The sequence below is a fragment of the Histophilus somni genome (assembly GCF_014202395.1).
Lineage (GTDB): Bacteria > Pseudomonadota > Gammaproteobacteria > Enterobacterales > Pasteurellaceae > Histophilus > Histophilus somni.
On record NZ_JACHGQ010000015.1, the window covers coordinates 1 to 56,263 of the forward strand.

Sequence of the window (56,263 nt, forward strand, 5' to 3'; positions counted from 1 at the left end):
AAAATTTCTAAGGAAATAGTTGAAAAAGGATATAAGTATAAAGCTGATATTCCGTCAGGTAATAGCAATGATACCAGCATAAAACTAGGCTCAACCATATCTATTGTAAAATGGACAGACACACCGGCATCAGGGACTGGACAACCAGCAGTAACTGTTGGCACAGGAATAATTTCTCAAACACCAGCTGTTAAGTACACAGGAGATAATTTAACAACTCGATATACCTATGACAGTAGCAATGGCAACGCTAAAATCGAAATCGGCTTTAAAGACGCACCGAAATTTAGCAAAGTTACCTTATCTCAAGATCAAACATATGGTAATGGTAGCAGTGTTGAAAATAACGACCTGATTAGCAAATCCTATCTTGACGCCGCATTAAAAGACTTTAAGTTTAATGTGGAATATGGTGGTAAGAAAGTCCAAATCGGTCGTGACGATACCTTGAAATTTGTGGGCGGTCAAAATATTCAAGTGATCTCGGATGATAAAAAAGCGGGAGCAACACCAGCCGCTCCTGCTCCGACACCGACTGATACGGCAACTGCAAGCACAACGCCAACTGCTCCGGCAAGCGATGCGACAGGTGGTGCAGGTAGTACATCTCCAACTGTAGCGGGTAGTTCGTCAGGTGGTACAAATGGCGATAGTGCAGGTACAGCGGTCGCTTCAAGCACGCCAACCTCAACGACAACAGCTGTAGTCACCATTGGCACGACTGAAGATTTGAAAAATATCAAATCAATTTCCAACGGCGATAAAGCGAAAATCGCTTTAGATAAGGAAAGCAATACCATCAAGTTCACATCGGGTGCGACACCAGAAGATGTGACCCTGACAGGAAGCACACTGAGCGGCGTATCTGAAATTAACAAAGCAGACGACAAAGGAGCATTAAAACTTACTAAAAATAGTGCAACCTTAGAAAGTGCTAGCGATAATTCAAACGTTGCGTTGGAAAACAATGAAGCCACCATCACCGCTGGTAAAGACAAAGGCTCACTCAAACTTGAAGCCGACAAAGCGACCCTAACTAGTGCGAAAGACGGCTCAAGCCTTGCCTTAGCAAAAGACAGTGCCACTGTTAAAGTGGACGATAAAGCAACCTTTACCTTTAATAAAAATGGCTTAGATTTAGGTAGCAACAAAATCACCGCACTTGCCAGCGGTTTAGGTTTGCAAGATAACGCTAGCGGAAGTGGTGATAGTGACCCTAATAAGATTATTGACAACGTCCTTGCAGGCGACCCTGATGAAGGTAAGAACAAAGATAAAATCGCCAACAACGCCGTGAACGTGAAAGACCTATCCACCGTGGCAAAAGCTCTGATGGAAAAAGGTTTAACATTCCAAGGCAATGACGGCAAAGAAGTCCACAAAAAACTGGGTGAGACCTTGTCTATTAAAGGCGAAGGTGCGGTTGGTGAAACGGCGACGGATAACATTGTGGTAAGAGCCAAAGAGGGTGAACTGCAAATCGGTCTGACCAAAAATATTAGAAATATTGACACCATTTCTATCGCTGGCACAGGGGACAATAGCGGTAAAGATGTCTTTATAGATGCTGAGGGTATGACCACTACTGCTCAACTTGAAGATGGCACGGTGTTGGTGAATAACCAAACGGCTGAAGGTGTCAGTACAATAGCTAAAAAAGAGGATGGTAGCATTTTGGTGAATAATCAAACAGCAGAAGCGAATATTTTAAGCAATGGCAAGCACACGACAGAGGTGAAAGCCGGTGAGGTCGCTATTAAAGACAAGAGCGGTCAAGAAATCGTGAGCTTGAAAGTGGCTGAGGGTGAAAACGGTCAAGATGGCAAGGGAGCGACGCTTGCGTTTGCCAAAGATGGCGAAAACGGTACAGGCGTAATCATGGGCTTGAAAGACCTAGATGCCACTGCTGACGGTTCAAGTGCAGCGAATAAAAACTATGTGGATGAAAAAATGTCCGATTTGGACAGCAATCGACCGTTTGACTTCTATATCCAAGAGGGCAAAGAGTATACCAAAGTCGTCAAAGGACGTGATGGTAAGTTTTATGATCCTGAGCTTTTACAAGGGGCAAAGTATGATGTGGACAGCAAGAAATACATTGCTCAAGATGGACAAGAAGTTACACCGGAATCGGATAAAGTCATTATTCGTGCTGAACCGACTACCGCACCTATCGGGATAAATAATGTGGCAAGTGGTTTGGGGATTTCGGCTATAGAAGAAAGCGAAAAGCAATCACTCACTAAAACGATTGAGGAGAAAAAAGCGGAATTGGAAAAAACCGATACCGCCTTACAAACCGCTAAAGATCAAGTAGGCGAGAAACAGAAAGCACTGGAAGAGAAAACCAATGCACTTTCGCAAGTTGCCAGCGAACGTCCTGCGTTGCTAATGCAAAAAGCGGAAATTGAACAGCAACTTAAGGGATTGGGTGCGAGCGATCCACGAAGAGCAACCGCACAAGCCGAACTTGATAAGGTAAAAGAGGCTCTTACACAAAATGATCAAAAGGTGACTGAGGCGACAAAAACAGCTAATGAGGCTTCCGAAGCTCTCAAACAAGCGAAAGTCGCTTTGGCAGACAACGTGTTAAAAGCCTATGCAGCACAACAAGCATTAGCTACTGCCGAGGAAACCTTGCGAAATAAAGAATTTGGCGTGGATAAGGTGAAAGACTTACTGTCAGGCAATTCAAATATTGCTGAGGATAATGTGGCTACTATTAAAGATGTGAAAGCACTTGCTAAAGCAGGATTAAGTTTTGAGGGCAATGATGGTAAACGCTTGCATAAAGATCTATCAGAAACTTTAGCAATCAAAGGTGAAGAAAATGCAAGTGGTGATAAATTTAATAGCGACCACACCGCCGCCGGCAATATCAAAGTGGAAATGGCACAAGACGGTAAAGGCTTAGAAGTCAAATTGTCTGACCAGTTGAAGAACCTCACATCGGTTGAAACTAAAAAAGACGACCAAGGCAGATCAACAACATTGCTGTCCCGTGGAGTGATGGTTCAAAATGACACCACAAAAGAACAAGCCCTGTTCAGCGAAAACCGTTTAGCGTTCTTTAAAGATGGAGCGTTAGGATTGAATTTAGACGGTAAGTCTCGTGCATTGAAAGTCGGTGAAAAAGCGATCATCAGTATAAACGACAAAGGTGAAGCATTGGTTTCCGATCTGAATGAATTTAGTTCAGGTATGACAATTACCAATAAAAACTATGTGGATACCAAAAACAATGAGTTGCGTACGCAATTGAATAATACTGACCGCACTTTACGAGCAGGTATTGCCGGTTCGAATGCGGCGGCAGGGTTGGCATCGGTCTCTATGCCGGGTAAATCTATGTTAGCCATTTCTGCAGCAGGTTATGGCGGGGAAAACGCAGTGGCAATTGGCTATTCTCGCATGAGTGATAATGGTAAGATTATGCTACAACTGCAAGGAAATCGGAATTCTAGAGGCAAAGCGGCGGGTTCTGTTTCTATAGGGTATCAATGGTAAATTGATTCGATTGTGCCTTATGTCCACATTTTGTTATTGAGGATATAAGGCATAAAAAGCGTGCTCTGTTTTAAAATCAACTTGGTAATTGTTGTTCGATTTATTGACGAGTTATTAAGTTTGGTTTCTTTTTACATAGACAAGGTTTAAAATGGATTAGATTCTGTTTTAAACCTTTTTTACAATTAGGCAAAGCACTTAATATCAAGAATAACTGTCTGTATCTATTTCAAATAGCTATATTGCTATCTATGATGATGGAATATTGCTCTTGATGTTTGTAGCAAAAAATTACATAGACTTTAAACGAGGAGAAGAAATATGGAAAAATTCGATGTTGTGATTATTGGTGCAGGACCTTCCGGTTCTGTTTCTGCATCATTATTGCATAAACAAGGCTTAAAGGTTTGTGTATTGGAAAAACAGCACTTTCCTCGTTTTGTCATTGGTGAAAGTTTGTTACCTTATTGTATGGATATTTTGCAAGAGGCGGACTTGGTTGATGCGGTACATGCCGAGAAAAGTTTTCAATTTAAAAATGGGGCGGCATTTACTTGGGGAAATCGTTACACCTATTTTGATTTTACAGATAAATTTACCGCTGGACCTGGCACAACCTATCAAGTTCGCCGAGGCATTTTTGATAAAATTTTAATTGATGAAACGGCAAAAAAAGGTGTGGAAGTTCGTTTTGGGCACGAAGTATCGGCGTTTGATAACCAAGGCGATCAGGCAGAGCTTGCGGTAAAAACGGAGCAAGGGGAAGAATATCGGCTGAGTGCAGGTTTTGTGTTGGATGCCAGCGGTTACGGACGTGTTTTGCCACGCTTATTATATTTAGAAACACCATCGCACTTGCCAATACGTATTGCACATTTTACCCATATTGATGACAACATTGATGATCCGATCTTTGATCGTAATAAAATTCTCATTACCACACATCCTGAACATCGTGATGTTTGGCTTTGGTTAATTCCCTTTGCGGATAACCGTTGTTCAATCGGTGTAGTTGGGTTACCGGAAATATTGGCGGGTGAGAGCGAAACTGTGTTGAAAAAATTTGCTCTTGAATGTCCAATGCTGAGTAAAATTCTTGCTAAGGCAAATTGGGAAAATGAATTTCCGTATCGCCATATTCAAGGTTATTCCGCTAATGTGAAAACGTTGCATGGCAAACATTTTGCTTTATTGGGTAATGCTGCGGAATTTCTTGATCCGGTTTTTTCATCTGGCGTGACTATTGCGTTACATTCCGCTCGACTGGCAAGTCGTCTTATTGCTCGTGGGCTTCAAGGACAAGCTGTGGATTGGCAACAAGAATTTGCAGATCCGTTAATGGTTGGCGTGAATGCGTTCCGCACTTATGTGAACGGTTGGTATGATCGTAGTTTCCAAGATGTCATTTATGCCCGTAATCCACAACCTGAAATTCGCCAAATGCTTTCGTCTATTCTTGCCGGTTATGCGTGGGATGAGAAAAATCCGTTTGTGGCGAAATCCTCCCCTCGCTTGAAAGCACTTGCGGAATTATGCGGCGAGGCAACACAAGATTAAGATAACAATATATAAGCATTCAAAAATTGCTATTTGCAAAGGTTGAGTGCTTTTATTTTTCATAAGGAAACGTCATGCCATCATTTGAAAATCCTTCTTTTATTACCGCGCTTGTATTTCTTTGTATTTGTTTCATTTTATTTTTTATTCTTGTACGCAAGCAAAGAGATGTGCAGGTGTTACAACAAGAGTTAGATAAAAATATTAGTAGTTTCAATCAATTGCTGAATAAATATGAAGATGTAACCGAAGCAAAAAATCAGCTTGAGCAACAAGTTGTAAAGGCACAGACACTTGTCGAAACCGGTCAAATTCGTTTGTCGGAACGTGATGAAAAAATCCTTTATTTGCAAAAAGAATTAGATAAAGAACAATTACGGTGTGAGCAAGTTTCTCAGCTGGTAACAGGATTGAAAGAGCGTTTGGGGGTAGTAAGTACACAGGCGGAAAGTTTTCAACAGCAGTTAAATCAAAGTCGTGCAGAAAAAGAAAAGAGAGATTGTGCTTGGGCTGATTTAAATCAGAAACATACCGCACTTCAACAAGAACTGACAGAATTAAAAGTCACGTTAAGTGAAAAAGAAAAAAATTTTGTCGAGCAACAAGAAAATTTTTCTCAGGCTAAACAACTGTTAAGTGTTGAATTTCAAAATCTTGCCAATCGGATCTTGGAAGAAAAAAGTCAACGATTTAATCAAACTAACCAACAAACTTTAGACAGTTTATTGAAACCTTTTCGTGAACAAATTGATGGTTTTCAAAAGCGGGTGAACGAAATTCATTCCGAGTCATTGAAAGGCAATGCCAGCCTTGAAAGTGAGATTAAAAAGGTGTTGGATATTGGGTTGGCAATGTCGAAAGAGGCGAATAACTTAACTTCTGCTTTGAAAGGCGAAAAGAAAACCTTGGGGAATTGGGGAGAAGTTCAGTTAGAGCGTACATTGCAATTAGCCGGATTGATTGAAAATGAGCATTACAGCAGTCAAGTACATTTTAAAAATGAGCAGGGCAAACATAATTATCCTGATTTTATTTTGCATTTACCCGATAATAAGCATTTGATTATTGACAGTAAAATGTCTTTGGTAGCTTATGAAAGTGCGGTTAATTCTGACGATGAAAATCAACGTAAACTTGGTTTACAGGAACATGTTAAAGCCTTGAAAAATCATATTGACGATTTATCTCGGAAAGATTATAGCAATTTGATTGGTATGCGTAGTCCAAATTTTGTATTGATGTTTGTTGCTGTTGAAGCAGCTTATATTGAAGCGATGAAACATGACAGTAACTTATTTAATTACGGATATGAAAAAAATGTCATTTTAGTTTCTCACACGACATTAATGCCTATTTTGCGGACAGTAGCGAATTTATGGCGAATTGAGCGTGGTAATCTTGAGGCAAAAGAAATTAGTGCAAAAGCAGGTGAAATTTATAATCAAATTTGCGTAGTGGCAGAGCGTTTAAATAAATTAGGTAACAGTTTATCCGGTGTAAGTAATCATTATAATAATACCGTTACCGCACTTGTAGGACAGCAAGGTTTGGTGGGAAAAGTTGAGCGGTTCAAGGATTTATCCGCTAAGGCGAACAAGATAATGCCGGAGATTGAATTGTTGCATAATGATATAAACGTTGAGAAATTAATTGCCGTTCAAGCTGAAGTCGAAGAGAAATAGGATTTTTAGGTAAAAATCTTTTAAAATAATGACAGTTTTGACATAAGAGGGAATACATTATGATTATTGTTACAGGTGGAGCCGGATTAATTGGAAGTAATATCATTGCGGCATTAAACGATATGGGACGTCGAGATATTTTGGTAGTGGACAACCTGACTGATGGGACAAAATTTGTCAATTTGGTCGATTTGGATATTGCGGATTATTGTGATAAAGAAGATTTTATTGCCTCTATCATTGCTGGTGATGATTTTGGAGATATTGATGCAATTTTCCATCAAGGCGCTTGTTCTGCTACAACAGAATGGAACGGTAAATATTTAATGCAAAATAATTATGAATATTCAAAAGAACTATTGCATTATTGTCTATTGCGTGAAATTCCTTTCTTTTATGCCTCAAGTGCGGCGACTTATGGCGATAAAACAGACTTTATTGAAGAACGCCAATTTGAAGGTCCATTAAATGTTTATGGTTATTCAAAATTTTTATTTGATGAATATGTGCGTCAAATTCTGCCACAGGCTAAGTCGCCTGTTTGTGGGTTCAAATATTTCAATGTATATGGTCCTCGTGAACAACATAAGGGTTCAATGGCAAGTGTTGCTTTTCATTTAAACAATCAAATGTTGAAAGGAGAAAATCCAAAATTATTCGCAGGGTCAGAACATTTCTTGCGTGATTTTGTTTATGTGGGTGATGTGGCAAAAGTGAATTTGTGGGCATGGCAACATGGTATTTCAGGCATTTATAATTGTGGAACAGGTAGGGCGGAAAGTTTTGAACAAGTAGCAAGAGCGGTGCTGAATTATCATGGTAAAGGTGAAATTGAAACTATTCCGTTCCCTGAGCATTTAAAATCTCGTTATCAAGAATATACACAAGCTAATTTAACAAAATTACGTGCAGCCGGTTATCAAGCAGAATTTAAGTCGGTTGCTGAGGGAGTAGCGGAATATATGCAATGGTTAAATCGCAAGTCTTGATTTAGCGAGGAAAATAGCGTTAAAAATGCGGTTTAATTGGGTGTTCATTTATTCGGTATTCCTTTTAAATCTGCAACTAAAAAGACTATTTTGCTTTATAATATCGGCAATCTTCACTGTTATTGGTCAAAACCTATGAAAATTCTCGTAATTGGACCTTCTTGGGTGGGTGATATGATTATGTCCCATAGTCTGTATCAAACCTTAAAACAACAATATCCCGATTGCCTGATTGATGTATTGGCTCCGAATTGGTGTAAGCCTTTACTTGCACGTATGCCTGAGGTTCGCAATGCGATTACTATGCCCATTGGGCATGGTTCCTTTGACTTAAAAGGGCGGTATCGAATTGGTAAATCTTTGCGTAATCAATATGATATGGCGATTGTTTTGCCAAACTCTTTAAAATCGGCTTTTATTCCTGCTTTTGCAAAAATTCCGTTACGCCGTGGTTGGATAGGCGAAAGTCGTTATTTTTTGTTAAATGATTGGCGTAGTAATAAAAATGACTATCCAATGATGGTGCAACGTTATGTGGCATTAGGTTATGACAAAACTGTCTTACCGATAGCAAAACATTTAGCCATTCCTAAGCCTTATTTGCAAGTTGATGCTCAAGCGTTGGAACAAACTTTAGAAACTTTTGCAAAACAAACCGCACTTTGTGAAAACCGTTCGGTTATCGGCTTTTGTCCGGGAGCGGAATTTGGCCCCGCAAAACGTTGGCCACATTACCATTATGCCGATTTAGCCCGACAGTTGATTGAACAGGGCTATGCCGTTCGTTTATTCGGTTCGGCGAAAGATAAAGAGGTAGGTGAGCAAATTAGTCAAGCGTTGCCTCAAAAATTACAACATTATTGTGTAAATCTTGCTGGTGAAACAGACTTAAATCAAGCTGTTGATTTGATTTCAGATTGTGTGGCAGTAGTGAGTAATGATAGCGGTTTAATGCATATTGCCGCCGCACTTAACAAACCTTTGGTTGCTGTTTATGGACCAACAAGTCCGGAATACACGCCGCCACTTTCCGACAATGCTGTGATTATTCGTCTAATTGAGGGAGGCTTGATTAAAGTGCGTAAAAGTCAAGATAGCTCAGAGGGTTATCACCAAAGTTTAATCGACATTACACCGCAAATGGTCATCGAAAAATTACAGGATTTTTTAAATTAATATGAAAGTTTGTTTGATTAAAACCAGCTCAATGGGCGATGTAATTCATACTTTGCCAGCCTTGACTGATGCTCAAAATGCTATTGCTGATCTGCAAGTGGATTGGGTGGTGGAAGAAAATTTTGCGGAAATTCCCCGTTGGCATTCAGCCGTTAATCATGTTATTCCTCTAGCAATACGACGTTGGCGTAAACAGCTTTTTTCCGCTCAAACAAGAAACGAATGGAAAAATTACCGCACTTTGTTACAAAAAAATCAATATGATGCGGTAATTGATGCTCAAGGGTTAGTGAAAAGTGCGTTGTTTGGAGCGAGTTTAGCGAAAGGGGTAAAACATGGTTATGATCGTCATTCTATTCGTGAGCCTTTCGCCTCATTTTTCTATGACAAAAAATATACTATTTCTTATCAACAGCATGCTGTTGAACGTATTCGTCAATTATTTGCCCAAAGTTTAGGTTATGAATTGCCTCACGAAAAAGGCGATTATGGTATTGCGAAGCATTTTGTGCATTCGACTGAAAATGCACAACATTATGTCGTTTTTGTCCATAGCACTACAAGAGCGGATAAGCATTGGATTAATGCTGAATGGAAAAAATTATCCCAAAAATTGACCGCACTAGGTTTGCAAATTCGCTTACCTTGGGGCAATGAGAAGGAAAAATTACGTGCTGATTGGATTGCACAAGATATTCAAAGTGCGGTGGTTTTACCGAGACTTTCTTTGACCGAGCTGGCACAACAGATTGCGTATGCAAAGGCGGTGATTTCTGTGGATACAGGGTTAGCACATTTAACAGCCGCTTTAGATGTTCCCAATATTACTTTATATGGAGCAACAGATCCGAAGTTGATCGGGACGTATGGTAAACATCAACATTATATTCAGAAACAGGGTATGGCGTTGATTAGTGCGGAAGATGTGTTGAGTGAATTACAGTCAAAAGAAATATTGAAATTTTAACCATAGAAAATCTGCACTTTGCATTTACACTAAGTGCAGATGAGTTTGATTATAAACGGATAACACCGTCATAAATATGTGTTGCCTCGCCGGTCATATAAAGTGGGTGTCCTTTTCCTTGCCATTCAATCATTAACCTTCCTCCCGGCAAATCGACTTGTACGTTATTATCTAGCACACCTTGCATAATTCCGACAGCAACCGCTGCACACGCACCACTTCCACAGGCTTGTGTTTCTCCTGCTCCTCTTTCATACACACGCAGTTTAATATGATTGCGGTTGATAATTTGCATAAAACCGGCATTTACACGTTCAGGAAAGCGTTCATGGCTTTCTAAGAGCGGTCCTAATATTTCGATGTTTGCGTGTTGAATATCTTCCACTTGTGTTACACAATGTGGATTGCCCATAGACACCACACCACATAGCAAGGTTTGTATGTCTGTGCGAATAATATAATTTTTTTCAAATTTATTGGCGTTAAAAGGGATTTTATTCGGTTCCCAAATCGGTTCACCCATATTGACACATACCATGTCATCGTCTTTAACGCATAACATCATTTTGCCTTTTGCAGTACTCACAGCAATTTCTTTTTTATTGGTTAAACCTTTAAGCACGACAAAACGAGCAAAGCATCTTGCACCATTGCCACATTGCGAAACTTCACTACCGTCCGCATTGAAAATACGATAGTGAAAATCCAAATCCGGATCATAAGGCGGTTCAACGACTAGCAATTGATCAAAACCAATCCCACGATTGCGATCTGCCAATCTTTTTATGACTTCAGTGGGAAAATAAACGTTTTGAGTGACAGCATCTACCACAACAAAATCATTCCCCAGTCCATGCATTTTGGAAAATTGCATTTCCTCTTCCTTAAGCAAATTAAAATTGGAGCTATTATAATCAGCTGCTTAAATTGAGTAAATGAGAGAAATCATTCACTCAGATTGTGAAATTCATATTTTTTTCTGCAAAATTGTATCGTATAATTCTCCGCCAGTTTAAAAAGATAAAATTAAACTATTTAAAAAATTTATTTCTTTGATACATAAGGAGTTTTTATGAAATACAAATTATCTTTAGTACTTTTGGCAATGCTGCCCGCACTTTCCCATGCGGGGGGGGAATTTTAACTTTTACGGCAAAGCGGGAATTGATTTAACCTCTCGTTTTGAAACTATGAGAATAATTGCAAACCATGATGGTAACCCTCCCATTTCAGCAAGCTCAAGACAAAATACTTTCTCGCCAAGCATCTTTTTTGAAACCACTTATAATATTTTACCGCAAACAGAAATCGGTCTAGGATTAGGCTATATTAAACGCAAAGGCTTTGAGCATTCTGCAAGCTGGGGAATTCATGGAGGAGGAGAGTATGCACCGATTTCAGATAATACTGGAATCGAAACCTATAAAATACCTCGTTATGCCTCCCTGCCAATTTATTTTATTCTAAAACAAGATTATGCCCTAAGTCGAAATACAAACCTGTATTTCAAAGCAAATTTAGGTTATTCAATCAATAAAATTTCCAATACACAATATAAGTATTATACAGATCTAGAGCAAGAAAACGTTTTTAAATTATCGGAGTTTCAGAGCGGGTTGCGTCCGATGAAAGTGAAAAATGGTCTTTATTTAGGTTTAGGATTGGGGATTGAATATAAAGCTTTCTTAGCAGAAATTGGCTATTATCATACCAAATCAAAAGTAACTCGTAAAAACTATAACTATGAGATTAGAAACTCGATCTACGAAAGTACCTCTTACAATAATGATGCCATACGTTTAACCCTTGGGGTTAAATTCTAAAAGTAACATTCTCTCCGCACTTTGAGGCGGAGAGAATGTTAAGTTGTTGTTTTATACCACGCCAAGATAAATGTAGCAATTTGCGTTGGGTTGTTAATATCCAGTAAAGGAACGGAAGTTTGTACGGGATAGTCCGTTGCTAACGCTATTACATATTCATCACAAGGCGGACAAGGTTTCGTCATGTCTTGACGATGTACTAAAATTTTGACAATAGGCTCTTGTTTAAAACCTTCCACTAAAATTAAATCGGTCATTTGGGGTGAAAATTGTTGAGCGAGATAATCTAAAGTGAGCGATTTTGGCGTTTCGGTCATCAATGCCCAACGCTTATCACATGCCAACATAACTTGTGTCGCACCGGCTTCTTTCATACGCCAGCTGTCTTTTCCCTCTTTGTCGATTTGTGCGTTATGATGGCTATGTTTGATGACTGAAACCCGCAAACCTAAACGGAGCAATTCAGGCAGTAATTTTTCCAATAATGTGGTTTTTCCGCTACCGCTATAACCTGTGATACCTAGCATGGGTTGCATATAAATTCCTCTTTTATTGAATAATGCGTAACAGAATGGGTTGAAAAGCCTTTTTATGTTGCCATTTTTTACTGTATGAATGGATAAGCACAAAAGAAAGTGCGGTACAAAAAAGGATAAAAATTGCACCCCACAATTCTTGGCTAAAAATTTGGTTTGCAATGAGTGTTGCACTGAGCAAGGTCATTAAAGGAATAATATACAATAAAAGTGCGGTAGAAATCAGAGAACTTTCTTGTAAACCAAGCTCAACAATTTGACCTATTTTTAAGGGTATCAGGCTATTAACGATAAAGATATGCTCCGGACTTTTGCCGGTTAATTCAGAAAGTGCGGAAGTTCCGCAAGTATTTTTTGCTGTACATTGGCTACAAGCATTTTTGCTTTGACATTTCACTGTTGCTTTTCCTTGATGATAGGCAATGACTATCGCTCTTTCTGTTAGCATAAAAAACCTATTTAATTCGAATATCTTGAATAATACGTTTAGCGGAAAAGAGAGGAAGTTGACCGACAAAGGTTAATTCTTTGTTACCTAGAGTGTTGCTGTAAAAAGTGGTGGAGCCTTGCTTCCAAAATCTTTCTCCGTCATTATCAACAATGCTGTTAGACAAATAGAGTGCAAAAGAAAATAGTCCGTCACTATAAAATTGGCTCTCAATAGGGTGTTTATTGTCTTTTTCTATTGTTATGGATTGGCTAATTAACTTAAACCCTTTTGGGAGCCACTCCGGTTTCCAATTTTGTTGTTGAGTTTTCGGCTCACTTAATAACGGAGGAAAAATGACATTATCTATATAGCTACCTAATTCGATCAGTTCATCACCAAGATATAAATTAACTACTCGGAACTGCTCTAATAAATTGCCTTCACGATCCAACATATCACTGCGTAGCAACAAATGATTTTGTTCATCGATAAAGACTAAATATTGATAGCGAAAATCGTCTTTAGGCAAAATACGTAAAGTTTGTACAATGCGATCCGCCACACGATTACGCCCAATGGTTACGATATCGTAATAATCTGATAATTGCTTAACATCACTCCACATTACAACAGGTAAGTTATCCATAATATGACCGCTCTTTAAAGAGAATGCTTGGAAATTAGGTGGAAAATAACTCACTAAATTTTCATGTTGGATAATTTCTTGTTGAACACCATCTAAGGTAATAAGTTGGGCGTAACTTTTGCCATCCTGATTAATATGACGATAACGAAGTGAATCTATATTGGTTGGCGTGGCTTGCACAAAATAAATTTCATAATTTAATGTATTTTGTGCTGCAATCATTTTTTCCAATAATTGCTCAGGTTCTATATTTTCTTGAGCGAAAGTTGAAACTGAAAAAGTAAGAAGTGCGGTCAAAAAAGAGAAAATTTTTAACATAGTATTCTTCCTAAGAAAAAAATTCACCACCAAACGGTGGCGAATATCTTAACATGAATTGAGCTAATGTTCATTATTTGGCAATCCGAAACTGTCAGTATGCAGACGTCGCTGTAATTCATAGTTTTGTAGCATTATGCCAATACGTTTGTTCCGTTGTTCTACTTGCTCTTGCGTAATTATTTCTTTTCTCGGAACATTATAGCTGATTTCTTGTACCGAATTATTAAATGGAAGCGTTTGTAGCGTTGGGGTATCCAGTGTATTTTTGCCCGCTCTTTCATGATTAAAAGATTGAACGCCAAGTACGGCAACGAAACAAACCGTTGCAGCAACTGCCATTTGTAACATTGGGGAAAAGAATGAGCGTATTTTTTGTATAAACGGAAGTTTTTCCACTTCTGCGAGTGTCGGTTGAGACTCGAGAGAATGTTCGATTTGTATTTTTTCTTCCTGTTCAATGAGCGTTCCCATTCTTGCTGTGAAATCAGAACCTAACAGCACTTTACTTTCTTTGCGTATAATGGAACGAATTAAATGATAATTTGACCAACTATTTTGTAAGTCTTTGTTTTGACAAAGGGTGTCAGTAAATTTGTTACCACAATGCTCACCATCGATATAAGCTGAAAGTAACTCTTTTTGCATCTTTAACTCCAAGTCTTTGTTTATTAAACTATTTAACGTTGTATCAAAGGTTGAATTTTGCTTTCGATTATTTCTCTTGCACGGAAAATACGAGAACGTACGGTTCCCACCGGACAATCCATAATTTCTGCAATTTCTTCGTAACTCAATCCTTCCATTTCCCGTAGTGTAATAGCTGTTTTTAAATCTTCTTGCAGGTTACTGATAGTATCAAAAACAACTTTTTTCAATTCACCGGATAATATTTCATTTTCGGGAGTATTCACGTCCCTTAAATTTGTACCAACATTATAGCTTTCAGCGTCTTCTGCTAATATATCCTCTGTTGGCGGACGCCGTCCTTGTGCCGTTAAGTAATTCTTTGCCGTATTAACCGCTATTCGATATAGCCAAGTATAAAAAGCACTTTCGCCACGAAATGATTCAATTGAGCGGTAGGCTTTTATAAAGGATTCTTGTACAACATCGGGAATATCGTTTTGTGAAATATAACGAGTAAGTAATCCAGCAACTTTATTTTGATAACGAGCAACCAATAAGTTAAAGGCCTTTTTATCTCCCTGCTGTACTTTTTCTACCAAAGCCTGATCCGTTAGTTGTTCAGCCATATAACCTCTTGTATCACATCTAACAAGCCTTAATATTAAAGCCAGCCAACCCCTGTGCTTGTTAGACGTAATGGAATAAAAAAAGTTCAATCTTTTTAGGAAAGATTATTGATATAAATTTAAATTTTCTTGAATATGATCTACCATTTCTTGTAATTCAAGATCAGCAGCCGGAGTTTTGTTAAAAAACCAAGAAAAAAGTTGTAAATCCGAGCAAGCTAATAAACGCAAAAATATATCTTTTTTAGCATCAGGTAGTTCATCAAAATATTGTTGAAAAAAAGGCATAATAACTTTATCTAATTCCAACATGCCTCGGCGGCAATCCCATTCAATGCGGAATTTGTTGTATTTTTCCATGCTTAATTTCCTTTTATCTAATTTTCTTGTTAATAGTAACAATCGGAAGAAACGCTGTAAATAAAAGAGAAGAATAAACTCGGTTCGGATAGATTTTAGGTGTGCAATATAAATGGCATACAAATAAGGCGTATTATATATCAATACGCCTTTGCTCTTAGGTGTAAATCCCTTTAACTTTTAACCAGCTCTACTACTTCACGGGTTAATCGTCCAATTTCTTCCCATTGTTGGGACTTAATCAAAGATTTCTCTACAAACCAAGAGCCACCGCAAGCAACTACGTTTGGAATAGCGAGATAGTCTTTGATATTTTGTGGCGAAATGCCACCGGTCGGCATAATTTGTAAGTTACCGTAAGGGCCAAGTAAGGCTTTTATCATTTTAACACCGCCACTTGCCTCAGCAGGGAAAAACTTGACAGCTTGTATGCTGAGTTCAAGAGCGGATTCGATTGCCATTGGATTATTTACCCCAGGCGTTACAGGTATATTTAACTCTTGAGAATACTTCACAATATTTGGATTAAAGCCTGGAGTAACAATACAATCTGCTCCGGCATTTTTGGCAGCCAATACCTGTTCTTTGGTTAGCACCGTGCCTGCAGCTATGAGTACTTCAGGATATTGTTGGTGAACCAATTTAATGGCCTCTTCGGCAGCTTCGGAGCGGAAAGTAATTTCCACTACAGGCAAGCCGTTTTCAGACAATGTTTTTGCTAAGGGTAAAATATCCTCTGCTTTATCTAAAGCAATAACCGGAACAACTTTAAGCTGTTTCAACTTGTCAATAATTTGTTCAGTGGTATAACGCATTTTTAACCTCTTTTTAATGTGAAAAAATTTCTTTAAAATGGTTATTTTATTTGAAATAACGTTTTGCATTGTCATAGCAAATGTCTTTCACCATCTTTCCTAGCAGGTTGAGATCATTTGGTGCTTCACCACGTTCAACCCAGCCACCAATCATTTCACATAAAATACGGCGGAAATATTCGTGGCGAGTGTAAGATAAGAAACTGCGAGAATCAGTCAGCATACCAACAAATTGGCTTAATAGTCCCAATTGTGATAGCTGTTGCAGTTGGCGTTCCATGCCATCTTTTTGATCGTTGAACCACCAGCCTGAACCGAATTGAATTTTACCTGCAATGCCCCCGGTTTGGAAATTACCGATCATTGTGCCAAGCATTTCGTTATCACGAGGATTTAAGCAGTATAAAATGGTTTTCGGGAGTTGGTCTGTTTGATCCATGCTGTCTAATAAACGAGAAAGTGATTCAGCAAACGCACGATCTCCGATTGAATCAAATCCAGCATCTGCACCTAGCAATTTGAACATTCTCGTATTGTTGTTACGAATTGCTCCGATATGGAGCTGCATTACCCAATGGTGTTTGTGGTACTCCGTACCTAACCAAACTAATAGTGCGGTGCTAAATTGTGCAATTTCTTCTTCTTCAATAGGTTGATTGTTAAGTCTTTTTTGCAATATTTGATCAAGAGTTTTCTCATCAGGAATTGGTGAGAAACGGACAATTTCCATACCATGATCAGCAGATTTACAACCATATTTATCGAAATGTTCAATACGTTTCGATAGAGCCTGTTTTAGTTTATCGAAAGTGTTGATTTCAATATCTGCGACTTTTCCCAACTGCTCAATATAATCATTGAACAGAGGAAGCTCAATTTTAAACGCACGGTCAGGTCGGAAACTTGGTACAACTTCAACATCAAAGGTATTATCTTCTGCAATGGCTTTATGGTATTCCAATGAATCAATAGGATCATCGGTTGTACCAACCAAATTTACATTCATTTTTTTCATAATACCACGTGCTGAAAACTCAGGCTGTTGCAATAACTCTTTCCCTTTATGCCAAATTTTCTCCGCTGTTTCAGGTGAAAAAATCGTGTCGGTAATACCGAACGGACGACGTAATTCTAAGTGAGTCCAGTGATAAATCGGGTTACCGATACATTTTGGTACAGTGTTGGCGAATGCGAGATATTTACTGTATTTATCTGCACTTCCCGTAATTAAATGCTCTTCTACCCCAGCTGAACGCATTGCTCGCCATTTGTAGTGATCGCCTTCTAACCAAATTTCAGCTAAATCATTAAATTGGCGATTTTCTGCAATTTCTTTTGGGTTTAAATGGCAGTGATAGTCAAAAATCGGTTGTTCTTCAGCATAATCATGATAAAGCTTTTGAGCCGTTGAGGTTGATAGTAAAAAATCTTCCGTCATAAATTTCATCATTATGTCCTCTTATTGAGTTATTTTTTGTTCTAATATACTTGCGTTTTCGTCCACTTTTTCTTTAGAAAGCGGGTAAACGTATTTCAACAGTAAAAAAATCAAGATGCAAGCCAATGCAGGTACTCCCGTTGCAAAGTTATAGATTGACTCTAACACTTCTTGTGGTTGTTGTGGGATTTTTGCAGAATAGCCAATGTAACTTAGTGCAAAGCCACCTAAACCACCAGCTAAAGCTTGACCGATTTTGCGAGCAAATGAATAAACTGCATAAATTGTGCCATCTTCACGGCGTCCAGTTTTGATAAATTGGTTATCAATAATATCTGTAATAAATGCCCATATAATAATTTGGAAATAACTTAGACCCAGTGTTGCAATGAGTGCAACAATGATAAATAACCAAACATTTGTGATTTTAACGAAGAATAGCACACTGTATATGACAGCAGTTATCAATAAACCTACAGAAGCTGATTCTTTTTTACCGTACTTTTTCACAATATTTTGGGCAAACGGAGCAACCATAAATGTTGTCACGGCACCTAAAATACCACCAAATGACAATGCTAATTTACTATTAAAGTAATCAACATACAAATATGGGTTCATTGTACCGATGATTAAGGTTGCTAGCAGTAAAATGATAGCGATTAAAATAAAGATAAGTAACGCACTGTTTGAGAATAGACTGCTAAAGATTGCTTTTACGTCATCTAAACAGTCTGATTTATTGTGTGATTTGTTGTGGCGACGACCTTCTTTTTCAGGCAATTGAACTCGCTCAACCGAAAATCTCCAACAGATTTGGTACAAAATAAACGCACAGATCATAAATGCTCCCATAATGTATGTGAACATTTCTGGGATAATTACTTGTTTACCTTCAACTTCTTTGTAAATAATGAGTGGAATAACAAATGAGATAAAAAGTACCGCAATATTTGCACCCACTGTACGGAAGATAGATAATCCGGCACGCTCATCAGCTTTTGTAGTAATCACGGAAGCCATTGAACCATAAGGAATATTGACCGCAGTATAGGCTAAACTACCCCAAACTATGTAGGTAACAGTGATGTAGACCAATTTTGCGGTATAAGACCAATCTTTCACAATGTGTAAGAAAAGCAGAAATCCCGAAATACAGATAAAGGGAGTTGCCCGGCGAATAAGACCTCTGAAACGCCCCTCTTTAAAAGGCTTTATAGTATCTACTAAACGTCCCATACCAATATCAGTAAAAGCGTCAATAAATCTAGAAACTAGAAATAGAAGACCGACAACATAACCTTCAATTTGTAGCACATTAGTATAAAATAGCATTAAAAAGAAGGCGGACATCATAAAACTAAGATCATTAGCAATATCGCCAGCCATATAGGCAAGTTTGTCTTTTAAACCAAAAGGTCTTTGTGTTGAACTCATGAAAAACTCCTTGTGAGGAATGATAGATTAAATATGGGTATCTTTATAACCGCAGAACGCATCAACTGGGCTAATACCTTTAAACTCGGAATTACCCATTAATTTTTCTACCAGCAATTCTATGGTTGGCTCTTTGCCGTCATAAGCATTGATGTAAGTTTTTACCTGAGGAACATCAACTAAATGGAATGGGCATTGAACGGACACGAAAATTGTAGGTACTTCATGGACGTAGAATGGAATATCAGGCGTTCCTTTGGTCGCTTGCCATACGATACGTTGAACTGTACTCATTTGCACATTCGCAACATTGATAATCAGATCATAATGATCCGTTAATGTTGTAATTGGGCGTTTTTGGGAGTATTCATTACGAATAGTTTTGACCTGTTCTTCGTCCGACATCTTGAGAATATTATCCATCGGTGATGTATAAATAGAAACTGTAAATCCTTTTTCTTCCAGTTTTTCTTTTAAGATTTCTGTTGCACTGCGTTGACTACCTGCAACCATTTTACCGAAGCCACCATCTGTACCTTTAACATTTACAAGTAAGATTCTAGGGAAACGTTCAACATTAATTGGGAAAATATCTTGTTTATGTTTAACTAAGGTAATTGCTTTATCTGCAACATCACGGAAAATTGCTTTATGTTCTGGTAGTCCTATTTTTGCTAATGCTTGTTCTTTTGGTTCAAGCAATGTTTCTCTTGGGCGATTGTGTAAGCCTAATTTTGCTTTTAACCCTAGAATACGAGTAAGGGCATCATGAAGGCGTTCTTCGGTAATAATGCCGTTTTTATAACCTTCCATCATATAACCGAAATCTTCATCAGGATCGTTAAAGAAAAGGAATAAATCACAACCTGCAGCGATAGCAGTCGGTAGCATTTCGCTACGCTTCATTGCTGAAGTCATTGCTACCATATGGCTGGCATCAGTAACAACAACACCGTTGAAACCTAATTTACCTCGTAATAAGTCTGTTAAAATTGGTTTTGAAAGTGTCGCTGGTAGGCAGTCCTCATAAGCTAAATTTGGATTGAAATGCTGCTCGTAAGCAGGTAAGTGTATATGACCTGCCATCAACGATGGTAAACCAGCATCAATTAAGCCTTGATAAACTTTGCCGAAAGTATTGTCCCACTCTTCGCAACTAAAACTGTTTACACTAAAAGAAAGATGCTGATCTCTTTCATCCACTCCATCACCAGGGAAATGTTTTGCAGCCGGGGCAATACCACTTTCTTGAATACCTTTCATATAAGCCAAGGACATTTCTAGTACTTTCTCTGGATTTGAACCAAATACTCGATTAGAAATAATTGGGTTTCGCCAGTTATAACTAATATCAACGATAGGAGCAAAACTCCAGTTACAACCGATAGCTGCTGCTTCAATACCAGCTACACGCCCCATTTCATAAGCATATTTAGCATCATCGGTTGCACCGATTTTGACTTGTAAACCAATTTCTGTTCCATCACTGCAAGCACCATTACCACCAGCTTCTGTATTCGCTGCAATTAAGAGAGGGATTTTACTTTTAGTTTGTAGAATATAGTTTTGGTCATAAACCTCCTCAGCAGGACCGGGATTATAACGTACCGCACCAATATGGTAACGGTTTAAAACATCAGTGAGATATTCCTCGGATCTGCTTGAACCCATATTCACAAACAGCTGACCGATTTTTTCTTCCAACGTCATATTGGCTATAGTGTTTTTTACCCATTGAATATCTTCATCTTTTAAGTAATAAGGTTTTTTCGTTAAATCAACAGACATAATTTCTCCTTGCTTATTTGTCAAAATAGTAATAATTGTGATCAAGCGGTTAAATTTGCATTAAATTTTGCAACCAATTGGGCTTGATATTGAGAATCAAATTTTTGGTAAACCAATTTCCCTAATGTTTCTAATACTAACTGATCCCAAGATTCATCTTCATTGCCACATAAAATCGGGAAGAAATTTACACTTGCTTCATTGGCACTATTTAAATCACCCGGTGAATCACCAACCATTAAAATATTGTTCGGTTGATAGCCATATTGTGCTAATTGGTTTAAACAATGAGTTTTTGTACCCTCATCTTGTCCATAAACTAGATCTACAAAAGGGAGCAAACCATGTCTTGTCCATTCATCAAGAATAGCTTCATTATTTGCGGAACTTACCACAGCGATGTCTGCAAACTCTTTAATAATGGCGAGGGAACGTTTGACTAAACGGAACGGTTTATCTTGAGTATGTAGAGTTTTAATACCCATATTGACTTTTTCCGACCATGCTAACGCAAGTTTTAGATCATCGGTATGGTTGTCTTGTATTGCTTGAATAAGTGAACGATTGGATAATTCCGAAGTTGTATTTACCCAGTGTTTTAATTGGCTGAAATCCTGTTCATAACTATACTCTTCCAAAGAAAGAATCAATCCTTTGAATCGATTGATACCACGTGTTTGAGAGTAAAGGTTAATTCTATTCCAAATTTCAATAAAACGTGCTTCATCTGTAAGTCCAAAAATTTCAACAGCATAAGGTCCGAAACACTTATCATGTTTAATATTCATTGTATCCATTGCACAACCGTCAGAATCAATGCACACAATAAATTTATGTTTTGGTATAAATGTTGTCATTATTTTCCCCTATACACCGCTGTAAGCAGAGAAACCGCCATCAATCGGCAATACTACCCCATTTATGAAGCTGGCATAATTTTCATCCATTAAGAATAAAATTCCACCCATCAATTCATGTGCTTCACCAAAACGTCCCATTGGAGTATTAGTTAAAATTTTATTAGCTCGAGCTGTCGGATTTCCTTCACTGTCAAAAAGTAATCCTCTGTTTTGGTTACTGACTAAAAAACCCGGGGCAATGGCATTACAACGAATACTTACTTTAGAGAAATAAACAGCAAGCCATTGGGTAAAGTTACTGATAGCCGCTTTTGCTCCTGAATAGGCAGGAATTTTAGTTAACGGAGTATAGGCATTCATGCTGGAGACATTAATAATATTAGCCCCTTTTTTGCCGATCATATCTTTGGCAAATACTTGAGTAGGAAGTAAAGTACCTAAATAGTTGAGGTTAAATACAAATTCAATACCATTTTTATCTAAATCGAAAAATGATTTTGTACTATCTGCTAAGTTAAATTCATGAAATTCATTGTCGGTTGTTGCTTTTGGGCTATTACCACCGGCACCATTAATCAACACATCACAAGTTCCAAAGTCTTTTTCGATAGCATCACGAGTTTGTTGAATACTTTCCAAATCAAGTACATTGGTTTTGTATGCTTTTGCAATGCCACCATTTTGTACAATAGCTTGTGCATATTGTTCTGCCGATTCGAGGTTAATATCTAATAAAGCAACTTTTGCCCCTGTTTTTGCTATTTCTTGTGCAAAAAATGCACATAGCACTCCACCAGCACCTGTAATAACAACGACTTTACCTTTGAAATCATGATTGTTTGCAATATTCATATTTTTATCTCCTATTAAGATTAATTGATATGCTAAATATACGTCTATTTTTAAAACTGGTAAACCAGTTATTAATAAAAGTGTGATTTACATCACAAAATTTAAACTTTTTTGGTTTACCTTTTGGTTTTTTATGTAAAATATGCTTAAATTATAGTTGTTTTTTGGTGCGCGAAATGTTAATTTGGTGAACCAAAAAAGTATTTTACGAACACCATCAAGAAGTCAAAAAAGCAGAGAGACAAAAAAATGATGGCAACATCACCTGAAGAACTACGTTCTTATAAAAAAATAGGGCAAGAATTAAAAGCGGAATTATTGAGAGGAACTTATGGTATTGGGGATAAATTACCGGCAGAGCGTGATTTATCTCAGTACTTCAATGTCAGTCGTACAGTTATTCGTGAAGCACTTATCATGCTTGAACTTGAGAATTTAGTCGAAGTGCGGAAAGGATCTGGTGTTTATGTAATAAATTTACCTAAATCGAGTTCAGAGGAAACTGAAGATTTGCCTGATGTTGGACCCTTTGAATTGCTACAGGCAAGACAATTGTTAGAAAGTAGTATTGCAGAATTTGCAGCTATTCAAGCAACTCGAGCTGACGTTTTACACTTAAAAGAGATTTTAGATCGTGAACGTAGAACTTTAGAGTGCGGTGATGATGAAGATTATATTGCAGATGAGGATTTTCACAAAGCAATTGCAGAAATAACGCAAAATGAAGTGGTGATCCGCATGCAAAAGGATTTGTGGGAGTACCGAATTAATAGTCCTATGTGGAAAGGTCTGCATGCACATATCTCTGATCAAAGTTACCGCTATTTATGGTTAAAAGATCACGAAAATATTATTGTTGCAATACAGCGAAAAAATCCTGTATTAGCACGAAAAATGATGTGGCAGCATTTGGAAAATGTAAAACAGAAACTGTTTGAATTATCGGATTTAGATGATCCTAATTTTGATGGTTATCTGTTTAATGTTAGCCCTTTGGCTGCTGATTTTTAATTAGATGAGGAATTTACTATGGAACAAACATGGCGTTGGTATGGACCAAATGATCCGGTATCTTTGGATGATGTAAGACAGGCTGGTGCAACGGGAGTGGTGACTGCGTTGCATCATATTCCCAACGGGCAAGTATGGTCAGTTGAGGAAATCAATAAGCGTAAAGCATTGTTGGAGGAAAAAGGGTTGGTTTGGTCAGTTGTGGAAAGTGTACCTATTCACGAAGATATCAAAACCCAAACAGGTAACTATCAGCAATGGATTGATAACTATAAGCAAACATTGCGTAATCTAGCGAGTTGTGGCATTGACATAGTATGTTATAACTTTATGCCGGTATTAGATTGGACTCGTACCGATCTTGAGTATGAAATGCCGGATGGTTCAAAAGCGTTACGTTTTGATCAAGTGGCTTTTGCTGCCTTTGAACTATATATTTTAAAACGTCCGGGAGCAGAGGAAACTTACTCACCGGAAGAGCAAGCAGAAGCCAAAGCCTATTTTGATCAAATGAGCGAAGCGGATATTGCGAAATTAACAAAAAATATTATTGCTGGGTTACCGGGATCTGAAGAGGGTTATACTCTTGAGGAATTTCAAGCACAACTTGATCGCTATAAAGGTATTTCTACAGAGAAATTCCGCACTCATTTAGCCTATTTCTTGAATGAAATTGTGCCTGTTGCACAAGAAGTGGGAATCCGTATGGCTATTCACCCGGATGATCCTCCTCGTCCAATTCTCGGTTTGCCACGTATTGTGTCAACTATAGACGACATGCAATGGTTTGTGGATACTCAACCGCTTGCCGCTAATGGGTTCACTTTCTGTACTGGTTCATATGGTGTGTTAGCAGAGAATGATTTAGTGAAAATGGCGGAAAAATTTGCTGATCGTATTTACTTTGTTCATTTGCGATCCACTCAGCGGGAGGAAAATCCACGAAGTTTTCACGAAGCTGATCACCTTGCCGGTGATGTAAATATGTTTGGGGTAACGAAAGCATTACTCACCGAAGAATATCGTCGCAAGGCAAATGGTGATAATCGCTTAATTCCAATGCGACCAGATCACGGTCATCAAATGCTTGATGATTTGAAGAAAAAAACTAACCCGGGTTATTCTGCAATTGGTCGTTTAAGAGGTTTGGCAGAATTTCGTGGTTTAGAATTGGCATTAAAAAAAGTGTATTTTAATGACTAATTAAAGAATAAAGGTACTAAGTGTCTTAGCTGGGAAGTATAGTTCTGGACATGGTGTGAAAGAAACCCGACAAATTGTCGGGTTTTTTTCATCTAAAAGAACGGTCTGTTTTATACTATTTTTTGTTTGACAGAAGAATAAATTACGCCGGTTATCAAAGACACGATGCTACTTACAACAAGATAAAAAGAATCTGTTAATCATTTTAGGTTATTAGTATATTATTTTACACAAAGTTTTAAAATTTGTTCGCTACCCTGCACGAGATATTGATCATCTTCAGATCGTACTCGATTATTTTTCAAATCTAACATGGCATCATAAATACCTTGTGTCAGACTTGCTTGATCAAGATGACTCCAACAAGTTGAACTTAATCTATTAAAGTTGGTTTGTAATCCGAAAGCAAAGAGAATACCGCTATAATAAGTATGCACATCGCTGTCTAATCCATTGCGTTGAAACAGTTTTTCTTTAATTTGATTGATCGGGACTGAAATTTTTGCGGAGTACCAATCTTTTACACCACTGACAAAAGCGTTCACATGATATTCTTTGTTCACACGACCTTGGTAACTTTGTACTGCCACCGCATAAGCAGTGGCATAAGATTTTTGATCTATTTTATCATTGTCCAAGTTAATCACCGTTTTTATATTGTTTTCCGATGAGGTATAAGAAGTAACAGATTTTACCGAGCAAGCTGAAATCAGCCCAATACATAAAAATAAAGATATTCTTTTAAACATAAAATTATCCCCAAAGAAAAAATAAATTAATTGTACAGACGGATCGGATTTAAGCCAATAAAGAAAATTCACCGCACTTTCTCATTTATTCTCAACCTTTAAAACAAAATCTAAAAATGCTATATTGTACGCTGTTTTTTCTGACTAACCTCAATTATTTATGGCTAATTATCAAGATATAACATTTGCCCTTGCGGGTGTGTGCCAAGCGGCAAAATTAGTACAGCAACTTGCAATGAACGGTACGGTTGACCAAGAAATTTTGCGAACTGGTTTAAGTACATTGTTGCAAACTGCACCGGAAGATACTTTAGCCGTTTATGGAGGGCAGAAAAGTAATTTAAAATTGGGGTTGGAAACCTTAATGGAACAATTAAACGGCAGTGATGTAACTTTAAATCGCTATTGGTTAGGACTTTTGGCTTTAGAAGGTAAATTACATAAAAATGCACAAGCTAAATCTGAACTGGCTCGTCGTATTCAGTATTTGCCTACACAACTTGCCCATTATGATTTACTTGATGAACAAATGCTATCAACTTTAGCTTCTATTTATGTTGATGTTATCAGTCCTTTAGGTGCTCGTATTCAGGTCCAAGGCTCCCCGCTTTATTTACAGCAATTAATGACACAAAATCGTATTCGTGCTTGCTTGTTGACCGGTATTCGTTCGGCGGTACTTTGGCGACAAGTTGGCGGTACGAAATGGCAATTTTTGTTTTCACGTCGCAAGCTGGTAGCAACAGCACAACAAATTTATTCATCTATTTAACTGTTCTTAGGAGTAATTCTTTTATGCAATTCAACGCATTGACCGCACTTTCCCCGATAGATGGTCGTTATCAAGACAAAGTAACTGCTTTACGTAGCATTTTTAGCGAATTCGGTTTACTGAAATTTCGTGTAACTGTCGAAGTTCGTTGGTTACAAAAATTATCTGCAACAGGCACTATTCAAGAAGTTTCTTCTTTATCTAAAGAGGCAAACGATTACTTAAATCAATTGGTAGAAAATTTCAGTTTGCAAGATGCTGAACGCATTAAAGAAATTGAACGTATTACAAATCATGATGTAAAAGCGGTTGAATATTTCTTAAAAGAAAAAAGTCTGGCAATACCTGAATTAGTGGCGATTAGTGAGTTTATCCATTTTGCTTGTACTTCGGAGGATATCAACAATCTTTCTTATGCGTTAATGTTAAAAAATGCACGTGATGAAGTACTTTTACCTGAGTGGCGTAAGTTAATTGATGAAATCACTCGCCTTGCTACAGAGTATAAAGCAATTCCATTATTATCCCGCACTCATGGACAACCTGCCTCACCTACCACAATAGGTAAAGAAATGGCGAATGTGGTATATCGCTTACAACGCCAGTTTAAACAGTTACAACACGTGGAAATTCTAGGCAAAATTAATGGTGCGGTAGGAAATTATAATGCCCATTTATCTGCCTATCCTGAGATTGATTGGCATCAATTTAGCCAAGAATTTGTTACCTCATTAGGTTTAACTTGGAATCCTTATACAACCCAAATTGAACCTCATGATTACATTGCGGAGTTTTTTGATAATGTAGCTCGTTTTAACACTATTATTATCGATTTTGACCGTGATTTATGGGGGTATATTGCCTTAAATCATTTCAAACAACGTACTATTGCCGGTGAAATTGGATCGTCTACCATGCCGCACAAAGTGAATCCGATTGATTTTGAAAATTCAGAAGGTAACCTTGGCTTAGCGAATGCTGTTATGTCGCATTTAGGTGCAAAATTACCGATTTCACGTTGGCAACGTGATTTAACCGACTCGACAGTTTTACGCAATTTAGGTGTGGGGCTTGGTTATTGTTTAATTGCTTATGCGGCAACATTAAAAGGTATCAGTAAACTTGAGGTAAATGAACCGCACTTACGTGAAGAATTAAATCAAAATTGGGAAGTGCTGGCTGAACCAATTCAAACTGTGATGCGTCGTTATGGTATTGAAAAACCTTATGAAAAGCTAAAGGAGTTGACGCGAGGTAAGCGTGTTAATGCAGAGGCGATGCGTGAGTTTATTGAGAAGTTGGAAATTCCAGCTCATGAAAAAGCTCGTTTAAAACAACTTACACCGGAAACGTATATCGGTAGTGCAATTAGTTTGGTGGAAAAATTGTAAATTCGGTGTGTTTGTCTTGGCTATTGCCCCTTAGTATAAAAGCGTATCTTAGCTACGTAAGGGGCAAATTTAAGACACTTCAGATAAGATTTAATTCAAAAATAGACTTTTGCCGGTTAAGTTTAAAACCTTCTCTTATTAATAATTCCGGTTGTTGCAGATTTTGTTCCATGACTAAAAGTGTCGATTGAGTATAACTGACAAATTCTTTTGCTTTTGCAATAAGTGCGGTGTAAATTTCACTCTTATTTTGGGTATTTTTGACAAAAATATCATTTAATTGCCAATAACGTTGCAGTTGTAATGAAGAAAAGCGAGGATAGAGTTGAATAAAGCCGACAGGGTTTTGCTGATTATCGACGGCGAGAAAGAAGATACTTTCACTAAATCGAATTCGGTTTGATAAAAAAATAAGAGTTCGCTCCGGATTTTCTATCATATTATGGGTGAGGCGGTATTGTTCAAACAAAGACAATAAAGCGTCCAAATTCCATAGTTCAGCTTTAAATATTTTCATTTCTCAATAATTGTTCAAAATTTATGAAATTCATACAGTAGATTTTATCTTTTTAGTACAAAATAATCATCTTTTATGAAAAATTTTTTATGGATACAGGAAAATTTTTGCAAAAAAGAGTATAGTACTGACAGAATTTTTTTATTAATTATTATGGAGAACATAAAATGGCTCGTCGTCCTTTAGTCATGGGTAACTGGAAATTAAATGGTAGTAAAGCCTTTACAAAAGAACTTATTGCTGGTTTAAAAGATGAACTTAATGCGGTGTCAGGCTGTGATGTGGCAATTGCACCGCCTGTCATGTATTTAGCGGAAGCTGAAACTGCACTGGTCAGCAGTGATATTGCTTTAGGTACTCAAAATGTTGATTTAAACAAACAAGGTGCATTTACCGGTGATATTTCAACAGAAATGTTAAAAGACTTTGGTGTAAAATATGTCATTATCGGTCATTCTGAGCGACGTCAATATCATCATGAAAGTGATGAATTTATTGCGAAAAAATTTGGTGTGTTAAAAGATGCGGGTTTAGTTCCTGTATTATGTATCGGTGAAAGCGAAGCTGAAAATGAAGCAGGCAAAACGGAAGAGGTTTGTGCACGTCAAATTGATGCGGTGATGAATACACTAGGTGTTGAAGCATTTAACGGTGCAGTAATTGCTTATGAACCGATTTGGGCTATCGGTACAGGTAAATCGGCGACTCCAGCTCAAGCACAAGCAGTACATGCCTTTATTCGAGGTCATATTGCAAAACAAAGCCAAGCCGTTGCCGAACGGGTAATTATTCAATATGGCGGTTCCGTCAATGATGCAAATGCAGCAGAATTGTTTACTCAGCCTGATATTGATGGTGCATTAGTTGGTGGTGCATCGTTAAAAGCGTCAGCGTTCGCTGTCATTGTTAAAGCGGCAGCGAAAGCAAAAAACTGATTTTAGTTCATTCATAAAAAGTGCGGTAATTGATACCGCACTTTTTAGTATTCATAATTTCTCGTTTTCTTAATGTCTAAAATTTATGTGGTCTTTTTTTTATACCTCAATAATGTACTGTATTCAGCCATTTGTCTTGGTGTATAACCTTATACGCAGTTTTAAGTCGCCGAATTATCGAAAACGTATTTTAGAACGTTACGCTTTTTATCCTTCGCTGACTGAACCGAAGCCGAATGGGGTTGTGATTCATGCGGCTTCTGTGGGGGAAGTGATTGCGGCAACTCCTTTAGTTAAAAAGATACAACAGCAATATCCACATTTATCTATAACGTTTACAACGGTGACACCAACGGGATCAGATCGTGTCAAAGCCGCTTTTGGTCAATCCGTCTTCCATGTTTATTTACCTTATGATTTACCCGATGCAATTTTGCGTTTTATTGATTTTGTAAAACCGAAAATGTGCATTGTGATTGAAACGGAAATTTGGCCGAATTTAATTAAACAATTATATTTACGAGATATTCCTTTTGTTATTGCTAATGCAAGATTGTCTGAACGTTCGGCAAAACGCTATGGCTGGGTTAAAGCACAATTACAAAATATGTTTAGTCAGATTAGCCTGATTGCACCGCAAGACGAGGTAAGCCTGCGGCGTTATATTGATTTGGGCTACAATCCGTCAAAATTAAAATTGACGGGAAATATCAAATATGACTTAGTGGTGAGTGATGAATTAGAGAAAAAAATTACCGCACTTCGCCAATCTTGGAGCCAAAATCGCCCAGTTTGGATTGCTGCAAGCACACATGAAGGCGAGGAAATGATTATTTTGCAGGCTCATCAAAAGTTGCTAAAAACTTATCCGCAGTTGTTATTAATTTTAGTACCTCGTCATCCTGAACGTTTTAACCTTGTCGCAGAGTTAATTGAAAAGCAAAAGCTTAGCTATATTCGCCGTTCTGCACATGTTAATCCCGATTTATTAACACAGGTTGTACTTGGAGATACCATGGGGGAGTTGATGTTAATGTACGGTATTTCCGATATTGCCTTTGTGGGGGGAAGTTTAGTCAAGCATGGGGGGCATAATCCTTTAGAGCCTCTCGCTTTTAAGTTACCTGTGATTAGCGGTCAATATACTTTTAATTTTCCGGTGGTTTACCAAAACTTATCAGAGGTTCAAGGGGTAGTGTTAGTCAATGAAAATAGCCAAGAGCTGGAAAGTGCGGTAAAAAATTTGTTATCTTCTCCTCAATTATGTGAACGCTATGGTAATGCCGGTTATGAAGTATTGGTCCAAAATCGTGGTGCATTACAACGACTATTTGAATTACTACAGCCTTATTTGGAGAAAGAATAATGACAACGGTTATTTATCCTGGCACTTTTGATCCTATTACCAATGGACATATGGATATTATTCAGCGTAGTGCGGTCTTATTTAGCAAAGTTATTGTTGCTGTGGCAAAAAACCCGAGTAAACAACCTTTATTTAATTTAGCTGAGCGAGTTGAATTAGTTCAATTGTCTGTTGTTCATTTAGACAATGTAGAGGTAATAGGGTTTGATGATTTATTGGCAAATGTGGTTAAAGCAAGACAAATTGATGCGATTATTCGAGGGGTACGCACGACAATGGATTTTGAATATGAATCACAACTTGCACATTTAAATCGTTTGTTGACGAATGGTGTAGAAAGTTTATTTTTACCCCCGACCGAGCAGTGGTCTTATGTTTCTTCAACTATTGTACGAGATATTTTTTTACATCAAGGTGATGTGTCCCGATTAGTTCCTGCAGCGGTATTACGAGCTTTAGAAAAGCGGGCTAAATAATTTGATGAGATTTTATTAAATAATCCTTACATTATGTATGCTTAAAACACTAAAACTAAATAGGAAATAATGAATGTTGAATAAAATTTTTGTGTGGTTTGAAAGTCGTTTAAATCCTTATCCGGAACAGACGTTCAATCACCTACATCAAGGTCTGTTTCGATTTATTTGGTCAAATTTGGAAGGAATGAAAAAATGGATTTTCCTACTTGCTTTCTTATCGTTCGGATTGGGGGCAATGGAGGCAATTCTTTTCCAATTTATGGGCGTTTTGGTGGAATGGCTCAGTCAATATGACGTGCAAACTTTATGGGTAGAAAAAGGTGCTTATTTAGTTGGGATGTTGATTTTATTGCTATTTAGCATTATATGGTCTTTTTTAGCATCAGCTACACGTTTGCAAACCTTACAGGGTGTTTTTCCAATGCGTTTGCGTTGGAATTTTCATCGTTTGATGTTGGGGCAAAGTTTAAGTTTTTATCAAGATGAATTTGCCGGTCGAGTGTCTGCAAAAGTCATGCAAACAGCGTTGGCATTGCGTGATACAGTGCTTACTTTGGCAGACATGATGGTTTATATTTTGGTCTATTTTGTTACCTCAGGTATTGTTTTAGCAGCATTAGATATATGGTTATTAGTTCCTTTTGTTCTATGGCTAATAGTTTTTGTGGTTATTTTATGGATTGTTATTCCTGAACTGGCTAAAAAAGCAGAACAACAAGCGGACTCAAGATCATTAATGACAGGTAGAATTACTGATGCTTATGCCAATATTTCCACTGTTAAGCTTTTTTCTCATGGTGCAAGAGAGGCAGCTTATGCAAAGCGATCCATGCAAGATTTTATGATGACTGTTCATGCACAAATGCGTCTTGCTACTTCCTTAGATACTCTGACTTATAGCACAAATGTAGCGTTAACCTTAAGTACGGGAATTCTAGGGATTGTGTTATGGGGAAAAGGTTTGGTCGGTGTAGGAGCCATTGCTACTGCGTTGGCAATGGCACTAAGAGTGAATGGATTATCTCGTTGGATTATGTGGGAAATGGCACGCTTGTTTGAAAATATCGGTACTGTAAATGATGGCATGGCAACACTGACAAAACCGCTAACTATTGTGGATAAACCGGACGCACAAGATTTGGAGATTAAACAAGGAAATATTCATTTTAACAATGTAGACTTTGCTTATACACCGGATAAGCCTTTACTAACAAATTTTAATTTACATATTAAAGCCGGAGAGAAAGTAGGGCTGATTGGTCGTTCCGGAGCAGGAAAGTCTACAATTGTAAATTTATTACTGCGATTTTATGAAACTCAGCAAGGTTCTATCACTATTGACGGGCAGAGTGTCGCAGATGTTTCACAAGAAAGTTTACGTCGCCAAATTGGTTTGGTCACACAAGATACTTCTTTATTGCATCGTTCTGTTCGGGATAATATTGTTTACGGTCGTCCGGAAGCGACAGAAGAAGAAATGATTGAAGCTGCAAAGCGAGCAGAGGCAGCGGAGTTTATTCCATTTTTGAGTGATTCTCAAGGGAGACAAGGTTATGATGCTCATGTGGGAGAGCGAGGAGTAAAACTTTCCGGGGGGCAACGTCAGCGTATTGCTATTGCTCGAGTGATGTTAAAAGATGCACCGATTTTGTTACTGGATGAAGCAACCAGTGCGTTAGATTCTGAAGTGGAAATCGCTATTCAGAATAGTTTGGACAAAATGATGGAAAATAAAACAGTGATTGCCATTGCTCATCGTTTATCTACAATTGCTGCCATGGATAGATTAATTGTATTAGATCAAGGACGAATTGTTGAGCAAGGCACTCATACTGAATTGCTGGAGAAAAACGGTTTGTATGCAAAGCTTTGGCAACATCAGAGCGGTGGATTTTTGAGTGAATATTAGTCAAGATTTTAGGATTAATCAAAGACACTAAAAAGGCGGAAATGTAAGATTTCAAATTCCGCCTTTTGCTCCTCAAACAGTGTTATTTAAATTTGTCGGCATAAGCAGAGCTGTTGATCCACTGATGATCTTGTTCCCAAGTAAATTTCCATTTACGTACAGGTCCCGCCATAACATTAAGGTAATAGTTGTTATAACCGGCAATAGTGGCAACTGGGTGATAACCTTTTGGTACCAGCACCACATCGCCATCATATACCGCCATACATTCGTCCAAAGTGCGGTCGTCCGTATAGACACGTTGCAGAGCAAAACCTTGTGGTTTATCAAAACGATGATAATAACTTTCTTCTAAGTAAGTTTCATCAGGACTATCTTTTTGGTCATGCTTGTGGCTTGGGTAGGAACTGGTATTTCCTTCATCAGTAAATACTTCAACCACTAGCAAGGCATCTGCCTTTTCGGTTTCCGGCAAGATATTGTGTACAAGGCGTTTGTTATTACCAAAACCACGTCGTTCTACTCCCACTTGTTCAGGGGTAATTAAACGTACAGGCAAGTCACCGTTACTTGGTGCTCGACAAACAGCCAACTCTAAATAAGTTTCAGCTTTAATTTCTATTTGTTGATGGTGTGGAGCGTACACCGAATAAGGCGGAATTTTCTCAAACGGTGTAGTTCGATTACCAATATTATTATATGTTTCACCGCCAGCTGAGACAGTGGCTTTACCACTTACTAAAACAAAACAAGTCTCAGTAGTTTCTGTATTAAAACTTAATGTCTGCCCTGCTTGCAAATGATACATTTCAAAACCGACATATTCCCAACCGGCACTTTCTGGTGTGATTTTTTGTACTTCACCATTTGCAGCAGGATTGTCTTTGCGTGATTTAGATAATAAGTAACTCATATTCTTCCCCAAAGTGATCTATTGATAAAATTTTGCCGAAATCATACCGCACTGCGTAAATTTCGCTATGAGAAATATAGAAAAATCAGAGATAGATCACAAAATAATTATTTTACTTATATTAGAATTTGATAAAAATGTTTTATTTATGATTTTTTTTTGCAGTATATAAACTAGGCGTTTTATAAGATTTAGTAGTATAGAAATCTTTGTTAATTAAAAATAAAGGAGTTTTGTATGAAAAGCTTTTTGCAAAAATATGGGTTTACCCCAGCCTCATTTTTTCAACTCATTCTGATCACTGTTAATGCACAATTGATTTATGCTTTTTGGGATATTCGTAATAGCGTACCTGGTGGTTTTCCTGCCGCTTTAGGGGTAACGGATCAACAAGCCGGTTATTTATATTCTATGCAAGGACTTGTAATTATTTTAGGGACTATTGCTTTAGGTTGGGTTGGTGACCGTTTTTCAATTCGTTCTATTATGTTGCTATCTACGGTTGGTGTGGGTGGAATTTCTTTATTTCTAACCCTCTCATCTCCGGGACTTAGCATGCCTGTGTTACTGGCTTGTTTCTTCTCTATGTTATTTTTTAGTGAGGTATTATTTAAACCGGCTAATTTCAAAGCATTAAGAATTTCAACCACGGAAAAACATCAAGGTATGGTATTTGGATTATTTGAGTTTGGTCGTGGGTTGCTTGCTTTCCTTATCTCCTTGTTATGGACGGTGATGCTTTATTATAAAGTCGGCCCGAAGGCAATGATGATGACAAGTTGTATTATTGTTATTATTACTGGTATTGCAGTGTTTTTTATTGTACCTAAAGATCAAAAAGTCGGAGATGAAGATACTCAAGTTAATACGACCAAAGAAGCTATTCAGGGTGTTGCTCGTGTAGCTAAATTACCGGTTGTTTGGATTGCCGGAATTAATGTGTTCTGTATTTATGGTGCGTTTGTTGCCGCTGGGACCTATTTTGCCCGTTTTTTACAAGGTGGATATGGTACAAGTGCGGTTGCTGCGGCAGTTTTTGCAACAGTAGTTATTGCATTGAGAATGTTACCTTTGGTTTCTTCCGTTTTAGTAGAAAAAGTCTTTGCTTCTACCGCACACTTCATGCGAATGATGCAAATTATTTTAGTGGTTATTCTTTCTGTAATTGGAATTATCTTTTTTACCAATCATCCAGATATTTCTTTATATGCTGATGGTTATATTCCAGATAATACCCCGGTAGGACTCATTTCTTCCAGTATGTTCTGGACACTGGTAGTTCTTATGTTATGTGCATCAGCTTGTATCTTCATGATTCGAGGTGTTTATTATGCCCCAATCGGTGAGATGGGGGTTGATAAAAAGCATTCCTCAGCAGCAATGTCTTTCGCCATTACTATTGGCTATTTTCCTGCTTTATTAGCACCAATTGTATTAGGCGGCTTGGTTAAATCACCGGCAAAAGATGCTACAGGACAAATTATCCGCTCTTATTTAACTGATACGCAAGTGTTAGCTTGTGCTTTCTTTGGGCTTGCGATTCTTGCGTTAATTTCTGTTTTTATGTCACATACTTTAATTAAAATGAAACAGAAACAGCAATCAAAAACTAGTAATCAATAGGCGTTTTTTATGAATGGTCAAAAAATAATAGGAAGTCAGTGTATTAGGCAATGTAATCCCGATCTTCGCATTACCGAATTGATTATTCCAGGAACTCATGACTCTGCCACATCAACGTGTTATGAACGTTATTATCGAACACAGGATTTATCAATAGCGGAGCAATTGGATTGCGGTGTTAGATTTTTAGACATTCGTTTACGCAAAGAAATGGTTGCAGCCCATCGAGAATGGGTTAGTGATATTCGAGCAGAGGAAATTTTTGAAAAGTGCGGTGAGTTTTTACAAAAAAATCCACAGGAATTCGTTTTAATGCGTATTCAAAATGCAAATGAACGGAAAGATGATTTTCCTGAATATGGCGAAGCGTTGTTGTCAAAAGTACAGCAATATAAATCTTTGTTTTATGCTTGGGAGCATTCTCAAATTGTTCAAGATGGCAATCCAAAATGGCCAACTATTGCACAAGCGGCTGGAAAAATTGTTCCGATCGAATGTGCTCCGCCAAGTATGTCAATTAACAAAATAAACGGTGAATTATGGGCAGCCAATTGGCATGATAATTCGCAGATTTTGTTACAAGACTTGTGGGATGGTCCGACAGTAGAAGAAAAATGTGTGGCAATTAAAACGCTGATTGAAAAAGGCAGAGAGGTACACTCGGACATACTGTTGTTAAATCATATTAGTGCGACTAATGGTGAATTGCAGTATCCGGATGCTTATGCAGCATATTTGAATGAATACTCTAGTCGATTATGGAAACAATTGGCGAAACGTAGTTTTAGAGGTGTGCAGATTTATGATTTTATTAATCCTTCTATCTGCCAAGAATTGTTGCGATTAAATTTTGATTAGTTGAGTTGATAGATTTAGCAAAAATCAAATCTAGATCACAAAAATGAAATAAATATTTCGTTTTCAATAAAATGAATTGAAAATTTTATTCCATTGATCTACTCTAAAGACGTAGCAAGAAATGCTTTGTGATTGAGCAAAAATACTTAAGGAGAAAATAATGGAAACGGTTTTGAACTTTATCAATGGTAAACAAGTAGCAAGTAAAGGTACTAAAGCTTGGCCTATTTATAATCCAGCCACGGGTGAGCAAATTCGCCAAGTAATGATGAGTACTGCAGAAGAGGTAAATGAAGCGGTTGAAGTTGCACAAAAGGCATTTCCTGCTTGGGCTGCGACTTCGCCACTTCGTCGTGCCCGTGTAATGTTTAAATTTAAGCAATTGTTAGAACGTGATTGGGATGACTTAGCTCGTTTAATTACCGAAGAACATGGTAAAGTTTTCTCTGATGCACAAGGTGAACTAACTCGTGGTTTAGAAGTTGTGGAGTTTGCTTGTGGCATTCCACATTTAGTAAAAGGTGAATTTTCTGAACAAGCCGGTCGTGGGATTGATATTCATTCAGCCATGCAACCTTTAGGAGTTTGTGTAGGTATCACACCATTTAATTTTCCTGCGATGGTTCCAATGTGGATGTTTCCGATTGCACTTGCTTGCGGTAATACATTTATCTTAAAACCGGCGAAAGCCGATCCATCTTTATCTATTCGTTTGGCTGAATTATTAAAAGAGGCGGGGTTACCGGATGGTGTGTTTAATGTAGTGCATGGTGATCGTCAAGACAATGAAATTTTATTGCGTGATCCTCGAGTGAAAGCTGTAAGCTTTGTGGGTTCAACTACGGCTGCGGCACATGTTCATGCGATTGGTTCGGCACATGGTAAACGTGTTCAAGCACTGGGTGCGGCGAAAAATCACGGTTTAGTGATGCCTGATGTAGATATTGAAGCAACAGCTAACGCACTATTAGGTGCGGCATTCGGTGCAGCCGGTGAACGCTGTATGGCATTACCTTTAGCAGTAACCATTGATGATGAAACGGCAGATAAATTAGTCGCAGCATTAAAACCGAAAGTAGAGGCATTACGTTATGGTCCCGGTCTCACTAAAGAAGGCGAAAAAGAAAATGATTTTGGTCCATTAATTACTCGTCAACATCGTGATAACGTAAAACGTTATGTAGATATAGGTGTGTCAGAGGGGGCAACTTTAGTGGTTGATGGACGTGATAAATTCCCTGCTGGTTACGAGAATGGTTTCTTTATTGGAGGGTGTTTATTTGACCATGTAACTCCTGATATGACTATTTACAAAGAAGAAATTTTTGGTCCAGTATTAGGCATTGTCCGTGCGAAAAATTTCCAAGAGGCTATGAAACTAATTAATGAGCATCAATTCGGTAATGGTGCAGCAATCTTTACCAATAATGGTGCGGCAGCTCGTGAATTTGCATATCAAGTACAAGCAGGTATGGTGGGCGTGAATGTGCCAATTCCGGTGCCGATGGCATTCCATTGTTTCGGGGGATGGAAAGAATCCGCTTACGGTGCATTAAATGCTTACGGTCCAGACGGTGTTCGTTTTTATACCAAAATGAAAACTGTAACAACACGTTGGCCAGAGAAAGATCTTTCATCACAAGCAGCATTCAGTATGCCAACCCTATAAACTAGACAACAGAATAAAAATTTAAGTTAATGTAAAGAAGATAGTTTTTTAGCTATCTTCTTTTGCAAGAAAAGGAAATGAAAATGAAAAAAGTCCGAGTCGGTTTAATCGGAACAGGTTATATTGGTCGTTGTCATGCGATTGCTTATGCACAAGCACCGACAGTTTTTCCTCTTGAGGCTGAATTGGTTTTGGAATATTTAGCTGAAATCACACCAGAACTGGCACAACAAAAAGCACAAGAATTTGGTTTTAATCGTTCGACAGGTGACTGGCGAGATGTAGTATCCGATCCAAATATAGATGTTGTTGATATTTGTACACCCAATTTCTTGCACAAAGAAATTGCTTTAGCCGCTATTGCTAATGGTAAACATGTTTATTCTGAAAAACCCTTAGCATTAACCGCAGTTGATGCAAAAATCATGTATGAGGCGGCAAAAAAAGCAGGTGTCAGAACCCTTGTGGGATTTAATTATATTAAAAATCCGACTACACAACTTGCTCGTGAAATTATTGAGCGTGGTGAAATTGGTGAAGTAATCCATTTCTATGGTACGCATAATGAAGACTATTTAGCATCAGATACGACACCCTTAGACTGGCATTGTGTTCGTGAAAAAGCAGGACTTGGTGCATTAGGTGATTTGGCAGCACACATTGTGCAAATGTCACAATATTTAGTAGGTAGCGATATTGAAAAAGTGATCGGTGATATGGAGACGGTAGTTAAAGAACGCCCAAATCCCCAAAATCTTGCAGAGCGTTTACCGGTAGAAAACGAAGATCAAGCAACTGCTATGGTGCGTTTTGCAAACGGTTGTATGGGAACCATTGAAACGTCTCGTATTGCTTGTGGACGTAAAATGGGATTGACTTATGTAATTACCGGAACAAAAGGTACAATTACCTACACACAAGAACGTATGGCAGAGTTAAAACTCTATCTTCACGATGAAGATCCTGCTCGTCAAGGCTTTAAAACAATTTTGACAGGTCCGTTACACGCAGATTATAAAAATTTCTGTGTAAGTGCGGGTCATGGTATTGGTTTTAATGATCAAAAAACGGTTGAAATTCGTGATTTAGTGAATGGAATAGCGAATAATCATAATATGTATCCTGACTTTGAAGAAGGTTTTAAAGTTTCTCGTGTATTAGATGCTATTGCACAATCTTGCCAAGAAAGACGTTGGGTTAACGTGAAAGAAATTGCGTAATTTTCACCGCACTTTTATAAGTATTTAAAAAGGTCGAGTTGAATGACTCGGCATTTTTTAGGTATAAATTTAAAATGTTGTTTATCTCTAATTTTTAAAAATTTTTCCCTCAAAAAGTAGATCTTGTTCACAAAATTTTAACTTCATCATTGCTCTGTATCTTGATAAATGTTACATACTGTTTTAAACAATTTATTTCAAATTGTTTTATTTTTGGAATTTATATTTCTTCAAGTGGAATATAGCTGTATTTCAGAATAGTGATTAACTCAACTTTCCAGGAGTAGCGTTCTTATGAAGAAAACATTATTGGCTATGTTATGTGGCGGTCTATTATTAACCTCTCAAGCTGTAATCGCAAAAAATTATGTCATTGGTGCACCTATGAACTCTTTTGCGGATAAATGGCAAACTTATCTTCAAGATGCCGTTCGTGATTTTGATGAAAAACATGATGATGTGCAAATCAAATTGGCTGATTCAAATAGCGATCCCAATATTCAAGTCAATTTAGTTCAGAATTTTATCGACCAAAATGTTGATGCGTTACTTGTGGTTCCAACGGATCCGACAGTAGTAAAACGTATTGGCGTGTTAGCAAAAAAAGCGGGCATTCCTTTAATCGTGGTGAACCGTAAACCAAATGATGAGCATATGCAATATGTAACCAGCTTTGTTGGTTCTGATGAAATTGAAGGGGGGCGAATTCAAGGTAATTTTATTGTCAATACTCTAGCCGGTAAAAATGCAGAGAGTCTCATTTTACTCGGACCATTGGGGCAAGATGCAGTCACTAAACGTACTCAAGGTAATGAGGAAATTTTTGCTCAGCACAAGAATATTAAAGTAGTGAGCAAGCAAGAAGGTAGATGGGAACGTGACCGTGGTTTAGCTATTGCAGAAAACGTATTGGCGGGGAATAAAGGTATTAACGTTATTGTGAGTAACAATGATGAAATGGCTATTGGTGCAATTCTTGCAACTCGTAAGTTAGGTATCAAAGACGAAGACATTACTATCGTTGGTTTAGATGCAACTCCCGATGCGTTAGAGTATTTAGGTAAAGGTTTGGATGCGACAGTATTCCAATCCGCACAAGGTCAAGGTTACACCGGAGCTGAAATGGCTTATTTAGCGGCTAAAGGTGAAAAAGTACCAAGCGTTAAATGGGTTCCTTTTGAGCTAGTTACTCCGGATAAAAAAGAAGAATATCAAGCAAGATATAAATAGACGCTTCTTAACCAACACAAAGGGTAGTGTAATACCTACCCTTTATCTTGAGCAAATGTTGATCGTTATCATCTAGAGACAAAGTTATGTTCAAAAAATCATTGTTTATTTTATTGGGAGTAGCGTCGTTGTTTTCCCCCATTGTTACGGCAAAAAATTTAACCGTTGGCGTGGCGATGTATAGTCTTTCAGATAAATATCCTACCTATTTGCAAGATGCTATGAAGAAATTTGATCAGGAAAAAGCTGATGTTACTTTTCGTTATGCTGATGCAAATTCAGATCCGGCAAGAATGTTAAGCGATATTGAAACATTTATTGATTCTGGTGTAGATGCTTTGTTAGTTATGCCGACAGATAGCGATATTATTAAAGCTATTGGTGTTAAGGCAAAAAAGGCAAAAATTCCGTTAGTTGTGGTGACAAATAAGCCTAAAGATGAGGATATGAAATATATCACCAGTTACGTAGGGTCAGAAGAGATTACTGGTGGTGAAATGCAGGCAAACTTTATTGTAGAACAATTAAAAGGTAAGCCGGCAAATGCGATTATTTTAATGGGACCTCTAGGTTGGGATGCTCAAATTAAACGCACTGAAGGAAATGAAAATATTCTGAGAAAACACCCTGAAATTCAGGTGATCAGTAAACAGGAAGGTAAATGGGATAGAGCAAAAGCAATTGATATTACAGAAAATTTGTTATCAGGTAGTCAAAAAATTGATGTAGTGATCAGTAATAATGACGAGATGGCAATCGGTGCACTCCTTGCCGCCCGTAAAAAAGGGATTGCAGACGAGGATATGTTGATTGTTGGATTAGATGCAACACCTGATGCGTTAGAGTATTTAGGTAAAGGTTTGGATGCGACAATTTATCAATCTGCTTCCGGTCAAGGGCGTACCAGTGCAGAAATAGCGTATAAAGCGGCAAAAGGTGAAAGTGTACCTAAGTTGAACTTTATTCCTTTTGAATTGGTTACACCGGATAAAAAAGCACAATATATTGATAAATATAGATGATAGAAAACAGTAAAAATTAACCGCTCTTTGTTGTTAGAAATTACCGTTATTAATACGACAATAAAAATAAGGAGTTCTAAATGAATGATTTGAGTCGTTCTCCATATATTTTAGAGATGCGGAATGTATCTAAAACATTCCCCGGCGTTAAAGCATTGGACGGCATTAACTTAAAAGTCAAGCGTGGAACCATTCATGCCTTAATGGGGGAAAACGGTGCAGGTAAATCAACGTTAATGAAAATTCTCTACGGCATCTATACGCCGGATGCCGGTGGAGAATTAATTTTAGATGATAAGCCTTTTAAACCGAGTGCACCGATTGATGCTATTCGCACTGGGTTGACTATGGTACCACAAGAAATTTCTCCTGCGGGTAATTTAACTATCGCAGATAATTTCTATCTTGGGCGAGAAATTACTCGTGGTAAATTCTTTTTAAATCAAAAAGAAATGGATTGTAAAACAGCGGAAATCTTAAATGAATTGGGTATTCCGATGGATGTAACCGCTAAAATGTCAGATGTTTCCGTAGCGAAGGCACAATTGGTTGCGATTGCTACCGCAGTTTCTAATGATGCGAAAGTAATTATTATGGACGAACCGACAACGGCATTAACAGAAGTAGAGGTTGAACAGCTTTATAAAATTATTGAAACGGTAAGACAAAGAGGGATTTCAATTATCTTTATTTCACATAAATTAGATGAAGTTTTCCGTGTTTCTGATGAAATCACAGTAATTCGTGATGGTCAATATGTAGGTACGAAACTAACCTCAGAAGTAACCAAAGATGAATTGATTTCTATGATGGTTGGTCGTGATATGTCAGAAATGTTCCAACGTGAACGTATTGTCATTTCTGATGAAGTTGTACTCGAAATTAAAAATTTCTCTCGTGCAGGCAAATATCATGATATTAATTTCCAAGTGCGTAGAGGAGAAATCTTTGGTATTGCCGGTCTAGTTGGTGCAGGTCGTTCTGAGATTGTAGAGGGATTGTTTGGTTATAAACTGGCTGATAGTGGTGAAATCTATGTTCATGGCGAAAAAGCCGATATTAAAACCCCGTTAGATGCTATGAAATACAAAATTGGCTTTGTAACGGAAGATCGTAAGTTAACAGGACTGTTTTTAAATTTAAGTATTACTGACAATATGATTATGCCTAGAATGTCCCCTTACTTGGAAAATTTTTTAGTGTCGGTGACAAAAGCACAGAAGTCAGCAAATGCTCAAAAAGATAAATTAAAAATTAAAGCACCAAATGTTGAGGTCATTACCAATAATTTATCTGGGGGTAATCAGCAAAAAGTTTTATTGGCTCGTTGGTTATTACTTGAGCCGGATATTTTAATTTTAGATGAACCAACAAAAGGTATTGATGTTGGGGCAAAAGCTGAGCTTTATAAACTCATGGTGGAATTAGCAAAACAAGGTAAGAGTATTATCATGATTACATCAGATATGCTTGAATTGCTTTCGATGAGTGACAGAGTGATGGTAATGCACGAAGGTCGTGTAGCCGGAATTATTCCACAAGAAGAATTGACTCAAGAACGGGTGCTTGAATTAGCATCCGGTTTAGGTCAAGTATAAAAAGATTTCCCCTAGAATAACAATCGAGGTATTTATTATGTCAAATGCTACGCTTAAAAAAATATTGAACGCCTATGGAATGGTGTTTATTTTAATTGCCTTATTTTTAGCATTATCTGCATCAATTGATGGTTTCTTTTCCGCTCGTACTGTTTGGAGTATTATTGAGCAAGTTTCTATGTTTGGGATCATTGCAATTGGAGTAACCTTTGCTATTATCACAACGGGGATTGATTTGTCCTCTGGTTCAATGGTAGCGATGACTTCTGTTGTGGCTGCTTCTATCGTAACTGGTGGCGATACAGTAAGTTCGGCATTACTTGCTTTTGCGATTTCAATTGTATTAGGTGCTGCAATGGGGGCTATCAATGGTAGTTTAACCGCTTTTGGCTCTATCCCTCCGTTTATTGCTACTTTAGGTATGATGATTATTGCCCGTGGTGGTGCTCAACTTTATTCTTCAGGTCGTCCAATTGATGCCTCTTCTGAAGCATTTACTTGGATTTCTGATGTTGATTTCTTTGGATTACCCGGTTTAGTACTTGTTTATATCGTAATTGTCATTGCTTCACACATTTTACTGAGCCGTTCAACATTTGGCCGTCACGTTTATGCAGTTGGTGGTAATTTAAACGCAGCAAAAATTTGTGGTATTAATACAACTAAAACATTGATTTGGGTTTATGTTTTCGCCGGTGCTTTGTCTGGATTAGTGGGGGCATTACTGGCAGCTCGTACTTATGCAGGTAACCCCTCTTATGGTTTATCTTGGGAGCTTGATGCAATTGCCGCAGCAGTGATCGGTGGGGTATCGCTAAGTGGCGGTATTGGTACAATCCCTATGTGCGTTATCGGTGCTTTAATTATTGGGACAACAAACAAAGGATTAAATATGCTGGGAGTTGATCCATATTGGCAACAAATTATTAAAGGTTTGATTATTGTTGTTGCGGTATTAATCGATACATTAAAACGCCGTAGAAAAGCAAATTAAGCAAAAGGTTACAAGAAAAAAATAGCAATTGTATAGTTGCTATTTTTTTTGTTTGTTGGGGAAGTGCGGTTAGAAAAATTTGATCAGCTCCACAAAAATGAAATTTATTTTTCATTTTTATTTTATTTGAAACGAAAATATGATTATATAGCTACAAATTTCAATTATCTGATTTGGGAGATGATGATGAAGACAGTGAGATTAACGGTAGCTCAAGCATTAGTAAAATTTCTTGATAACCAATATATTGAGTTCGATGGAAAGGTAACAAAATTCGTTGAAGGCATTTTCGGGATTTTTGGACATGGTAACGTGCTGGGTTTAGGTCAAGCACTGGAACAGGATAGTGGCGAATTGATTGTGCGTCAAGGACGTAACGAGCAAGGCATGGCTCATGTAGCAATAGGGTTTGCGAAGCAAAAATTACGCAAACAAATCTATGCCTGTACTTCATCTGTTGGTCCGGGGGCTGCAAATATGATTACAGCAGCTGCAACAGCAACGGCAAATCGTATTCCACTTCTTTTATTACCTGGTGATGTTTTTGCTACTCGTCAACCAGACCCTGTGTTGCAACAAATTGAACAAACTTATGATTTAAGTATTAGTACCAATGATGCTTTTCGTGCGGTAAGTAAATACTGGGATCGTGTAAGTCGTCCTGAACAATTAATGACAGCTTGTATCAACGCAATGCGTGTATTGACTGATCCTGCAGAAACCGGTGCGGTGACAATTGCATTGCCACAAGATGTTCAGACTGAAGCTTATGATTTTCCTGAGTATTTTTTACAAAAACGTATTCATCGCATTGAGCGTACACCTCCAACGGAAGCGATGCTACAAGATGCTTTGACCTTAATTCAAAATGCGAAAAAACCACTAATTATTTGTGGTGGTGGAGTGCGGTACTCTGAGGCGGCAGAGCAATTAAAAGCCTTTGCTGAAATTTATAATATTCCATTTGCAGAGACTCAAGCGGGTAAAAGTGCGGTAGTTTCTGAGCATTATTTGAATGTTGGCGGTATAGGTGTAACAGGTTGTGTAGCTGCAAATTTATTAGCACCGGAGGCTGACTTAGTCATTGGTATTGGTACAAGATATACTGATTTTACGACGGGATCTAAATGGATTTTCAATAATGACGAAGTGAAATTCTTAAATATCAATGTTGCTCGCTTTGATGCTTATAAGTTAGATGGTGTACAAGTTACAGCTGATGCCAAAGAAACGCTGGAAAAATTAACCGCACTTTTAGCTACAACAGGTTATCAAGCCCAATGGGGTGATAAAGTGGCACAGGCAAAAAAAGCGTTGGAAACTGAATTAGAGCGTGTTCACAATATAACTTATACCGAAGATTTTGTACCTGAAATTGATGATCGTTTAAATCGTGAGGCGGTTTATGCTGAATTTATGGAGATGACCAAATCTTGTTTAGCTCAAACAAGGGTGTTAGGTATTTTAAATGAAACATTAGGTGAAAATGATGTCATCGTGGGGGCTGCGGGTAGTTTACCAGGCGATTTACAACGTATTTGGCAGTCTAAAGGCGAAAATACCTATCATTTGGAATACGGTTATTCTTGTATGGGGTATGAAGTTAGTGCTGCTCTAGGGGTCAAAATTGCAGAACCTCATCGTGAAGTTTATACCTTCTTAGGTGATGGATCTTACATGATGTTGCATTCTGAACTGGTAACGTCAATTCAAGAAAATAGAAAAATTAACGTAATATTATTCGATAATATGACAAACGGTTGTATCAATAACTTACAAATTGGCCATGGTATGGACAGTTTTGCAACGGAATTTCGTTTCAGAAACAAGAATACCAATAAATTAGATGGGGGCTTTGTACCGGTTAATTTTGCTATGAATGCCGCATCTTACGGTTGCAAAACCTATCAAGTAACTACCGAAGAAGAGCTACGATTGGCTTTGGCTGATGCAAAAAAACAACAGGTTTCTACTTTAATTGATATTAAGGTTTTACCAAAAACGATGGCGAAGGGATATGAAAGCTGGTGGCACGTTGGTGTGGCTGAGGTGTCAAATAAAGCTGAAATTAATGCTGCCTATGAAGATTCTATTGCTCATATTGAGGTAGCAAGACGTTACTAATTTAACTTGATAGGCTCAATATTGAGCCCATTTATCATGAAATTCATTCATTCTTTTTAAGAAGGACAACAGTATGAAAGCTGAAAATGTAAAATTGGGCATTGCACCGATTGGTTGGACAAATGACGATTTACCGGAAATTGGTAAAGAGAATACTTTTGAACAGTGCGTAAGTGAAATGGCATTAGCTGGGTTCACCGGTAGCGAAGTGGGAAGTAAATATCCACGTGATATTGACGTTTTGAAACGTAAACTGGATTTACGGGGTATCCAAATTTGTAACGCATGGTTCAGTACATTCTTTGTTGATGGTAAAAAAGAAGAAACTATCAAAGGTTTTATAGAGCATCGTGATTTTTTACATGCTATGGGAGCTAAGGTTATTGGTTGCTCTGAGCAAAGTCGTAGTATTCAAGGTCAGAAAAAAGCAATTTTCAAAGAGAAAACTATTTTCACGGAAGCTGAATGGCAATTGCTAGCGGAAGGTTATAATGAGCTTGCAAAATTAGCCGCAGAAAAAGGCATGAAGGTATGCTTACATCACCATATGGGAACTGGTATTCAAACACCCGCAGAAATTGATAAATACATGGAAATCACTAATGATGATGTGTATTTATTATTCGATTCAGGTCACCTTTATTATTCAGAAGGCTCACAACAAGTTATGCTGGAGGTATTAGAAAAATATATTCACCGTGTTGTTCATGTTCACCTAAAAGATGTGCGTGATGAGGTTGTGGCGGAAGTAAAAGCAAATGATCTTAGTTTCTTGGAAGGGGTTGTTAAAGGTACATTCACTGTGCCGGGAGATGGTGTAATTGATTTCAAACCGATTTTTGATATTTTAGAAAAATATGATTATAAAGGTTGGATGGTTGTTGAAGCCGAACAAGATCCGGCAATTGCAAATCCGTTAGAATATGCAATTAAAGGTCGTCAATATATCAGAGAAGTTGCAGGAGTTTAAAATGATTAAAGTAGGTATTATTGGTGCAGGTCGTATTGGTCGTGTACACTCAGAAAGTATTACAAAATATGTAAAAGGTGCTGAAATCAAAGCGATTTCTGATGTTCGTGTTACTGAAGAGTTAAAAGAATGGGCAAAGGGAATGGGTATTCCGAATGTCTATGAAGACTATAAATTAATTTTACAAGATGCGGAGATTGATGCTGTTTTAGTCTGTTCTTCCACTAATACGCATGCACCGATTTCTATTGAAGCGGCTCGTGCAGGTAAACATATTTTCTGTGAAAAACCAATTGACGCAGATGTTGATCGTATTCAGCAAGTATTAGCAGAAGTGGAAAAAGCGGGTGTTAAATTCCAAGTCGGTTTTAACCGCCGTTTTGACCATAATTTCAAAGCAATTAAGAATGCGGTAGTCAATGGTGATATTGGTGAACCCCACGTTATTCGGGTCACTTCTCGTGATCCAGATGCACCGCCAATTGAATATGTAAAAGTGTCCGGCGGTATGTTATTTGATATGACAATCCATGATTTTGATATGGTGCGTTATTTGTCCGGCAGTGAAGTAACGGAGGTATATGCGGCAGGAGGTGTTCTTGTTGATCCGAAAATTGGTGAAGCGGGCGATATTGATACCGCAGTTATTACCTTAAAACTTGCAAACGGGGCAATTGCAGTGATTGATAATAGCCGTAAAGCAGTTTATGGTTATGACCAACGTGCAGAAGTATTCGGTTCTAAAGGTGCGATCCAAACCGCAAATGATACGCCGTCAACAGCAATTTTATCTAATGTGAATGGTGTCATCGCAGAAAAACCAAAATATTTCTTCTTAGAACGTTACATGCAATCTTTTGCTGATGAAATGGCGTGCTTTGTTGACTCAGTGGTGAATGACAAACCAACATTAGTAAACGGTACTGACGGTTTGCAACCGGTATTAATCGCAATTGCAGCGAAAAAATCATTGGATGAGGGGCGTCCTGTTAAAATGAGTGAAATTTCCTAGTTTAAGGAGATTGCAAGAAAAGGGCGGTAAAAAATTACCGCTCTTTTGGTTTGTACTTCTGTTACGTTGCCAAATCTCCGAAACAGACCTGTAATGCGGTGATTGCACTAAGTGCGGCAGTTTCTGTGCGTAGAACACGCTTACCAAGTAAAATTTCAGTAAATCCCTGAGTTTCTGTTTGACTAATTTCTTGTGCAGAAAGTCCTCCTTCTGAACCTATTAACAAGCGAACACCTTGCGGGGGAATTTCCGGTAAGGTACGAATTGTATATTTAGCTCTTGGGTGAAGATTAAGCTTTAAGGTTCCGTCTTGTTCAGCACACCAATCTTGCAATTTCATTAATGGGCGAATGTCAGGCACTATATTACGCCCACATTGTTCACAAGCGGAAATCGCAATTTTTTGCCATTGTTGGATTTTTTTCTCCATACGATCCTTATCAAGTTTTACTCCACAACGTTCAGACCATAATGGCGTAATTATGTTGACCCCTAACTCAACGGATTTTTGAATAGTAAACTCCATTCTTTCTCCACGAGAAATCACTTGACCTAGATGAATAAATAATGGACTTTCACGATTTTCCAATTGACGAGAGAGAATGTTAACTTCAATTGCTTTTTTATTTGTTTGAGTAATAATGGCAGGGTAAATATGGTTACTTCCGTCAAATAATTCAATTTGCTCACCTACCTGCATGCGTAGAACACGCCCTACATGATTTGCCGCATCATCGCTTAATTGACAAGTTTGTTGATTTTCTAAAGAGGTTGGATGATAAATTCGAGGAATACGCATATTATTTAATGGGTTAGTTAATTTTGTTGCTATGATAACAGAAATTAAAAGTGCGGTGAAATTTACCGCACTTTTTGTCATTGTATTTGTTGACTTGAAAAAATAAATAATTTTACCTTATTTTTTTATATCAAATTTATAAGAAATAAATCCATATAGCGTCCAACCGATGAATGTTACGATTGATCCGTATAGCATAGCTTGCTCACCTGCTGCGTATAAGGCATATAAACTATATAACGAACCGATGAAGGCAACAAATGTGGTAATTTTAGCTTTATTTAATGCTACTTTTTCTACTTTAAGTAAGACCATTAATGCAGCCATTGATAACAGATAAGGTATTACGTTGGTCACCACCGCCAAGTCTACTAAGATGTTAAATTGTTTGTTTAAAGATGGACTGATCGTCATCAGTGCTAATAAACTTTGAATTGCAGTAATTGTAACCATACCAATAATAGGTGCGTTTTTACTGGTCACTTTTTTGAAGAATGCTGGGAAATATCCTTCTTCGGCTGAAGATTTGAATACTTGAGCAATGGTAAACTGCCAGCCTAATAATGAACCGAAGCAGGACATTACCATTAAGCCCATTACCACTTTACCTGTTGTTTCTTCAAACATATGTGCAAAAGCTAAACCGAACGGTGCTGTTGAATTAGCAAGTTCCAAATTAGGAACAATACCGGCAATTACGTTGGTGGAAACAATATAAATAACCGCCGCACCTAATGTTCCGCCAAGAACTGCGATAGGAACATTTCTTTCAGGATTTTCTACTACATCAGTATTCGCACAAGCTGACTCTAAACCTAAGAAGGCCCATAACGTCATAGAAATAGATACGCCGATGGCTTCAAAAGTGGGAACGTTATGTGGGTTCCAAGCACTGACATACATTTCACCACTAAACCAGAACCAACCAATTAAACAAATCCCTACGACCGGAATAATTACTCCCCAGATAGTAAAAGAGCTGATGTTACCAGTGATTCTTGCTCCACCAAAATTCAAAACAGTTGCTAACCATAGTGTGAATATAGTGCATAGTGCAATGGATATCGGTGATAAAGTGACATTTAATAGCTCTGATCCGTATCCAACGGCGGATATTGCAATCGCAGTATTGGCAATGACTAGAGAAACTCCATAAGTGTAGTTTGCCATAAAGTTACCGGCTTTACCGAAAGAATATTCCGCATAACCACCCATACCGCCTGATTTTTTACTGAACATACCACATTGAGCAAAAGCATAGGCTAAAGCAGTTGAACCAACAGCTGTGACTAACCAAGATACAATTGAGATAGTTCCAATTTCAGCTAATTTTGTCGGTAGCATGATAATGCCTGAACCCATCATATTTACCATTGTCAGTATAGTGAGTTGTACTACACCGATTTTATTACTTTTTTGAGTACTCATAATTTTATCCCTCTATTAAAGTGCGGTTATTTGTAATTAACCGCACTTATTTTTTTATTATGCTTCAGTTAATACATATCCATAAGCACGTGTACGTCCATCAGGATCTTTTTGTAGATATACGCCCTGAATTTCCGGTGCGAATCCAGGAAGAACATTAATGCCTTCTTCCAGTGCAAGGAAATATTGTTGTACTGTCGTACTCCAACGTTCACCGGGAACAACACATAAAACACCTGGAGGGTAAGGTAATGCACCTTCGGCGGCGATTCTCCCCACAATATCTGTCAATGGAACTAATTCAATTTTGTTACGAACAAATTCGATATTCGCTTTTTGTGGGTTCATAGCATATTCCGGTAGAGTTGTTTTTCTAAACAAGTCACGTTGTAGCTGTTTAACATTTCTACTGACGTAAAGATTGTGCATTTCTTGACATAATTGTCTGATAGTGTAGCCCTGATAGCGTTCCTCATTATTTTTGTACACAGTAGGCAGTACATCTTTGAGTAATGAATTTTGTTTGATATGTTTTTCAAACGCAGCTATTTGAGCAACTAAAGTTTGCATTTTTGTCAATGTTTCAGCTGGTGTAAGCAAGAATAAAATGGAGTTCAAGTCACATTTTTCAGGAATGATTCCATTTTCTCGCAAGAAGTTAGCAAGGATTGTTGCTGGAATACCAAAGTCTTCATATTCCCCTGTTTCAATGTTAATCCCCGGAGTTGTGAGCATGAATTTACAAGGGTCAACAAAATATTGATTATCTGTATAACCCTCAAATTTATGCCATGTATCATTTGCATGGAAATTGAAAAACTCAAGATCATTTGCAATTTCTTTAGTATCGTGATCTTGCCATTTTTTACCTTTCACATAAGGAGGAATAAATGGTTTGATTAAAGTGCAGTGCTTAAGCATTAACTTTCTTGCCTCGATACCAACTTCTACACACTCGGCCCATAGACGTTTCCCTGCAGGAGAACCTTGAATTTGAGCGTTTACATCCAGAGTGGCGAATAGAGGATAGAATGGGCTGGTAGACGCATGCAACATAAAGGCATTATTAAAGCGTTTGTGATTGCAATATCTTGCTTGTCCTTTAATATGTTTGTCTTTTTTATGAATTTGTGATGTTTGTGAGAAACCTGCTTGTTGTTTATGTACCGATTGTGTCACGATAATACCAGGGTCATTTTCATTTAAATCTAGTAATAATGGAGAGCAATCTTTCATCATTGGAATGAATTGTTCATAGCCGACCCATGCAGAATCGAACAAGATGTAATCGCATAAATGTCCAATACGTTCAACAACTTGTTTGGCGTTATAAATTGTTCCGTCATAAGTACCCAATTGAATAATTGCAAGACGGAAAGGACGTTTCTCTTCAAGTTTTTCCGGTGTCACTTCTGCGATTAATTTTTTAAGATATGCTTCTTCAAAACAGTGGTTATCAATACCGCCGATGAAGCCGAATGGATTACGGGCAGTTTCCAAGTAAACAGGGGTTGCACCCGCTTGAATTAAAGCACCGTGGTGATTTGATTTGTGATTGTTGCGGTCAAATAATACTAGATCACCCGGTGCAAGTAGTGCGTTACAAACCACTTTATTGGAGGCGGAAGTTCCGTTTAGCACAAAATATGTTTTATCTGCATTATATACTTTTGCTGCATGTTGTTGAGCATCACATGGAGCACCCTCATGTATTAGTAAATCTCCCAATTTCACATCAGCATTACAAATATCTGAACGGAAAATATTTTCTCCATAGAAATCGTATAGATAACGGCCGGCTGGATGTTTGCGGAAATATTGACCGCCTTGGTGTCCCGGACAATCAAATGCCAAATTACCCATTTCGACATATTCGCTTAACATTTTAAAGAATGGAGGTAACATTTTTTGCTCATAAAGAGACGCAGCTGTTTCAATTTGACGGCTATACAAATTGATATCATAGCTGTTTAGATCTTGAACATGATAAACCTGATCAAAATATTCATCAGAAAGTGTTTCACCTTCATTTAATACGACAAAAATAGGAATATTAAATTCAGTCGTTTTTATTTGTTGAATATACTTAACATCTTCGGCAGTCAATATTATTGCACCTATATCGGTGAAATCAGTTTGATTTAATAAAACTAATTCACGAGTTGATGTAAAATATTTTTGCACTAATGGGCTATGTGCGATTTTTAATTTTAACATAAAAGACTCCTTTGTCTTATTTAAAGAATACAAATCACCCTCTCACAATAAATATAGAAATAGTGAGATAGCTTACTTTTAAAGTTTTATAAATTATTAATATAAACAGTACGTGAATTTTTATATTTATTTAACTATAAAAAACACGAACACTTATTCTAGAATTAAGAACAAACACAGGTTTTTATTTATCAAGAAAAACCGTATAAAGAATATAAAAATTCTAGGACAAAATATTAATAAAGTAGAAAACCGTGAAATCCCCTTTATTTAAAGGGAATTAAATGGAAAAGAATTGATATGGATTACTTTTAGAATGGAGAATAGCAAAAGAAAAACAAGAACGATGGGACGGTTTCATAAGGTGTCGAGTACGACGAATATGTGCCATCAAAGAGCGACCCTTAATAGGGTTATATTCTTGACTATAATTGTGGTCTAACATAATAGCCTCCGAAATTTATTTTGCTTATATAGTTTTAGTTGACTATCGAAGCAAATTTTGCGCCTATAAAATAAAAAGTCAATAAATTTTATTTTTTTTTTTTTTTTTTTTTTTGACGGAGATCACAAAAATTAAATTTTGTTACTATTTTATGATATGACTTATTTTCCTTTTTTGATCCAATATTTAAATGGAGTGTTTTCTAAATCACTTTTTAATAAATTATGATCCATAAATTGACAAAAGCTAGGAATATCTCTAGTTGTGGCAGGATCATCTGCAAGAATTAATAATATTTCTCCTTCTTGCATATGGCGAATTTTTTTGCGTAAGAGCATTATTGGTTCCGGACAACGTAATCCAATTGTGTTTAGAGTTTGTGTTACAATAATATCAGTCATAATAATTTCTTTGTTAGAATAGAAAGCGTGTATGATAGCGTCCAATTTCTTTAGGGTCAAAATAAGCAAAGTATGAAATATCTTATTCCCCAAAGTGCGGTTGTTTTTGAAGAAGAAATTAAGAAGAGCCGTTTTATTACTTATCTTCAGCATGCAGAAGGTTTGGAGCAGGCTAAAGCATTTTGGCATTCAATAAAAAATCAACATCCAAATGCTCGTCATCATTGTTGGGCAACGGTTTCGTTACAACCCGGTAATTCGCAAGGATTAGGGTTTTCTGACGATGGTGAACCTAGCGGTACGGCAGGAAAACCTATGTTGAATGCTTTATTGGGGAGTGGTATTGGTGAAATTTCTGCTGTAGTTGTTCGTTACTATGGGGGAATTTTGCTCGGTACAGGGGGATTAGTGCGAGCTTATGGAAATGGTGTGCAACAAGCTTTGCAATTGTTACAGACAAGTTTAAAAATAGAACGAAAAATTTATCAACTTTATTGTGCGTATCATCAGGTCAATTGGTTACATGTTTTATTTGAAAAATATAATATTAGGATCATTTCTCAACATTTTTTACAGGATGTTCAATTTGAGTTGGGTATAAGTGATGATAAACTGGCAGCATTTCAGAATGACTTATCTAGTTATTCAGCAGGACAGTTAAGATTATTAGAAAACAAATAAGAGAGAAAATTGTGCATATTTTATCTATTCTGCGTATAGTGGGAATTCTAGTAACTTGCTTTTCCATTACAATGTTAATTCCGGCTTTTATAGCGTTGATTTATGGAGATGGGGGTGGAAAGGCTTTTATCTTGTCGTTTTTTTACAATCTTTCAGCCGGAGTTGGGTTATGGTGGCTATGTCGAGCACATAAGGCAAGTTTACGTTCACGTGAAGGATTTTTAATCGTCACAATGTTTTGGGTTTTGCTCAGTTTATTGGCAGTTATTCCTTTTATGTTGTTCGATGAGCTAACATTGAGCCTTGCCGATGCTGTATTTGAGTCTTTTTCAGCCTTAACTACAACAGGGGCTACAGTAATTTTGGGGTTGGATCATTTGCCAAAATCCATCCTTTTTTATCGTCAACTTTTGCAATGGATTGGCGGAATGGGATTGATTGTATTAGTGGTTGCGATTATTCCATTGCTTGGTATTGGTAGTGGTCATTTATATCGAGCGGAATCTTCGGGGCCAATGAAAGATCAAAAAGCCTTGCCTCGTATTGGTGAAGTGGCAAAATTATTATGGTTTCTCTATTGTATATTGACTATTTTCTGTGCGTTTGCTTATTGGGCTGCGGGAATGAGTTGGTTTGATGCGATTTCTCATAGTTTTTCTACGGTGTCAAATGGCGGAATGTCCAATTACGACGCCAGTTTAGGTTACTTTGACAATCCGGCTATTTATTTGATTAGTGCTGGTTTTATGCTGATTAGTGGTTGTAATTTTGCTTTGCATATTCGAGCATTAACTAATTGGAAATACCAACCTGTCTGGAAAATTTACGCAAGAGATCCTGAATTTAGGTTTTTCTGTGCAATTCAAGGGATATTTATTTTCTTATTATCGTTAGGGTTATATCTGACCTATGAAAATTATTCTGTTTTTGATGCTTTCTCACAAGGTGCGTTGCAGTCAGTATCAATGGCAATGACTTCAGGTTATACTTTATTTGATTTAAATCAGCTTCCGGCTTTTTTGGGGATGTTACTGGTCTTTATGGCAATATTAGGAGGATGTGCGGGATCTACTACAGGTGGTTTAAAAATGATTAGAGTGCTTGTTGTATGGTTACAAATCAAAAGAGAATTTAAACATTTAGTTCACCCTCATTTGGTTATTCCAATTAAATTGGGGAAAATGTTATTGGCACAGAGAGTTATTGATGGGATATGGGGATTTTTAATTGCATTTTTCTTAACCTATTGGGTATGTGTATTTGCGGTTATATTATGTGGAATGAATGCTGCTGATGCGATGTTGTCTGTCTTTGCCACACTAACAAATGTTGGACCAGGTTTGGGAATAATTAGCCAAAGTTTTTCACAAGTTCCGGATAATGCTAAATATGTATTTTCTTTTGCTATGGCAGCTGGTCGTTTAGAAATTTTTTCTCTTTTACTTTTGTTTACGCCGACTTTTTGGAAATCATAATGAAAACATTGATTTTATATTTAAGCCGAGAGGGTCAGACTAAAAAAATCGCAGAATATATAGGCACAAAATTTGAAAAAAGTGCGGTACAATCTTTGCTTGATTTTTCTGGTGATTTAGCTACCTTCGATCGTATTATTATTGGTGCCTCGGTTCGCTATGGTCATTTTGATCAAAGACTTTATCAATTTTTGCAAAAAAATACCGCACTTTTACAGCAGAAAGAGAGCAATTTTTTTGGTGTGAATTTGACAGCTCGTAAAGAAAATAAGAATACACCGGAAACGAATGTTTATGTTAGGAAGTTTTTGCAACGTATTCGGTGGAAACCCAAATATGTAGGGGTGTTTGCCGGAGCGTTGTTTTATCCTCGTTATTCTTGGTTTGATCGGATGATGATTAGATTAATAATGAAAATAACAGGGGGCGAAACCGATGTAAGTAAAGAAATTGAATATACAGATTGGGAAAAAGTAGACGATTTTGTACTAAAAATTAGACAAGGTGAATGAAAAATCAGCTTTTGATTATATATTTGAATTTTTTTTGCAAAGATTGCTTGCAAGGAAGTGATAATTTTCTATAATACGCCTCCTCCTCTTTTAGAGGGGAATGAGAAATGAATATCATAGATTATTTGGAAAAATTTTAAGTAATCACTTGACATGAGGTTTCAATCTCACTAAAATTAGAAGCCTTGCATTTTTGATGCAGTGTAAATTGTTCTTTAACAAACTATCAGACAAACTGTGTGGGCACTTGTGAGACTGTATTAATAAGAGATTAAAAGAGTAAGATAAGTGCTTAAACTAGAG

General features: G+C 37.5%; 50 protein-coding genes. 29 read left to right on the plus strand and 21 right to left on the minus strand.

Features of this window, described 5'->3' with window-relative positions:
* The 6 genes from HNR69_RS08735 to rfaC all read left to right on the plus strand — a co-directional run.
* Nucleotides 1-3,507, plus strand: a 3,507-nt coding sequence (locus tag HNR69_RS08735; protein WP_183405670.1) for a YadA C-terminal domain-containing protein, incomplete at its 5' end; no start/stop codon positions are given.
* A 321-nt stretch (nucleotides 3,508-3,828) separates the two neighbouring features.
* Nucleotides 3,829-5,064: an NAD(P)/FAD-dependent oxidoreductase gene (locus HNR69_RS08740; protein ID WP_183405671.1), complete on the plus strand. Its 1,236-nt coding sequence runs from the start codon at nucleotides 3,829-3,831 to the stop codon at nucleotides 5,062-5,064.
* 74 nt (nucleotides 5,065-5,138) lie between these two features.
* Nucleotides 5,139-6,746, plus strand: coding sequence for a DNA recombination protein RmuC (locus HNR69_RS08745; protein ID WP_136122256.1), 1,608 nt, complete (start codon nucleotides 5,139-5,141; stop codon nucleotides 6,744-6,746).
* A 59-nt stretch (nucleotides 6,747-6,805) separates the two neighbouring features.
* Nucleotides 6,806-7,735 (plus strand): ADP-glyceromanno-heptose 6-epimerase, encoded by a 930-nt coding sequence (gene rfaD / locus HNR69_RS08750; RefSeq protein WP_132994902.1) that lies wholly within the window; start codon nucleotides 6,806-6,808, stop codon nucleotides 7,733-7,735.
* Between the two features lie 135 nt (nucleotides 7,736-7,870).
* Complete coding sequence (gene waaF / locus HNR69_RS08755) at nucleotides 7,871-8,911, plus strand: lipopolysaccharide heptosyltransferase II (protein WP_135026504.1); 1,041 nt, start codon at nucleotides 7,871-7,873, stop codon at nucleotides 8,909-8,911.
* Nucleotide 8,912: 1 nt separating this feature from the next.
* Entirely contained in the window at nucleotides 8,913-9,878 is a 966-nt protein-coding gene (gene rfaC, locus HNR69_RS08760; protein WP_135026502.1) for a lipopolysaccharide heptosyltransferase RfaC, read from the plus strand.
* Between the two features lie 49 nt (nucleotides 9,879-9,927).
* Here rfaC and dapF read toward each other — a convergent pair whose 3' ends face one another.
* Nucleotides 9,928-10,752, minus strand: coding sequence for a diaminopimelate epimerase (dapF, locus tag HNR69_RS08765; protein ID WP_135026500.1), 825 nt, complete (start codon nucleotides 10,750-10,752; stop codon nucleotides 9,928-9,930).
* 250 nt (nucleotides 10,753-11,002) lie between these two features.
* Between dapF and HNR69_RS08770 the strand changes: the two genes are divergently transcribed.
* Entirely contained in the window at nucleotides 11,003-11,701 is a 699-nt protein-coding gene (locus HNR69_RS08770) for a hypothetical protein (RefSeq protein ID WP_183405672.1), read from the plus strand.
* Nucleotides 11,702-11,739: 38 nt separating this feature from the next.
* Here HNR69_RS08770 and mobB read toward each other — a convergent pair whose 3' ends face one another.
* From mobB to HNR69_RS08830, 12 genes are all read right to left on the minus strand, one after another.
* Nucleotides 11,740-12,237, minus strand: a complete 498-nt coding sequence (gene mobB / locus HNR69_RS08775; protein ID WP_075294263.1) for a molybdopterin-guanine dinucleotide biosynthesis protein B — start codon at nucleotides 12,235-12,237, stop codon at nucleotides 11,740-11,742.
* A gap of 13 nt (nucleotides 12,238-12,250) precedes the next feature.
* Complete coding sequence (locus tag HNR69_RS08780; RefSeq protein ID WP_012341251.1) at nucleotides 12,251-12,685, minus strand: SoxR reducing system RseC family protein; 435 nt, start codon at nucleotides 12,683-12,685, stop codon at nucleotides 12,251-12,253.
* Nucleotides 12,686-12,692: 7 nt separating this feature from the next.
* Entirely contained in the window at nucleotides 12,693-13,631 is a 939-nt protein-coding gene (gene rseB, locus HNR69_RS08785; RefSeq protein WP_075290462.1) for a sigma-E factor regulatory protein RseB, read from the minus strand.
* A 63-nt stretch (nucleotides 13,632-13,694) separates the two neighbouring features.
* Complete coding sequence (locus HNR69_RS08790) at nucleotides 13,695-14,279, minus strand: sigma-E factor negative regulatory protein (RefSeq protein ID WP_012341253.1); 585 nt, start codon at nucleotides 14,277-14,279, stop codon at nucleotides 13,695-13,697.
* Nucleotides 14,280-14,311: 32 nt separating this feature from the next.
* Entirely contained in the window at nucleotides 14,312-14,887 is a 576-nt protein-coding gene (rpoE, locus tag HNR69_RS08795) for an RNA polymerase sigma factor RpoE (RefSeq protein ID WP_011609751.1), read from the minus strand.
* 105 nt (nucleotides 14,888-14,992) lie between these two features.
* Nucleotides 14,993-15,247: an FAD assembly factor SdhE gene (locus HNR69_RS08800; RefSeq protein ID WP_011609750.1), complete on the minus strand. Its 255-nt coding sequence runs from the start codon at nucleotides 15,245-15,247 to the stop codon at nucleotides 14,993-14,995.
* A 173-nt stretch (nucleotides 15,248-15,420) separates the two neighbouring features.
* Nucleotides 15,421-16,062, minus strand: a complete 642-nt coding sequence (locus HNR69_RS08805) for a bifunctional 4-hydroxy-2-oxoglutarate aldolase/2-dehydro-3-deoxy-phosphogluconate aldolase (RefSeq protein ID WP_075294268.1) — start codon at nucleotides 16,060-16,062, stop codon at nucleotides 15,421-15,423.
* Between the two features lie 46 nt (nucleotides 16,063-16,108).
* A complete protein-coding gene (gene uxaC, locus HNR69_RS08810; RefSeq protein WP_012341255.1) occupies nucleotides 16,109-17,512 on the minus strand; it encodes a glucuronate isomerase in 1,404 nt (467 codons plus the stop codon).
* Between the two features lie 9 nt (nucleotides 17,513-17,521).
* The gene (locus tag HNR69_RS08815) at nucleotides 17,522-18,937 is read right to left on the minus strand and encodes an MFS transporter (RefSeq protein ID WP_012341257.1); all 1,416 of its coding nucleotides are present in this window, start codon (nucleotides 18,935-18,937) and stop codon (nucleotides 17,522-17,524) included.
* A gap of 27 nt (nucleotides 18,938-18,964) precedes the next feature.
* Nucleotides 18,965-20,725: a glycoside hydrolase family 3 protein gene (locus tag HNR69_RS08820; protein ID WP_075294262.1), complete on the minus strand. Its 1,761-nt coding sequence runs from the start codon at nucleotides 20,723-20,725 to the stop codon at nucleotides 18,965-18,967.
* Nucleotides 20,726-20,766: 41 nt separating this feature from the next.
* Nucleotides 20,767-21,582 (minus strand): HAD family hydrolase, encoded by an 816-nt coding sequence (locus tag HNR69_RS08825; RefSeq protein WP_075294261.1) that lies wholly within the window; start codon nucleotides 21,580-21,582, stop codon nucleotides 20,767-20,769.
* 9 nt (nucleotides 21,583-21,591) lie between these two features.
* Nucleotides 21,592-22,437 (minus strand): SDR family oxidoreductase, encoded by an 846-nt coding sequence (locus tag HNR69_RS08830; protein WP_075294260.1) that lies wholly within the window; start codon nucleotides 22,435-22,437, stop codon nucleotides 21,592-21,594.
* A gap of 249 nt (nucleotides 22,438-22,686) precedes the next feature.
* On the opposite strand from HNR69_RS08830, the gene HNR69_RS08835 reads away from it, so the two are divergent.
* Complete coding sequence (locus HNR69_RS08835) at nucleotides 22,687-23,448, plus strand: GntR family transcriptional regulator (protein WP_012341260.1); 762 nt, start codon at nucleotides 22,687-22,689, stop codon at nucleotides 23,446-23,448.
* Nucleotides 23,449-23,466: 18 nt separating this feature from the next.
* Nucleotides 23,467-24,651, plus strand: a complete 1,185-nt coding sequence (uxuA, locus tag HNR69_RS08840; protein ID WP_012341261.1) for a mannonate dehydratase — start codon at nucleotides 23,467-23,469, stop codon at nucleotides 24,649-24,651.
* Between the two features lie 221 nt (nucleotides 24,652-24,872).
* On the opposite strand, the gene HNR69_RS08845 is transcribed toward uxuA, so the two are convergent.
* Nucleotides 24,873-25,400, minus strand: a complete 528-nt coding sequence (locus HNR69_RS08845) for an HI_0449 family lipoprotein (protein ID WP_012341262.1) — start codon at nucleotides 25,398-25,400, stop codon at nucleotides 24,873-24,875.
* Nucleotides 25,401-25,560: 160 nt separating this feature from the next.
* On the opposite strand from HNR69_RS08845, the gene hflD reads away from it, so the two are divergent.
* Both hflD and purB read left to right on the plus strand, forming a co-directional pair.
* Nucleotides 25,561-26,172 carry a high frequency lysogenization protein HflD gene (gene hflD / locus HNR69_RS08850; protein ID WP_011609740.1) on the plus strand — a complete coding sequence of 204 codons (612 nt, stop codon included), beginning with the start codon at nucleotides 25,561-25,563 and terminating at the stop codon, nucleotides 26,170-26,172.
* A gap of 23 nt (nucleotides 26,173-26,195) precedes the next feature.
* Nucleotides 26,196-27,563: an adenylosuccinate lyase gene (gene purB / locus HNR69_RS08855; RefSeq protein ID WP_011609739.1), complete on the plus strand. Its 1,368-nt coding sequence runs from the start codon at nucleotides 26,196-26,198 to the stop codon at nucleotides 27,561-27,563.
* Between the two features lie 79 nt (nucleotides 27,564-27,642).
* Here the strand turns inward: purB and HNR69_RS08860 are convergent, their stop codons facing one another.
* Entirely contained in the window at nucleotides 27,643-28,080 is a 438-nt protein-coding gene (locus tag HNR69_RS08860) for a GNAT family N-acetyltransferase (protein ID WP_075294259.1), read from the minus strand.
* A gap of 167 nt (nucleotides 28,081-28,247) precedes the next feature.
* Here HNR69_RS08860 and tpiA point away from each other — a divergent pair, with 167 nt between their 5' ends.
* The 4 genes from tpiA (at nucleotide 28,248) to HNR69_RS08880 (ending at nucleotide 32,769) form a co-directional block, all read left to right on the plus strand.
* Nucleotides 28,248-29,015 (plus strand): triose-phosphate isomerase, encoded by a 768-nt coding sequence (gene tpiA / locus HNR69_RS08865; protein ID WP_075294258.1) that lies wholly within the window; start codon nucleotides 28,248-28,250, stop codon nucleotides 29,013-29,015.
* A gap of 85 nt (nucleotides 29,016-29,100) precedes the next feature.
* Entirely contained in the window at nucleotides 29,101-30,381 is a 1,281-nt protein-coding gene (waaA, locus tag HNR69_RS08870) for a lipid IV(A) 3-deoxy-D-manno-octulosonic acid transferase (RefSeq protein ID WP_075294257.1), read from the plus strand.
* The gene (gene coaD, locus HNR69_RS08875; RefSeq protein WP_012341265.1) at nucleotides 30,381-30,857 is read left to right on the plus strand and encodes a pantetheine-phosphate adenylyltransferase; all 477 of its coding nucleotides are present in this window, start codon (nucleotides 30,381-30,383) and stop codon (nucleotides 30,855-30,857) included. The genes waaA and coaD overlap by 1 nt, the downstream gene beginning before the upstream one ends.
* 73 nt (nucleotides 30,858-30,930) lie before the next feature.
* Nucleotides 30,931-32,769 carry an ABC transporter ATP-binding protein gene (locus HNR69_RS08880; protein ID WP_075294256.1) on the plus strand — a complete coding sequence of 613 codons (1,839 nt, stop codon included), beginning with the start codon at nucleotides 30,931-30,933 and terminating at the stop codon, nucleotides 32,767-32,769.
* Nucleotides 32,770-32,851: 82 nt separating this feature from the next.
* Here the strand turns inward: HNR69_RS08880 and iolB are convergent, their stop codons facing one another.
* A complete protein-coding gene (gene iolB, locus HNR69_RS08885; RefSeq protein WP_011609733.1) occupies nucleotides 32,852-33,682 on the minus strand; it encodes a 5-deoxy-glucuronate isomerase in 831 nt (276 codons plus the stop codon).
* A gap of 237 nt (nucleotides 33,683-33,919) precedes the next feature.
* Here iolB and HNR69_RS08890 point away from each other — a divergent pair, with 237 nt between their 5' ends.
* From HNR69_RS08890 to iolG, 11 genes are all read left to right on the plus strand, one after another.
* Nucleotides 33,920-35,305, plus strand: a complete 1,386-nt coding sequence (locus tag HNR69_RS08890; RefSeq protein WP_075294255.1) for an MFS transporter — start codon at nucleotides 33,920-33,922, stop codon at nucleotides 35,303-35,305.
* 9 nt (nucleotides 35,306-35,314) lie between these two features.
* Entirely contained in the window at nucleotides 35,315-36,163 is an 849-nt protein-coding gene (locus HNR69_RS08895) for a phosphatidylinositol-specific phospholipase C (protein ID WP_075294254.1), read from the plus strand.
* 160 nt (nucleotides 36,164-36,323) lie between these two features.
* Complete coding sequence (locus HNR69_RS08900; protein ID WP_012341269.1) at nucleotides 36,324-37,832, plus strand: CoA-acylating methylmalonate-semialdehyde dehydrogenase; 1,509 nt, start codon at nucleotides 36,324-36,326, stop codon at nucleotides 37,830-37,832.
* A gap of 83 nt (nucleotides 37,833-37,915) precedes the next feature.
* Nucleotides 37,916-39,052: a Gfo/Idh/MocA family protein gene (locus tag HNR69_RS08905; protein WP_012341270.1), complete on the plus strand. Its 1,137-nt coding sequence runs from the start codon at nucleotides 37,916-37,918 to the stop codon at nucleotides 39,050-39,052.
* Nucleotides 39,053-39,346: 294 nt separating this feature from the next.
* Nucleotides 39,347-40,282, plus strand: a complete 936-nt coding sequence (locus HNR69_RS08910) for a substrate-binding domain-containing protein (protein ID WP_011609728.1) — start codon at nucleotides 39,347-39,349, stop codon at nucleotides 40,280-40,282.
* Nucleotides 40,283-40,368: 86 nt separating this feature from the next.
* Nucleotides 40,369-41,304, plus strand: a complete 936-nt coding sequence (locus tag HNR69_RS08915) for a sugar ABC transporter substrate-binding protein (protein WP_012341272.1) — start codon at nucleotides 40,369-40,371, stop codon at nucleotides 41,302-41,304.
* Between the two features lie 80 nt (nucleotides 41,305-41,384).
* Nucleotides 41,385-42,902: a sugar ABC transporter ATP-binding protein gene (locus tag HNR69_RS08920; protein ID WP_075294253.1), complete on the plus strand. Its 1,518-nt coding sequence runs from the start codon at nucleotides 41,385-41,387 to the stop codon at nucleotides 42,900-42,902.
* Between the two features lie 37 nt (nucleotides 42,903-42,939).
* Nucleotides 42,940-43,896 (plus strand): ABC transporter permease, encoded by a 957-nt coding sequence (locus HNR69_RS08925; RefSeq protein ID WP_012341274.1) that lies wholly within the window; start codon nucleotides 42,940-42,942, stop codon nucleotides 43,894-43,896.
* Nucleotides 43,897-44,082: 186 nt separating this feature from the next.
* On the plus strand, nucleotides 44,083-46,020 hold the full coding sequence (iolD, locus tag HNR69_RS08930; protein WP_075294267.1) for a 3D-(3,5/4)-trihydroxycyclohexane-1,2-dione acylhydrolase (decyclizing): 1,938 nt from the start codon (nucleotides 44,083-44,085) through the stop codon (nucleotides 46,018-46,020).
* A 73-nt stretch (nucleotides 46,021-46,093) separates the two neighbouring features.
* Nucleotides 46,094-46,990: a myo-inosose-2 dehydratase gene (iolE, locus tag HNR69_RS08935; protein ID WP_011609723.1), complete on the plus strand. Its 897-nt coding sequence runs from the start codon at nucleotides 46,094-46,096 to the stop codon at nucleotides 46,988-46,990.
* 1 nt (nucleotide 46,991) lies between these two features.
* Nucleotides 46,992-48,002 carry an inositol 2-dehydrogenase gene (gene iolG, locus HNR69_RS08940; protein ID WP_011609722.1) on the plus strand — a complete coding sequence of 337 codons (1,011 nt, stop codon included), beginning with the start codon at nucleotides 46,992-46,994 and terminating at the stop codon, nucleotides 48,000-48,002.
* A 61-nt stretch (nucleotides 48,003-48,063) separates the two neighbouring features.
* Here the strand turns inward: iolG and rsmE are convergent, their stop codons facing one another.
* The 5 genes from rsmE to tusA form a co-directional block, all read right to left on the minus strand.
* A complete protein-coding gene (gene rsmE, locus HNR69_RS08945; protein WP_075294266.1) occupies nucleotides 48,064-48,801 on the minus strand; it encodes a 16S rRNA (uracil(1498)-N(3))-methyltransferase in 738 nt (245 codons plus the stop codon).
* Nucleotides 48,802-48,918: 117 nt separating this feature from the next.
* The gene (gene potE / locus HNR69_RS08950) at nucleotides 48,919-50,229 is read right to left on the minus strand and encodes a putrescine-ornithine antiporter (RefSeq protein WP_011609720.1); all 1,311 of its coding nucleotides are present in this window, start codon (nucleotides 50,227-50,229) and stop codon (nucleotides 48,919-48,921) included.
* A gap of 57 nt (nucleotides 50,230-50,286) precedes the next feature.
* Nucleotides 50,287-52,446, minus strand: a complete 2,160-nt coding sequence (gene speF, locus HNR69_RS08955; RefSeq protein ID WP_075294252.1) for an ornithine decarboxylase SpeF — start codon at nucleotides 52,444-52,446, stop codon at nucleotides 50,287-50,289.
* A 280-nt stretch (nucleotides 52,447-52,726) separates the two neighbouring features.
* On the minus strand, nucleotides 52,727-52,891 hold the full coding sequence (gene speFL / locus HNR69_RS08960; protein WP_075290466.1) for a leader peptide SpeFL: 165 nt from the start codon (nucleotides 52,889-52,891) through the stop codon (nucleotides 52,727-52,729).
* A gap of 161 nt (nucleotides 52,892-53,052) precedes the next feature.
* Nucleotides 53,053-53,292, minus strand: a complete 240-nt coding sequence (tusA, locus tag HNR69_RS08965) for a sulfurtransferase TusA (RefSeq protein ID WP_041604994.1) — start codon at nucleotides 53,290-53,292, stop codon at nucleotides 53,053-53,055.
* Nucleotides 53,293-53,364: 72 nt separating this feature from the next.
* On the opposite strand from tusA, the gene HNR69_RS08970 reads away from it, so the two are divergent.
* From HNR69_RS08970 to hemG, 3 genes are read left to right on the plus strand one after another with little or no spacing between them, the layout of a single operon-like run.
* Nucleotides 53,365-53,973: a YigZ family protein gene (locus HNR69_RS08970; protein ID WP_075294251.1), complete on the plus strand. Its 609-nt coding sequence runs from the start codon at nucleotides 53,365-53,367 to the stop codon at nucleotides 53,971-53,973.
* An 11-nt stretch (nucleotides 53,974-53,984) separates the two neighbouring features.
* Nucleotides 53,985-55,448, plus strand: coding sequence for a TrkH family potassium uptake protein (locus HNR69_RS08975; RefSeq protein WP_075294250.1), 1,464 nt, complete (start codon nucleotides 53,985-53,987; stop codon nucleotides 55,446-55,448).
* Entirely contained in the window at nucleotides 55,448-55,960 is a 513-nt protein-coding gene (gene hemG / locus HNR69_RS08980; RefSeq protein ID WP_075294249.1) for a menaquinone-dependent protoporphyrinogen IX dehydrogenase, read from the plus strand. The genes HNR69_RS08975 and hemG overlap by 1 nt, the downstream gene beginning before the upstream one ends.
* Nucleotides 55,961-56,263 lie beyond the last annotated feature (303 nt).

What these genes read in the sequence shown, in the direction of transcription:
- HNR69_RS08740 (WP_183405671.1), top strand. Translation starts at nt 3,829, where the DNA reads ATGGAAAAATTCGATGTTGTGATTATTGGTGCAGGACCTTCCGGTTCT.
- HNR69_RS08745 (WP_136122256.1), top strand. Translation starts at nt 5,139, where the DNA reads ATGCCATCATTTGAAAATCCTTCTTTTATTACCGCGCTTGTATTTCTT.
- rfaD (WP_132994902.1), top strand. Translation starts at nt 6,806, where the DNA reads ATGATTATTGTTACAGGTGGAGCCGGATTAATTGGAAGTAATATCATT.
- waaF (WP_135026504.1), top strand. Translation starts at nt 7,871, where the DNA reads ATGAAAATTCTCGTAATTGGACCTTCTTGGGTGGGTGATATGATTATG.
- rfaC (WP_135026502.1), top strand. Translation starts at nt 8,913, where the DNA reads ATGAAAGTTTGTTTGATTAAAACCAGCTCAATGGGCGATGTAATTCAT.
- dapF (WP_135026500.1), bottom strand. Translation starts at nt 10,752, where the DNA reads ATGCAATTTTCCAAAATGCATGGACTGGGGAATGATTTTGTTGTGGTA.
- HNR69_RS08770 (WP_183405672.1), top strand. Translation starts at nt 11,003, where the DNA reads ATGCGGGGGGGGAATTTTAACTTTTACGGCAAAGCGGGAATTGATTTA.
- mobB (WP_075294263.1), bottom strand. Translation starts at nt 12,237, where the DNA reads ATGCAACCCATGCTAGGTATCACAGGTTATAGCGGTAGCGGAAAAACC.
- HNR69_RS08780 (WP_012341251.1), bottom strand. Translation starts at nt 12,685, where the DNA reads ATGCTAACAGAAAGAGCGATAGTCATTGCCTATCATCAAGGAAAAGCA.
- rseB (WP_075290462.1), bottom strand. Translation starts at nt 13,631, where the DNA reads ATGTTAAAAATTTTCTCTTTTTTGACCGCACTTCTTACTTTTTCAGTT.
- HNR69_RS08790 (WP_012341253.1), bottom strand. Translation starts at nt 14,279, where the DNA reads ATGCAAAAAGAGTTACTTTCAGCTTATATCGATGGTGAGCATTGTGGT.
- rpoE (WP_011609751.1), bottom strand. Translation starts at nt 14,887, where the DNA reads ATGGCTGAACAACTAACGGATCAGGCTTTGGTAGAAAAAGTACAGCAG.
- HNR69_RS08800 (WP_011609750.1), bottom strand. Translation starts at nt 15,247, where the DNA reads ATGGAAAAATACAACAAATTCCGCATTGAATGGGATTGCCGCCGAGGC.
- HNR69_RS08805 (WP_075294268.1), bottom strand. Translation starts at nt 16,062, where the DNA reads ATGCGTTATACCACTGAACAAATTATTGACAAGTTGAAACAGCTTAAA.
- uxaC (WP_012341255.1), bottom strand. Translation starts at nt 17,512, where the DNA reads ATGATGAAATTTATGACGGAAGATTTTTTACTATCAACCTCAACGGCT.
- HNR69_RS08815 (WP_012341257.1), bottom strand. Translation starts at nt 18,937, where the DNA reads ATGAGTTCAACACAAAGACCTTTTGGTTTAAAAGACAAACTTGCCTAT.
- HNR69_RS08820 (WP_075294262.1), bottom strand. Translation starts at nt 20,725, where the DNA reads ATGTCTGTTGATTTAACGAAAAAACCTTATTACTTAAAAGATGAAGAT.
- HNR69_RS08825 (WP_075294261.1), bottom strand. Translation starts at nt 21,582, where the DNA reads ATGACAACATTTATACCAAAACATAAATTTATTGTGTGCATTGATTCT.
- HNR69_RS08830 (WP_075294260.1), bottom strand. Translation starts at nt 22,437, where the DNA reads ATGAATATTGCAAACAATCATGATTTCAAAGGTAAAGTCGTTGTTATT.
- HNR69_RS08835 (WP_012341260.1), top strand. Translation starts at nt 22,687, where the DNA reads ATGATGGCAACATCACCTGAAGAACTACGTTCTTATAAAAAAATAGGG.
- uxuA (WP_012341261.1), top strand. Translation starts at nt 23,467, where the DNA reads ATGGAACAAACATGGCGTTGGTATGGACCAAATGATCCGGTATCTTTG.
- HNR69_RS08845 (WP_012341262.1), bottom strand. Translation starts at nt 25,400, where the DNA reads ATGTTTAAAAGAATATCTTTATTTTTATGTATTGGGCTGATTTCAGCT.
- hflD (WP_011609740.1), top strand. Translation starts at nt 25,561, where the DNA reads ATGGCTAATTATCAAGATATAACATTTGCCCTTGCGGGTGTGTGCCAA.
- purB (WP_011609739.1), top strand. Translation starts at nt 26,196, where the DNA reads ATGCAATTCAACGCATTGACCGCACTTTCCCCGATAGATGGTCGTTAT.
- HNR69_RS08860 (WP_075294259.1), bottom strand. Translation starts at nt 28,080, where the DNA reads ATGAAAATATTTAAAGCTGAACTATGGAATTTGGACGCTTTATTGTCT.
- tpiA (WP_075294258.1), top strand. Translation starts at nt 28,248, where the DNA reads ATGGCTCGTCGTCCTTTAGTCATGGGTAACTGGAAATTAAATGGTAGT.
- waaA (WP_075294257.1), top strand. Translation starts at nt 29,101, where the DNA reads ATGTGGTCTTTTTTTTATACCTCAATAATGTACTGTATTCAGCCATTT.
- coaD (WP_012341265.1), top strand. Translation starts at nt 30,381, where the DNA reads ATGACAACGGTTATTTATCCTGGCACTTTTGATCCTATTACCAATGGA.
- HNR69_RS08880 (WP_075294256.1), top strand. Translation starts at nt 30,931, where the DNA reads ATGTTGAATAAAATTTTTGTGTGGTTTGAAAGTCGTTTAAATCCTTAT.
- iolB (WP_011609733.1), bottom strand. Translation starts at nt 33,682, where the DNA reads ATGAGTTACTTATTATCTAAATCACGCAAAGACAATCCTGCTGCAAAT.
- HNR69_RS08890 (WP_075294255.1), top strand. Translation starts at nt 33,920, where the DNA reads ATGAAAAGCTTTTTGCAAAAATATGGGTTTACCCCAGCCTCATTTTTT.
- HNR69_RS08895 (WP_075294254.1), top strand. Translation starts at nt 35,315, where the DNA reads ATGAATGGTCAAAAAATAATAGGAAGTCAGTGTATTAGGCAATGTAAT.
- HNR69_RS08900 (WP_012341269.1), top strand. Translation starts at nt 36,324, where the DNA reads ATGGAAACGGTTTTGAACTTTATCAATGGTAAACAAGTAGCAAGTAAA.
- HNR69_RS08905 (WP_012341270.1), top strand. Translation starts at nt 37,916, where the DNA reads ATGAAAAAAGTCCGAGTCGGTTTAATCGGAACAGGTTATATTGGTCGT.
- HNR69_RS08910 (WP_011609728.1), top strand. Translation starts at nt 39,347, where the DNA reads ATGAAGAAAACATTATTGGCTATGTTATGTGGCGGTCTATTATTAACC.
- HNR69_RS08915 (WP_012341272.1), top strand. Translation starts at nt 40,369, where the DNA reads ATGTTCAAAAAATCATTGTTTATTTTATTGGGAGTAGCGTCGTTGTTT.
- HNR69_RS08920 (WP_075294253.1), top strand. Translation starts at nt 41,385, where the DNA reads ATGAATGATTTGAGTCGTTCTCCATATATTTTAGAGATGCGGAATGTA.
- HNR69_RS08925 (WP_012341274.1), top strand. Translation starts at nt 42,940, where the DNA reads ATGTCAAATGCTACGCTTAAAAAAATATTGAACGCCTATGGAATGGTG.
- iolD (WP_075294267.1), top strand. Translation starts at nt 44,083, where the DNA reads ATGAAGACAGTGAGATTAACGGTAGCTCAAGCATTAGTAAAATTTCTT.
- iolE (WP_011609723.1), top strand. Translation starts at nt 46,094, where the DNA reads ATGAAAGCTGAAAATGTAAAATTGGGCATTGCACCGATTGGTTGGACA.
- iolG (WP_011609722.1), top strand. Translation starts at nt 46,992, where the DNA reads ATGATTAAAGTAGGTATTATTGGTGCAGGTCGTATTGGTCGTGTACAC.
- rsmE (WP_075294266.1), bottom strand. Translation starts at nt 48,801, where the DNA reads ATGCGTATTCCTCGAATTTATCATCCAACCTCTTTAGAAAATCAACAA.
- potE (WP_011609720.1), bottom strand. Translation starts at nt 50,229, where the DNA reads ATGAGTACTCAAAAAAGTAATAAAATCGGTGTAGTACAACTCACTATA.
- speF (WP_075294252.1), bottom strand. Translation starts at nt 52,446, where the DNA reads ATGTTAAAATTAAAAATCGCACATAGCCCATTAGTGCAAAAATATTTT.
- speFL (WP_075290466.1), bottom strand. Translation starts at nt 52,891, where the DNA reads ATGTTAGACCACAATTATAGTCAAGAATATAACCCTATTAAGGGTCGC.
- tusA (WP_041604994.1), bottom strand. Translation starts at nt 53,292, where the DNA reads ATGACTGATATTATTGTAACACAAACTCTAAACACAATTGGATTACGT.
- HNR69_RS08970 (WP_075294251.1), top strand. Translation starts at nt 53,365, where the DNA reads ATGAAATATCTTATTCCCCAAAGTGCGGTTGTTTTTGAAGAAGAAATT.
- hemG (WP_075294249.1), top strand. Translation starts at nt 55,448, where the DNA reads ATGAAAACATTGATTTTATATTTAAGCCGAGAGGGTCAGACTAAAAAA.